Raw genomic sequence first — 54,942 nt, forward strand, 5'->3', positions numbered from 1 at the left:
GATGTGGGCGAGAAATACGTGCCGCAGTTCAAGGCCGGCAAAGAAATTCGCGAGCGGCTCAACCGTTCGTAAACGGGGCCTGGGCCCCATAGGCGCTAAACGTAATGGTCAACAAAATCGTCGGTTGGTTGGTGCTGGTTCCCTTGTGCCTGGGGCTTGTCGTCTTTGCCCTGGCGAACCGCCACTTCGTGACCATCAATTTCAATCCCTTCGCACCCGGTGACGCCAATGCGGCGCCTGGCTATGGCGTGCCGATGTTCGTGGTGCTCTATGTGGTGCTGCTGATCGGCGTGCTGGCCGGCGGCATTGCCACCTGGTTTGCGCAAGGCCACCATCGTCGCGGTGAAAAGCACTGGCGGCGCGAGGCACAAAGCCTTACTGGCGAGCTGGAAAAACTGCGCAAGACCCAGCGCAGCCCCTCGACCAACAGTAACGACGTCGACGATCTTCTGGAGCTGCGCTGAGCACCCCTATGGCCGACCCCCTCATCATCAAGATTTGCGGCATCAAGACCACTGAAATTCTGGAAACGGCGATTGAAGCCGGGGCCGACATGGTGGGCTTTGTTCACTTCACGCGCTCGCCGCGCCATACCAGCGTCGACGCCATTGCCCATCTGATCTCGCAGGCGCGCGGCCGGGTCGAAACCTGCGTGTTGCTGGTCAATCCCGACAATAGCTCGGTGGCCGAATTTGCCGCGCTGGGGCCTGACTGGATCCAGTTGCACGGGCCGGAATCGGCGCATCGCGTGGAAGCCATTCGCGCCGAAGCGGGCGTCGAGATCATGAAGGCGCTGCCAATCGGCTCGGCCGAGGATGTCGGCCATGTTGCCGATTTTGTCGACATTGCCGACCGCATCCTGCTTGATGCCAAGCCACCCAAGGGCGCCGACCGCCCCGGCGGGCTGGGCGACACCTTTGACTGGGCGCTGCTCAAGGCGCTTGACCCATCCATCCCCTTCATGCTTTCCGGTGGCCTGACACCAGAGACAGTCGCGGAAGCCATCAAGACCGTACGCCCGTTCGGGGTGGATGTGTCTTCTGGAGTGGAGAGCGCGCCAGGGGTCAAAGACAAGGCGCTGATCGAGGCATTCATCCGAAACGCCCGCGCCGCCGTATAAGCCAAGCCCTTCGGTCACCCGGCCGGACCGGGCTGACAATCGAAGGAAATGCTGCAGTGGACACCGACGGCCTGAATTCCTTGCGCAACGGTCCTGACGAGAATGGCCGGTTCGGCATTTTTGGCGGCCGGTTTGTTGCCGAAACGCTGATGCCGCTGATCCTGGATCTTGAAGCCCATTACCGGGCGGCCCAGAAGGACCCCGCGTTCAAGGCCGAACTGGGTGGTCTGTCGACCCATTACGCGGGCCGACCGAGCCCGCTCTATTTCGCCGAACGGCTGACCCAGCATCTGGGCGGCGCCAAGGTTTGGTTCAAGCGCGAAGAGCTTAACCATACCGGCAGCCACAAGATCAATAATTGCCTGGGGCAGATCCTGCTCGCCAAGCGCATGGGCAAGACGCGGGTGATCGCCGAAACCGGCGCGGGCCAGCATGGCGTGGCAACCGCGACGGTGTGCGCCAAGTTCGACCTGCCCTGTACCATCTTCATGGGCGCCACCGACGTTGAACGGCAGATGCCCAATGTGCTGCGCATGAAAATGCTGGGCGCTGAAGTGCGCGCGGTGACGGCCGGCGCCGGTACGCTCAAAGACGCGATGAACGAAGCGCTGCGCGACTGGGTGACCAATGTCGAGAGCACCTATTACCTGATCGGCACGGCAGCGGGTCCGCACCCCTATCCGGAAATGGTGCGCGATTTCCAGAGCGTGATCGGCACCGAAATCAAGGAACAGTTCGCCAGCAGCGAAGGCGGTTTGCCTGATGCGGTGGTGGCCTGTGTGGGCGGCGGCAGCAATGCCATCGGCACATTCCATGCGTTTTTGGATGACCCCGAGGTCAAGCTGTATGGCGCCGAAGCGGGCGGGCATGGCATCGACACCGAAAACGGCCACGCCGCCTCGATGACCGGCGGAACGCCCGGCGTGCTGCATGGCAATCGCACCTATCTGCTGCAGGACGCTGACGGGCAGATTCTCGAAGGCCACTCGATTTCGGCCGGGCTGGATTATCCCGGTGTTGGCCCCGAGCATTCGTTCCTGCATGACACCAAGCGCGTCACCTATGCACCCATCACCGATGATGAGGCGCTGGCCGCGTTCCAATTGTGCACCAAGCTTGAAGGCATCATCCCGGCGCTCGAAAGCGCGCATGGACTGGCTCAACTGATGAAGGTCGCGCCCACCATGGGCAAGGATCAGTCAATCGTGCTGTGCCTGTCTGGCCGCGGCGACAAGGACGTGGAGAGCGTCGGCAAATATCTGGGGCTGCTCTAAATGACCACACGTATCGATACGCGTTTTGCTGCGCTCAAGACCGAAGGGCGCCCGGCGCTGGTGACCTTCGTGATGGCGGGTGATCCTGATCTGGCGACCGGCCAGGCCATTCTTGAAGCCCTGCCGCAGGCAGGCGCCGACATTATCGAGCTGGGTATGCCGTTCTCGGACCCGATGGCGGATGGCGTGGCCATTCAGCTGGGCGGGCAGCGGGCGCTGGCAGCGGGGCAGACCCTGCGCGGCGTGCTGGGCATGGTCGAGGATTTCCGCCGCAAGGATGAGACCACGCCGATCGTGCTGATGGGCTATTACAACCCGATCTATATCTTTGGCGTCGACAAATTTGTGGCTGCGGCCAAAGAAGCGGGCGTGGACGGGCTGATCATTGTCGATCTGCCGCCCGAGGAAGACGACGAGCTGTGCCTGCCAGCGATGGCGGCAGGGCTCAATTTCATTCGCCTGACCACGCCAACCACCGATGACAAGCGGCTCCCCGCCGTGCTGAAGAATTCGTCGGGCTTTGTCTATTATGTGTCGATGACCGGGGTGACCGGAGCGGCGATCAAGTCGCGCGGCGCGGTGGGCGATGCGGTGGACCGTATCAAGAGCCACACCGATCTGCCCGTGGCAGTGGGTTTTGGCATCAAGACCGCCGAAGACGCCGCCGATATCGGCAAGCATGCCGATGGCATTGTGGTGGGCTCAGTGCTGGTGGATGCGGTGGCGCAATCGCTGGTGGACGGCAAGGCGAGCGATACAACGGTCAGCGCGGTGCGCGATCTGGTGGCCGATCTGGCCGGTGGCGTGAAACGCGCCCGGGGATAGAGCTATCCACAGGGGTGTCTGCGCCTTTGCCCTTGCCCCCCGCCCCTGATAAGAATTGCCATAATTACAAGCTTAGGTGACGCACTAGTCACCGCGCGAGGCCCGCCATGAACTGGATCGATAATTTCGTCCGCCCCAAAATCCGCTCCATCCTGGGCGACAAGTCGCAGATTGCCGAGAATCTGTGGGTCAAGGATCCCGAGTCCGGCGAGATGGTGTTTTATCGCGATCTCGAGGCGAACCAGTGGGTCGTGCCCAATTCGGGCTACCACATGAAGATCAAGCCGGCAGACCGGCTCAAGAATTTCTTCGACGAAGGCCAGTACAAGCTGGTCAGCGTGCCCAGCGTGCCGGTCGACCCGCTGAAATTCCGCGACCAGAAACGCTATACCGACCGCCTCAAGGAAAGCCGGGCCAAGACTGGCTACGAAGACGCCGTACTGGTGGCAACGGGCAAGCTCTATGAGCGTGACGTCACCGTGGCCGTGCAGGATTTCGACTTCATGGGCGGTTCGCTCGGCATGGCTGCGGGTCAGGGCATCATCACCGGGCTGGAAACGGCGGCCAATCGCAAGACACCGTTCGTGCTGTTCGTCGCCTCGGGTGGCGCGCGCATGCAGGAAGGCGTGCTCAGCCTGATGCAGATGCCGCGCACCACGGTTGCCGTGCTGCGCCTGCGCGAAGCGGGCCTGCCCTTCTTTGTGGTGTTCACCGACCCCACCACGGGCGGGGTGACCGCGTCCTACGCCATGCTGGGCGATGTGCATATTGCCGAACCCGGCGCCCGCATCGGCTTTGCCGGCGCGCGCGTGATCGAGCAGACCATTCGCGAGAAGCTGCCCAAGGGCTTCCAGCGCTCGGAATATCTCTATGAGCATGGCATGGTCGACATGGTGGTGCACCGCCACGATCTGCGCTCGACGATTGGATCGCTGGCCGCGATCCTGACCAAGAGCGACGCGCCCGACGCGCTGGCGAGCAACAAGGCACCTGCAGTTGCCCGCAGCACAATGCGCGACGCGGCCGTCGCTGCCGAAGGCGATGATGGCGATCTCGACACACCCCCAAATGCGGCGCATGCCGAGTAAATCCGCCAAACCACTGGTATCAAGCAATTCTTCAAGGGCGCCTCGGGCGCCCTTTTTCATGGCTGCATTGCGCCGGCTCAGCAGGGCGCAAATTTCACGATACCTTAAGGATATCGGTCAACTTTGAATGGTGGGAACGCCTTTGAATAGGATTTCGGCTGTGGGGGCGCAGCCGAAATATCACCTCAACCCGACCCTGGAGAACACCGTTCTACCGGACGAGACGGCATCCATTTGATCTGACTGGCGCTTTGAGCGCGAGCGGCCGGCACTGCGCCGACCCTCGCTGTGTCGAGTAGCGATAGCGGATGGATCGAAACACAATCAGCGCTGCCCATGGGGGACAGCGACGCAGCACCACTCAAGAATAGATCCAAGGCCGCCATACGGGACGTGGCGAGACAGCAGGAAATACACGTATGAAAAAAATATCCTTCCGCGGCGGAATGAAGCTTTCAACCTCCATCGTGGTCATGGCCATTGGCGGCGTGGCCGTCGCCGTGGCGGCCGTCGCCATGGTGGTCTATCTCAACCTTGCCGCAGGAACGGCACAGTTGGCACGCGACAATCAGCTGGCCAATCTGCGCATCGCCGCTACCGTGTTCGGCCAGGCTGTTGAGGGCACCGAGGTGAACTGGACGGCAGATAATCAGGTGGCTGGCGTCACCGTACCGGCCATGCCGGAATTCACCGATAATGCGCTGATTGAGCAGATTACCCAGGTGACGGGCGAAACCGCGACAGTGTTCGCCTGGGATCCTGAGACCGAAGACTTCTGGCGCAAGACCACCAATATCATTAAGCCCGATGGTTCACGCGCGGTGGGCACGCCGCTGGGCAAGACCGGCGCGGTCTATCCGGTGATCATGAATGGCCAGACCTATCTGGGTGAAGCGGTGATTTTGGGCACGCCCTATTACACGGTCTACCTACCCATGAAGGATACTGCCGGACAGGTTGTCGGCATTCTTTATGCCGGCGTGGAGAAGGCCAAGATCGCGGCAGCGCAGGATGAGACGCTGCGCATGCTGTTCACTGTTTCGGCGCTGGTGTTTGCCACTGTGGGTGTGGTGATGTTCCTAGCTTCGCGCTGGCTGATGCGCCCGATCCCCCAGTTGGTCAAGACCATGAGTGCGGTGACCGAGGACCCGGCCAATGCCGTGGTGCCCTATACCAAGGCGCGCAACGAACTGGGCGAGATGGCGCGGGCGGTCGAGGTGTTCCGTGAGAACGGGGTCAAGATAGCGGCGATGAGCGACAGTGAAGCGGCCCGGCTGGTCAATGACAAGGCCGACCGTGAACGCATGATGCAGGACCTGCAGCTGGCGTTTGGCGAGGTTGTCGATGCAGCCATCAATGGCGATTTCAGCAAGCGCGTGCATGCCGATTTCCCCGATGCCGAGCTGAACAATCTGGCCAGCAGCGTCAACTCTCTGGTCGAAACGGTGGATCGCGGCATTGATGAGACTGGTGACGTGTTGGCCTCGCTGGCCGACACCAATCTGACCCAGCGTGTCAAGGGTGACTACAAGGGTGCCTTTGCCAAGCTGCGCGACAACACCAATGCAGTGGCCGACAAGCTGACCGATATTGTTGGCCAATTGCGCCACACATCGCGCGGTGTCCGCTCGGCGACAGGGGAAATTCTGGCCGGTGCCAATGATCTGAGCGAGCGCACCACCAAGCAGGCTGCCACCATCGAGGAAACCTCGGCGACCATGGAACAGCTGGCTTCAACCGTGCTCGAAAGCGCCAAGAAGGCCGAAGAGGCCAGCGTCAAATCCAAGACGGTGTCGCAGACGGCCGCCGAAGGTGGTGAGGTGATGAACCAGGCCACAGGCGCGATGGAAAAGATCACCAGCTCGTCGGCCAAGATCTCCAACATTATCGGCATGATCGATGACATCGCCTTCCAGACCAATCTGCTGGCGCTGAACGCCTCGGTGGAAGCGGCGCGGGCCGGTGATGCGGGCAAGGGCTTTGCCGTGGTGGCCGTGGAAGTGCGCCGCCTGGCGCAGTCGGCAGCATCGGCTTCGGCGGATGTGAAGGTGCTGATCGAGCAGAGTGCCAGCGAAGTGGCTGGTGGCTCCAAGCTGGTGGCCGATGCCGCTGGCAAGCTCGAGGCCATCCTTGAAGGCATTCGCGAGAACAGCCTGGTGATGGAAGGGATTGCCCGCGACAGCAAGGAACAGGCGTCTTCGATCGAAGAGGTCAATGTCGCGGTGCGGTTGATGGACGAGATGACCCAGCACAATGCGGCACTGGTTGAAGAAACCAATGCGGCCATTGAACAGACTGAAGGTCAGGCGTCCGAACTGGACCGCATCGTGGATATCTTCGTGCTCGAGGATGGCCCGGTTGCTGCCAAGGCGCCGCTGGTCGAAGAACCCCGCGGCGGCATCAAGGGGCTGCAGGACAAGGTCAAGCAGGCTGCCAAGGCCTATATCAGCCACGGCAATGCCGCTGTGGCGCAGGACTGGAACGAGTTCTAGTCGCCTCCCCAACCAGACGATCAGGTCATCCCGGTACGCCGGGATGACAAACAATCAGCATGCCGACGCAGAACGGCTTGAGCCGGACGGCGCCAACAGCGTAAACCGGGGCTCTAACGTTTCCGGTGAGTCCGCATGTCCCGTACCGACGCCATCCTCAAACGCCTTGGCCAATTGCACCCCAAGCTGATCGATCTCAGCCTGGACCGCATGCTGCCCCTGCTGGACGCGCTGGGCCGACCGCAGGACAAGCTGCCACCGGTGATCCATGTGGCGGGCACCAATGCCAAGGGCTCGACCATTGCCTATTTGCGGGCCTTTCTTGAAGCCGCCGGGCAGCGCGTGCATGTCTATAACTCGCCCCATCTGGTGCATTTCAATGAGCGCATCAGGCTGGCCGGCAAGCTGGTGGGCACGCGTCGGCTCAACCAGATGCTCGAGCATGTCGAAGCCGTCAATGCGGGCAGGCCGATCACCTTTTTCGAGGTGACCACGGTTGTGGCCATGATGCTCTATGCCGAGACCGAGGCGGATTACCTGCTGCTCGAAACCGGGATGGGCGGCACCTATGACACCACCAATATCGTGGCCCATCCGCTGGGGGTGATCATCACCCCGGTGGATCTGGATCATCAGGGTTTTCTGGGCAATACGATTGCCGAAATCGCGGTCAGCAAGGCCGGCATTCTCAAGCGCGGCAGCAAGGCCGTGATCGGGATGCAGCAGGAGGAAGGCCGTGCGGTAATCGACCGGGCGGCCCGGCGCCTGGGTATTACGCCCCTGTTTCAGGGCGAGGATTTCCACGGCGCGGCACAGGATGGCCGACTGGTCTATCAGGATGAAGACGGCCTGCTCGACCTGCCACCACCCGCACTGATCGGGGCACACCAGTATGACAATGCGGCGCTGGCAATTGCCGCGACGCGCCAGTTCGGTCTGCCGGTCGATGAAGCCGCTCTGGCCAAGGGCCTGCGTCAGGTGGTGTGGCCGGCGCGGATGATGCCGCTGCGGGGCCGCTTGCGCGACCTGCTGGGACCGGGCAGCGAGCTATGGCTTGATGGCGGGCACAATGTGCACGGCGCCACCGCGCTGGCGCAGGCGATTGACGAGATGAACCGCAACCGCCCGGCGCCGCTGGTGCTGATCATGGGGATGATGAATACACGCAGCCCTGCGGCCTTCCTTGGCCCCTTCGCTGGCAAGGCCGAGCAGGTATTCACCCTGACCGTGCCCAATGAGCCCAATGCGCACAAGGCGGCCGATATGGCCGAAACGATCAAGGCCGCCGGGTTTGCCGCGACGCCGAAGCGGTCGATCCTGTCGGCGCTGCAGGCGGCGGCAGCCATCCCCAATGCACGGGTGCTGATCTGTGGTTCGCTGTATCTGGCCGGCGATGTCCTGGCCAAGAACGGCACGCCACCGGACTAAGCTGTGGCTGTCAGTCTAGCCGACAGGTGACTCCTGTCCCTTCCAGTCCTCCCCTGGCGCGGGGAGAAGGGAGGGCGTGTGGCTAGTATTTGCCCTGATCACTGCCGACAAAGGGGTCGACGGGACTGGTGCTGGTGAATTCAGCGCGGCCCATAATGGCTTCGACCACCGCGGCCTGCAGCGACTCGCTGGAGCCATAGGCATTGATATAGGCGGGCACGCGCGGGGCATCGTAGAGATAATACGGATAGCCAAACGAGATCATCAGCGTGGGCACGTCGTGCCAGACCCGAGCCATGCCGCCAAAGACGTTGCCGGTCAGCTTGACCCAGTCAAGAAAGATGCGGCTGCGGCCCAGCAGGGTCTCCTCGGCGAACAGATAGAGCACCAGATCGAAATCCCTGGGGTTCACCTCCATGCCGGGGGTGAACACGGTGACCTCAAAACCCTCTTCCTCGAGCCGGATGGGCACGCTGAGTGGCAACGGCTCGGGCACGAAGGGCAGCACCACGCCGCCCGTATAGATCAGCACACGGCGGTGCTTGCCCGGCGAGAGCGGCAGGAGATTGTTGACGTCCTTGACCAAGGTGGGGACCCGGGCGGTAATCGCTTCGGCGGTGGCGCGGTGCGCCTCGGTCGCCACGACATTGCTGGCGGCGTCGAGATCGGGGGCTGTATTGCCCTTGTGCAGGCCCTGAGCGGCCTTGAGTGCCAATACGCGGGTGACGGCCTCATCGACGCGCTCCTGGCTCAGGCGGCCATCGGCTACCGCTTTGACCAGCCGCATCAGATCGGCATTGGGATCATCGGAAAACAGGATGACGTCGCAACCGGCGATCACCACTTCGGGCAGGGTCTGATCGCGCGGCCCCCAATCGCCCAGCCCCGCCATGGCAGTGGCATCGGAAACGATCAGGCCGTTGAAGCCGAGTTCGCGGCGAAGCAGGTCTTCATTGAGAATGCGGCTGAGCGAGGCAGGCCGATAAGCTTCGGGGCCGGCATCGGGATCAAGCGAGAGTGCATAGGCGGGCAGCGCGATATGGGCGGACATAATGCTCATCACGCCGGCATCGATGGCCTTGCGATAGAGGCGGCCAAAGGTGTCTTCCCATTCACTCATCGAGAGCGGATTGACGGTGGTGACCAAATGCTGGTCGCGATCATCATAGCCCTCGCCGGGCCAGTGCTTGACCGTGGCGGCAACGCCATTGGCCTGGAAGGCGGCAATCTGGGCCAGGGCGTGGCGCTCGACCTTGTCGATATCGCTGCCATAGGAGCGGGTGCCGACAATGGCACTGCGCCAGGCGATGTTGAGATCGATAACCGGGGTAAAGCTCCAGTTCAGGCCCACGGCACTGGCTTCGCGCGCCATCAGGGTCGAGATCGCCGTGGTGGCCTCCAGATCATCAATGGCTGCCAGACCAAGCGGGTTGGGCACGGATGTTCCTATGGCCAGGCTCATGCGGCTGCCCTCAAGGTCAGCGCTGATCAGCAGCGGCACGGCACTGAGTTCGGCCAGATCGCGCGCCAGGGCGATCTCGGCGGGCAGATCGGGCGAATAGATGCGGGTGATCCCGCCGGGCTTGAAGGAGCGAACCTGTTCGGCAGTCTGTTCAGGGGTGCCGCGGGCGAGCAGAACAAAGAGCTGGGCGAGCTTGTCACGCGGGCTGAAGCTGTCCCGGGTGGTGTGCACCCAGGCCACGGCATCGTCATCGAGGTGGAACGGGGCGGCAGCGAGATCGATGGGCGCCATGGGGCTTGCTCCCTAGAGTCTTTTTGTTATCGGCAAGCACTAGCAGATGTGGCCGGGCGGCGAAACTCACGCCGCGTGCTGCTCCAGCCACTTGATCAGTTGCACGCGCGACTGACCGGCGCCCACCTTCATGTCCACAGGCTGACCAGACTTGAACACGATCAGGGTGGGCATGTTGCGCACATTGTACTGGGTGGTCACGGCAGGATTGGCGGCAACATCCAGCTTCACGATCTTGACGGTGTCGGCCAGGGTGACGGCTAGTTCATCGAGTGTGGGGCCCATGGCCAGGCATGGGGCGCACCATTCGGCCCAGAAATCGACCAGAACGGGCTTGTCGGCATTGAGCACTTCGGTGGTGAAATCAGCGTCGGTGACAGGCTGGGCCATTGCGCACTCCATTGGGCGGTTTGAGGCTCAGGCTAGACAGAGTCTGTGCCAGCGGGAAGGCATAGCCGCCAGTGTGTGGAGGCCGAATTAGAAAGTCTTGCTCTACCAGCGGGGCAAAGAAAAACACCGCCGGGTTCCCCCAGCGGTGTCAAATCTGTCGCGATACCCGAAATCAGGCAGCGTGGCCTTCAAGCCATTTGGTGAGGCCAGCCTTGGGGGTGCCTGCACCAATCTTCATGTCGGCGGCTTCGCCACCCTTGAAGAGGATCATGGTCGGGATGGAGCGAACGCCATACTTGCTGGCGGTACCTGGATTGTCGTCGACGTTGAGCTTGACGATCTTGACCTTGCCGGCCAGTTCGGTCGAGAGCTCATCGAGCACGGGAGCGATTGCGCGGCACGGCCCGCACCACTCCGCCCAGAAATCAACCAGGACGGGCTCTTTGGAGTTGAGTACTTCCTCGCCGAAGTTGGCGTCGGAAACATGAGTAGTCATGGGTGTCTGCCTTTTGTTTTAAAGCGGCGGTCTGTCTGCGCCCAAAGCTGGTGAGAGTCCAGCATGGCTACAAGCAAGATCACCGCAAGGTGAAGCCTTCAGCGCCCGCCGTGAGGGCGTCTGGGGGCAAAATCATCAATGATTCCAATGTTGTCCATAGGATTGCTGCACGTATAACCCGCCCGGGGAAAAGCTGGTGTGCAACCAGCGCATATAGCCCGAGCTGGGTCACATAGCTTCCCGGCACGTCGCCGGGCATACCGGGGACCGACGCATCGGATTTATAGTCGATCACCATTACCCCGTGGTCGTCAATCACCAGTCGATCAATCCTGCCGGTGAGGCGAATCGGGCCCCCATTGTGCTGCGCATCCAGCAAGAACGGCACTTCAGCGCGGCTGGATGGCCCGAACAGATGCGCCAGTTCGGGGCGCTGCAGGATAGATATCGCCTTGGTGGCGAGTCGCGCGTGATCATCGGGCGAATCAGGCAGCAGGGCCGCCAGCGCCTTGTCGGCGATTTCGGGCCAGATCGCCGGGTCGAGCTTGCCCAGATGCTGCAGCAGGGCATGCAGCGCGATGCCTTCACGGCGGGCGGCCTCGGCGTCGCGGACCTGTTCAGCCAGGCTGTCCAGCGCGCGGCCCGACGGCGCACTTTTACCCGCCAGCGAGGGCGAGACCAGTGGAATGGTGAGCGGTTCGGGGAGTGGATCAAAGGCCATCGGGGCGGCGCTGGCGCTGGCCGGGGTGGCGACAGCGCCAATGGCGATGGGCGCGGTGCGCTCGCGCGGATAGATCAGCGCCGATTCGGTGCCCTGGGCATCGGTCTGGCTTTCAGCGTGGGGGCGAAGGGCGGTTTCAATGGCCTCGTACCAGCTACCCTCGAGCTGCTTGGCCGCATCAGCACCCGGCGTCAGCGCGCCGGTGACATAAAGCTCGTCTTCGGCGCGGGTCATGGCAACATAAAGCTTGCGCCAGTATTCGCGTTCGAGATTGTCGTCGATCTCCTGCTTGATGGGCAGGGTGGCATCGACATGGTCGGCTGTCCCCGAGGCATGAATGAGCAAAGGGCCAGGCGCGTCAGCCAGCAGATAGACCGGCTTGCCGATCATCTGCTTGCGCTGCTTGGTGGCGGCATCGGCCAGAATGACGATGGGGGCTTCAAGGCCCTTGGCGCCATGCACGGTCATGACACGGACGCCGGCCCCGGCTTCGGGCAGTTCGCGCTTGATGGAGCCTGACCGCTGGCGCATGTCGGCCACAAAGCCCTGCAGAGAAGGCTGGGGCCCCTGTTCATGGCTGAGCGACAGCTCGAGCAGTTCGGCGACCACGTCATCGACCTCGCCGCCAAAGCGGGCGTGGAAGCGCTTGAGGCCGCCTTCGGCGTAGAGCACCTGGGTGAGAAATTCGAAGGGACGCTCGAAATCGAGCTCGCCGCGCCAGCGGGCAAGGCGCTGGGCCGCATCAATGCAATCAGGGTCCGTGTGTTCGGCCAGTGCCTGCCACAGGGTCTGGTTTCTGGCCCGGGGCTGGGCCAGCGCGAAGAGCGTGTCCTCATCGATATCAAACAGCGGCGAGCGCAGCAGCGCGGCCAGTTGCAGATCATCGGCGGGATTGAGCAGCACATCGCACAGCGCCAGCAGATCCATGACCGCTATATGGCTTGTGACGCCCAGCCGATCGGCGCCGGGGGTGGGCAGGTCGAGTTTGCGCAGGGCGCGAATGACCTCCTGAAACACCTGGCCGCGCGACTGGACCAGAATGAGCACATCATCAGCGGTGACCGGGCGGCCACGACCGGTCAGGGGGCGTTGCTGGTCGATCCAGGTCTTGATCTCGCCAGCGATACGCTCGGCGATCTGGCGCGGGGCAGTGCGCTCGGTTTCGAGCACGGTGGTGGGCCACTCGCTACCGGCCGGGGCATCGGCAACCTGCTGGGTAGGGGGCCAGAGCGTGACCGAGCCCCCACGCATGGTGCGGGCGGTATTGTGGTGCACCTTTTCGGATTCCAGCAGGGCCGCCTGAATATCGTCGCGGTCGCTGACCAGATCCACGGCGGCCAGGATTTCGGGCAGGGTGCGGAAGCTGGTGCGCAGGGGCACGGGTTCAAAGGGGCGTTCGACGGTTTCGGCCTTGAGTGCAAATTCCTGGCCGGTGGCGCCGAACAAAGCGGGTTCGGCCCCCTGGAAGGAATAGATGGACTGCTTCTGGTCGCCCACCGCAAAGAGCGACCGGGGGCGTTCAACGGCCCCTCCCCCGGCGAAGTATTCTTCGGCAATGGCGCGCACCACACGCCACTGCTCGCCATTGGTGTCCTGGCTTTCATCGACCAGAATGTGATCGATGCCGGAATCGAGCTTGTAGCGCACCCAGTCACCGGACTGGTTCTGGAACAGATCGGCAAGCCGCTCGACCAGATCGTCGAAATCGAGCAGCGAACGGGCGCGCTTCTGGGCGTCATAGCGCTTGCCGACAGCGGCGACGATATCGAGAAGGGCGTCGCTGCGTTCGATGAGCTGGCTGGCGCGGCGGGCGGCAACCAGCCCGGCAAGGCGCTCGGCTTCGGCGGTCAACAGCTCGGCCAGATCGGGATCGGCGGTGCTGACGGCCTTGACCACGAGGCGGGCCGGCATGGTGCCGTCCGCCTTGAGAAAGGCGGCGCACCAGCCCATCGGATCAGGCTTGCCCAGATCGAGGGCGGCCAGCTTGTCTTCAAGCTTGCGATTGCCGTCACCGGGCGGGCAGATTGCAAATAGTTTGGTGACATCGTCCTGGATAACGAGGCGTTCGGCGATGATCGCCTGGTTGATCTCAGTGGCTGAGCGATTGGCGTCAGCCCCGATCAGGGCGCGCAGATTGGCGCGGGACTTTTCGGGATCGGCCAGCACCAGCTTGAGCTTGCGGCCATCGGAGAGAGCGGCATCGATGGCGTTCTTGATCTGGTCGTCGCTGAGGGTTTCGAACAGGGTTTCGACCGCACCATCGACGCCGAGCCCCTGCGAGAGCACGGTTTCGCGGGCTGAGAGCAGCATGGCGCTGCGCTCATCATCCTCGATGACAGCGAAATCGAACGGCACCCCGGCTTCGAGCGGGAAGCGGTGCAGCACCGATCTCGCAGAAGGCGTGGATGGTGACGATCTTGAGCCCGCCGGGGGTTTCGAGCGCCTTGGCAAACAGGGTGCGGGCGCGTTCGCGCAGTTCGGCGGTGACGTGCAGGCCATCAATGCGGGCCAGTTCGGCATCCAGCGCGGCATCGTCGAGCAATGCCCATTGCGCCAGCTCGCCGGCCACGCGGCGGCGCATCTCGGCGGCGGCGGCCTTGGTATAGGTGAGGCACAAGATCGCCTCGGGCTTCACATCCGAAAGCAATAGCCGCAGCACGCGGCGGGTGAGCACAAAGGTCTTGCCCGAGCCCGCATTGGCCGACACCCAGATCGACCAGGCCGGATCGGCGGCGCGGGCCTGATGGGCGGAAGTATCGAAGGGAACAACAAGTGTGCCGCGATCGCTCATGATGCGTCCTCCCCGCCATCGACGGCGGTCCACTCGGCTACGCGCGCGAGGTGGTCATAGGCACCGGCAAAACGCTGGCCGGGCAGCGGCAGCAGGCGCGCTGGCATGGGCGTGTCGCGCATCAGGAAGAACTCGATATGGCGCTGCATGCGGGCAGTGATCTCGTCGGCGGCGGCCATCAGGTCAAAGCCGTCGGCTGGCGTGAAGGGTTTTGCCATGAAGGCGTCGGGGCCGAGACCCACCTTGATATAGGTGAGTGCCGAGGTATTGGCGGGCGTGATGTCGCCCTTGAGCGTCCCCGCCTTGGCCATTTGCGCTTCAAGCAGCAATTGGGGGACTTCGAAGGCCTGCATCGCACCTTTAGTGGGGGGCGAGCCGGTCTTGAAATCGATGATTTCTAGCGTGCCATCATTGAGCGCATCGATGCGGTCGGCGCGACCGCGCAAGGTGAAGGCCTCGCTGAGGTGCAGGTTGAGCTCGCCATCGATTTCGGCGTGACGCTGAAACACCATGGGGTCGCGGGCGCGTTCGAAATCGAGGAACTGGACGGCGGCGGTGTGGAAGCGGCGCAGCCAGATGTCCCGGCGATCACCAATGGCGTCGAGCCCGGAGAATTTTTGTGCGGCGATGGCCATCAGGGTGTCGATGGCGTCGGGGGCCATGACGTCGTGCTTCTGCTCGACGAATTCGGCAAAGATGTCGTGGATGATGGTGCCGCGCTCGCGGCCATCGGGGGTGTCACCCAGCGGATCGAGTGGACGCAGCTTGAGCACGTGCTTGGCATAGACGTCATAAGGCGAGCGCATCAGGGTTTCGATCTCGGTGACCGAAAGGGCGCGTGGGCGCGTGCTGGCGGGCGGATTGGGGGCAGGCCGTGGCGCCGCCCGGGTCTGGGGCACGGCGTCAAGGCTGCGAGCCTGGTCGAGCCATTGCGCGCCACGCTGCTCCCAGAGCTTTGTCGTTTTGGTGCCGGCAAACGCCTGCAGGCGCTGCAGCAGGCGCGAGGCAATGGCGGGGCTGGAGCCGACGCGGTCGGCATAGGCGATGATGATTTCGGAATTGCCCAGCGCCTGGGCAAAGTCATGGGCGGCCAGACCCTGCCGGCGCTCCGGCGGATTGAGCCCGGCTGCCAGACGCATGCCGCGACTGAGCCAGGGGCCAGGATCGGCGGGTTCGGGCCATTTGTCTTCATTGAGCGCGGCGACAATCAGCAGATCGGGATTTTGCAGGCGGGCTTCGAGCTGACCCCAGATGGTGATGTCGCTGCGGCGTTCCTCATGGGTGCGCACCTGCGCGCCGAGCATTAGCGCGGTGAGCACACCATCGAGCTGGCGCGGCTGGAAGATATGACCCTCGCCGGTCAGACTGGCCATTTGGCTGGCCCAGTCCTGCAATTCGCGTCGACCGGGAATGTCGGCGCCATCGGCCACGGCCTCAAAGGCGGTGCACAAGGCCGAGGCGAGGGCACTAGCGTGGATGGTCTTTTCGGCCATCAGGGCAAAGAGCGGGGCCAATGCAGCTTCGATCTGGTCGAACAGGGCAGCGATGGGCGCGCGGTCTGCTTCGTGCAAGCGACGGGCGGGGTGGGTGGTGGTGCCCTCGATATTGGCGGCGAGCAGCTGGCGCAGGCCGGCGAGGCCGGGATTGGCGCGCTGGCCGCGCAGCAGGCCCAGCTCGATGGCGTCGGCCAGCGCCGAGATGGCGGCGCGGGACTGGCCGAAACGGGTGGCGCGATTGCGCAGCAGGGCCATCAGATCGACGGCGGCGCAGTTACTGGTGGCGAGCGCCAGAATTTGTCGCAACAAACGCCCGGCGGCGGACTGGAACAGCGGCACGCCGGCGGCGTCATCGACCTCGACATCGAAGCGGCGCAGTTCGGCGGCGATGCGGCGGGCCAGATTGCGGTCCGGGGTGACGATACCGACAGTCTTGCGCTCGCTCAGGGCCTGACGCGCCGCCAGCGCGACGGCGCGGGCCTCTTCATCTTCGGTGCGGGCGCGAATGACCGACAGGCCGGTACTGGCTTGATCGAGCTCGTCCGCACTCAGGCGCTGGGTCGACCAGCGGGCGGTATCCTTGGTCAGCGCCAGCGCGCGATGCACCAGCGTGGTACGTGGATGATCGTCTGGCGCCAGCTCGGTGACGTCGGCAATGGCGGCGCCCATGGATCGCAGGAGCTTGGCCAGACCGAACTGGGGATGGCCATGGGGGTTGTTGGCGTCGTCCAGCAAAGCGGCGTGGTCATCCGGGCTCATGGAACAATCGAGGCCGGGCAGCACCACAGCGCCGCGCGGCAGATCGTTGATGGCCTTGAGTAGGCGCGCCGTGGCGGGAATGGAGCCGGTGGAACCGGCCGCGATGACGGGGCGATCGCCATAGACCAGCGGCGTTGCCAAGGCCTGTCGGTCGAGGCGCTGGCCGCGCAGAAAGGCGGTATCGGCTTTCTTGCCGTCGAGCCGCAGTGGCCAATAGGTCAGCGCGATATCAAGGAAGGTCAGGGTCTGCTGCCAGTATTCGCCCAGATTGGCCTCGATCTCGGGGACGATGGCACGGATTTCGGCGGCACCGCGCTCTTCGGTGTGCAGATCATCGATCAGCAGGCCCAGCGACTCGGCCATTGAGAGGATTTCACCCGCCGTCGGCGGACTGGAAAAGGCGCGCTGGCCAGCAGCCGAATTGGCCCACTGATCGACAAGGCTCGAAAGCACCAGACGGCGCTCCAGGCCTGATGCAGCGGGCAGAGGCGTGGGCGCATCAAAGGGCGGCAGGAAGGGTTCTTCGTCTTCGACCTCGCCACCAAAGGTGCGGATATCGGGCAGCAGGCTATGGCCGCGGCGGGCGAATTCATCGGCCAGGGCCAGCTTGGCGCGGCGGGTGGGCAATACGATGGTGACATCGGTAAGCCAGAAGGGCTGGGTCTGATCAGCGCCGGCAAGCAGGCTGCCATCGATCACCCTATCGGCCAGGGTGGCGATGAAGCGGGCATGGGGGGCAATCGAGAACAGGGTCATGGCGCATCCGCCGGGGCGAGCCGCGCTTCGGCCGCTGCCAGGCCGTCCGGATCGCCGACATGGAACCAGGGGGCATTAAGGGCGACGCCATAGAGGGTTTCGCGCTCAAGGCATTGCTCGAAAATGTCATTGAGCGAAAAGGCACCATCGGGGGAGTCGCTGAACAGGGATTTGCCCATGATCGCGACCCCGCCATAGATTACCGGGGCGCCATAGTCGCGGGTGATTTCGCCACTGGGCGAGAGGCAGAAATCGTGACTACGGGCAAAGCCCGAAGCGTCTCGCGGATGCACGCAGAGCAGGACGATCTCGGCACGGCCTTCAGCGAAGCGGGCCTGCATGCGGGCGAGCGGGGTGTCGCTGCCAGCGGGCCAAAAGGCGTCGGTGTTCATCACCACAATGGGATCGGATGCCAGCATGGGCAAAGCGCGTTTGATGCCACCGCCGGTATTGAGCAGTTCGTCCTCGCGGCTAACCTTGAGCAGGCCGCCAAAATGGGCCAGCAGCTGGTCGGCGCGGTAGTGGGCATTGGCGACAAAGCGCTTGGCCCCCTCGGCCCTGGCATTGTCCATGACCCGCTCGATCAGGGGTACGCCGGCGACAGGCACCAGCGGCTTGGGGATGGTGTCGGTGATGGGGCGCAGGCGGCTGCCAAGGCCCGCGGCCAGCAGCATCACATCGGGGAATCGGCTGGTATCGGTCATGGCCGGATAAGAGCGATGTGGGGCCGGGAAGTCCAGTGCTGGGTTTGGTGCGTCCACCCCCACCCGACCTCCCCCTGCAGAGGGGGAGGAGTGGTGTTGTGTTTGTGGCGCCTAGGTGCGCAAAACGCCGCCGGTGGTTTTGGTGACGGCAGCGACGACAGCGGCCGAGACCTTGTCGATGTCCTCATCGGTCAGGGTCTTGTCAGTGGGCTGGATGGTCACCTCGATGGCAACCGATTTCTTGCCTTCGCCGACATGGCTGCCTTCGAAAACGTCAAAGATCGTCACATCCTTGATCAGTGCCTTGTCGGCGCCGCGGGCAGCGCGAAGGATGATGGCGGCGGAGACCGACGTATCGACGACAAAGGCAAAGTCGCGATTGAGCGGCATCAGGGATGAAAGCGCCAAAGCGGGCTTGGTCCTGGTGGCCTTCTTGCGTGGCTCGGGGATAGCATCGAGATCGATCTCGAAGGCGGCGACGGGGCCGTCAATGTCGAGCTCGGCCGCCATGGCGGGGTGCAGTTCGCCGAACCAGCCCAGCGTGACCTTGGGGCCCAGGGCAATGCGACCGCCGCGACCGGGATGGCTCCAGGCAGCGGGCTCGGAAAGCACCTGAACCTTGTCGATATCAACGCCAAGCGCATCAAGCGCTGCGGCGAGATCAGCCTTGGCGTCGAATACGTCGACGGGCTGGGCCTTGCCCGACCAGTGACGGCCTGCGCCGGTCAGCTTGGCCGAGCCGGTGCGAATGCCGGTCGCATAGGTATGCTGGCCTTCGGGGGCGTCGGACAGGAAGACCTGACCGACTTCGAAAATGCCCAGATCATCGGCGCCGCGATTGGCATTGCGGCGAGCAGCTGCCAGCAGCCCCGGCAACAGGGATGGGCGCATATCGGTCATGTCTGCGGCGATGGCATTGGCCAGTTGCAGGCTTTCCTGACCACCGCCAAACCGGGTGGCTTCGTCGTGGGAAATGAAGCTCCATGTCACCGCTTCATCCAAGCCCCGGGCGGCCAGCGCCCGACGGGCGATGCGGCGGCGGTTCTGGATGGTGGTGAGCATGCGCGGCGCGACATTGGTCAGGCGTGGCAGGGGTTCGACGGGCACATTGTCGACGCCAACCATGCGCATGACTTCCTCGACCAGATCGGCCTTGAGGGTCACATCGGGACGCCAGCTGGGCACCTTGGCGGAGAAGCTGTCGCCCTTGGCGGTCAACTCAAAACCGAGCTTGGAGAGGATGGCAGTGACAATCATGGGCTCGACGTCGAGACCGGTGAGGCGCTTGACCTCACTGAGCGGGAAATCGACCACGGTCTTGGCGTAAACGTCCTCGCCCGAAATGGCAGGCTCCATCGGCTCGCCACCACAGAGTTCGAGCACCAGACGGGTGGCCAGTTCCAGACCGGGGTCGGTCAAAGCGGGGTCAACATGGCGCTCAAGGCGATAGCGGGCGTCGGAAACAATGCCGGTCTTGCGGCCGGTGCGGGCGATCAGATCGGCGTCCCAGCTAGCGCATTCCATGAACAGGTTGACCGTCTCATCAGTGGTACCCGAGCGGATGCCCCCCATGATGCCACCCAGGCAGAGCGGGCCCTGATCGTCAGCGATGACAGTCATGGTCTCGTCGAGGGTGTAGGTCTTGTTGTCGAGCGCATCAAAGCTCTCATTGCGGGCATTGCGCAGCACGGGCTGGCCGACAATCTTGTCGGCGTCATAGGCGTGCAGGGGGCGGCCCCAGCCCAGCGAGACCAGATTGGTGATGTCGACAATGGTGTTGATGGGGCGCAGGCCGACAGCGCGCAGGCGCTGCTGCAGCCAGGCCGGAGAGGGGCCGTTCTTGACGCCCTTGATGTAGCGGCCGCCGAAGCGGCGAATGGTCTTTGGCTCATCGGCGCTGAACTGGTGCGGCAGCGGTGCGATAGGGCTTGGTCCCTTTGAGGGAACAGGCGACATGTCGGTGGTTTTGAGCGTGCCCAGACCATAGGCAGCCAGATCGCGGGCAATGCCATAAACACCAGTGGCGTCGCCACGATTGGGGGTGATCGAGATATCGAACACCACGCCATCAATGCCGGCATATTTGTCGTAGGGCACGCCGATAGGCGCATCTTCGGGCAGTTCGATAATGCCGTCATGATCCTCGGAGAGCTCGAGCTCGGCATCCGAGCACAGCATGCCGTTGGACACCTGGCCGCGGATGTTGCCCTTGCCGATGGTCATGTCCTTGCCCGGGATATAGGTGCCGGGGGCGGCAAAGACCGTCTTGAGGCCGGTGCGGGCATTGGGGGCACCGCAGACCACGTCGATGAGTTCACCCGTGCCGGCATCCACCTTGCACACGCGCAGCTTGTCGGCATTGGGGTGCTTTTCGGCGGAAACCACATGAGCGGTGACGAAGCTGGAAAAGGCCTTGCCCTGATCTTCCATGCCTTCGAGTTCGAGCCCGATCAGCGTCAGCGTCCTGCCGATTTCAGCGGCGGACGCGTCGGTGTCGAGGTGCTCCTTGAGCCAGTCGAGGGTGAATTTCATGAGATCAGCACCTTAGCGGAAGTCGCTCTTGCTGCCGGCAATCGGCGGCAGAGCGCGGGAAATTTTCATCAGTTCGACGAGCACATTGGCAAAGCCGCGGGCGTCGTCGATGGCTTTATGGGTATGGGCGATATGCCCGTAGAATTCGGCTGGCAGCTTGCTCATGCCCCAATCGGCATAAGGCGCGCCGCGCAAGGTGCCTGCCATGGTGTAGAGGCACACCCCGCCACCCTTGAAGATCTGGCGCTGGGCAAAGGGGCCGCCCAGCACGCGGGTATCGGCGAAATTGTCGAGATAGTGGTCCATCCAGAGCCCATCAAACATCATGGGCGCGGCGGCGAAGACACGGGGACCGGGCAGGCTTTCAACCCAGTCGGCAAAGCGCGGCATGACAATCTCGGCCGGTTCGGCTCCAGTCGTGGAGGCTTCCCAGGCTTCAGGCTGGGTGGCCCACCAGTCCATGGTGACCCGGTTCTGCACCTTGTCAGCGCGTGGCTGCAGCACCGCCTCGAACTCGCCATAGCGCTTGCCGTTCGCGTCGATGGCAACCGAAGCGAAGCTGAGCATCGAATTGTGCAAGGGCGTGGGGCCATCGCTTTCGATGTCGGTGACGACAAAAACCGGATTGGGCAGCGCGTCGGTCATGATCAGCTGCTCAGCCCGCCGAACAGGGTGGGCAGATCGAGCGGGCGGAAGCCGTAGTGGTCGATCCAGCGTTGATCGGCGTCAAAGAAGGCGCGCAGATCGGGCATGCCGTATTTGAGCATGGCGATGCGGTCGATACCGATGCCCCAGGCGAAGCCCTGATAGACGTCGGGGTCGAGCCCGGCATTGGCGATCACATTGGGGTGGACCATGCCGCAGCCGAGGATTTCGAGCCAGTCATTGCCCTCGCCGATCTTCACTTCGGCGCCGGAGCGATCGCACTGCACGTCCACTTCCATGGAGGGCTCGGTGAAGGGGAAGAAGCTGGGGCGGAAGCGCAGGGTGACGTTGGGCACCTCGAAATAGGCCTTGAGGAATTCCTCAAGCACCCAGCGCAGCTGGCCGATATGGCTGGACTTGTCGATCACCAGGCCTTCGACCTGATGGAACATGGGGGTGTGGGTCTGATCGCTGTCATTGCGATAGGTGCGGCCGGGCATCACCACGCGGATCGGCGGATCGATATGGGGGGTCAGATAGGCCGCGGCGGGCTTCTCATTGGTCTTTTGCATGACGCGCATCTGCACCGGGGAGGTGTGGGTGCGCAGCACCTTCCTGGTGCCATCCGCACCAGGCTTCATGAAGAAGGTATCGTGCATTTCGCGCGCCGGATGGCCTTCGGGGAAGTTCAATGCGGTGAAGTTGAGATAGTCGGTCTCGATATCGGGGCCTTCGGCGATCGAAAAACCCATGTCCGAGAAGATCGCGGTGATCTCGTCAATGGTCTGGCTGATCGGGTGAATGCGGCCGCGCGCTGTGGGCGCAGGCTGCAGCGGCAGGGTGATATCGACGGTCTCGGCCTTGAGCCGGGCATCGAGCGCTGCGGATTTGAGTTCTGTGCTCTTGGCCTCGACGAGCCCGGCAATTTCGAGTTTGAGGCCATTGATGGCCGGACCGGCGCTTTTGCGCTCTTCGGGAGCCATGGAGCCGAGCGAGGCAAGCAGCGCCGAGACGCTGCCCTTCTTGCCCAGCGCACTGACGCGGACGGTATCGAGCGCGGCCTCATCGGCAGCTGCGGCGATGGCAGCGCTGAGTTCGGTGCGCAGGGTGTCGATCTGGGTATCGAGGGACATTACTGAACTTCCAAAATTGCTGGGTGCGTTAGACCAAAACAAAACGCCCCGCGCCAGCCCAAAGGGCGGCGCAAGGCGTCAAAATCGACCTCAGCAGAGCTGGGGAGAGTTAGGCTGTGACGCGAGCGTGGGTAACAGTGTCCACGCTTTCGAGATACGCCAGAGCAGCCTTGGCCTTGGTGACCAGCACGGCGAACGCTTCAGGCTGGGTGATCGCGAGATCGCTCAGCACCTTACGATCGACAGCAATCTCAGCCTTGCTGAGGCCGTCGATAAATCGACCATAGGTCAGGCCGTGATCACGGACGGCAGCGTTGATACGCTGGATCCACAGAGCGCGGAAGTTGCGCTTCTTGATGCGACGATCGCGATACGCATACTGGCCGGCCTTTTCGACGGCCTGCTTGGCGATACGGATCGTAGACTTGCGACGGCCATAATAGCCTTCCGCAGCCTTGAGAACTTTTTTGTGACGGGCGTGATTGGTAACGCCTCTTTTAACGCGTGACATGTGTCAGCTTCCTTTCAGCGTTAGCGGTTGTACGGCATGTACCACTTGACCAGACCCTCGTCGCCCTTGGACAGGATCTTGGTACCGCGGTTCGTGCGGATGTACTTTGCGTTGTGGTTGATCAGGCGGTGGCGCTTGCCGGCGACGCCTGCCTTTACACGACCGGTCGCTGTGAAACTGAAACGCTTTTTGGCGCCAGATTTCGTCTTCATCTTGGGCATTTTGCGGGTCCTTATAACAGATCGGATGGATTTGGGCCCATCGCATTCAGAGATCGCCACGGCATGCCTTTTGGCCGGGCGATCCGGAGAAGTTGGCTCTATAGGCGGAAAGCGCAGGGCTGGCAAGAGCCTGGAGTGGACTCTGGGCGTCGATATGCAGCTAATCTGCGCGCCTGGACTGAAACGACATCGGCAGGCCGCCAGGCAGGCTGAGATAATAGATGCGCTCGCCATGCGCATCAACCGGACCAGAGGGCTCAAGGCCATTGGCGCGGGCTGTGGCGGCATAGGCGTCGGCATCATCGACAACCACCTGCAGCATGGTGCCGGCTGGCATGCCCTCGCCCTCGGGCCAGACTTCAACCCAGCTATTATCAGCGGCAGGAAAGATGGCGCCGGTAAAGCCGTCCTGGTTGCCCGGCAGGCCGAACTTGGTCAGATCCAACTGCGGCATGGCCAGACCATTGCCGAATATTGCGGCCATGGCTGATGCGTGTTCGGGCGCGGCGACATGACAGAAGCGCAGTCCAAGAACGGTCATTGTCTTCTCCTGACGACATTGAAGAGTAATCCAATCACGTTTGGTCTGCGTTATCCACTTGTGCAGCTGCCGGAGCCAATCAAGCAAATCCGCCGCCGCACATTTTTCTCCTCCCCCGAACATTCCTGCAGAGCCCCGGCCCGCGGGAACTTTATCGACATTATCACGCGGGAGTGTTCAGTTTTTTTGAACATGGCTGAAACTTTCAGGGGGTGCTGTGCGTAATTCCTCCCGAGATCGCAACTGACCTCCACCAAGCGTTACAAAGGAATTTTGCTATGAACATGATCAAGATCGCCGCCCTGACCGCAACACTGCTCGCCGGCGCTTCGACCGCCGCTTTGGCTTCGAACCCCTATGACGTGATGAGCGGCATCAGCTCGCTGAGCGCCATCCAGGAAGCCTCGAGCGCAACCGTGCTCAAGGTCAATGAGAATGAAGCCCACTCGCTGGCCTTCAACAATGACCCAGCCGCCGTAAAGGCACGCGTGCAGAACAACAAGTGGCTGATGGAGACCATTGAGCGTCAGGGCTATACCCTCGAGCAGATCGTCGGCGTCAGCGGCGAAGAGAACAGCCTGACCCTCTACGCACTCTAAGAGCCCGGGCCAAATCGGTCAGCGCAATGGGCTGACCACACTGCCCGACGACCCCGCGTCGTCGCCCACTTCAACCTCAGCATGACGCCTAGCGTACCGACCTCCCCTCCCGGGTCGACGGAAGGCCCTTTGTGGCCCGCGCGAACGCGTCATGCCCCCTCAAGCGAAGGAAAATTACTATGAACATGATCAAGATTGCCGCCCTGACCGCAACATTGCTTGCCGGCGCCTCGACCGCTACGCTGGCTTCGAACCCCTATGACGTGATGAGCGGTATCAGCTCGCTGAGCGCCATCCAGGAAGCCTCGAGCGCAACCGTGCTCAAGGTCAATGAAAACGAAGCCCACTCGCTGGCCTTCAACAACGACCCAGCCGCCGTCAAGGCACGCGTGCAGAACAATAAGTGGTTGATGGAAACCATTGAACGTCAGGGCTACACGCTGGACCAGATCGTCGGTGTCAGCGGCGAAGAGAACAGCCTGACCCTCTACGCACTCTAAGATCAGCGTAGACCAAATGCTGGCCGGCTCCCTTGGGGGCCGGCCTTTGCTGTCCTCAGCGCAGCCGGGGCTCGAGGTGATCCTCGAACAGCAGGCCGGGCTGGCGGGCCAGAGCGGGCGGATAAAGCGGCTCTGCGGCCAGGGAAATCTCGAGAAATTTCTCCAGCCCGGCGACATCTTCGGCTGGCAGACCATAGGCGCCAGCACGCAGGCGCCGCAGAATGGTGGCTTTGGAGGCCATCATGCCCGCGGTCACATTGGCGCCATTACTCATGGATGCGCTGCGCTTGATGTAGTCGTGCAGCGGGGTGCCCAGATGGTAGGAGTGCGGCACGCTGGTATAGAGCTGCAACAGGAATTCGAGATCGGTCATGTTGCTCATGGTGGGATCATAGCGGCCGTCGGCGCGGCGCCGATCCCAGACCAGCATGGAATCCATGGAAAGGCTGACCCATTTGTGCTGGCCCGGGTCCAGCGCACGATCGGGCCCCTGCCCGACAAGCCGCAAATGGTTGAACTGCTCGTCCATAACATCGAGCGCTGTGGTGACGATAGCGTGCTCGGCCAGCGCGGCAACCGCCAGCTCGAGCTTTTGCGGCTTGAGCCGGTCATCGGCGTCCAGAATGGCCGCATAGGGTGTGCTGATCTGTTCAAGCGCCACATTGCGCGCATTGGAGGCACCACGGCCCAAGCCACCACTGGTTATGTGCATGATCCGGGAATCGCGGATGCCGGCATCCGCCAGCACGGCGGCATAGTCTTCGCCGTCATCGGCAATGATCCAGAGCTGCCAATCGGGGTGGGTCTGGCCGATCACGCTGGCCACGGTGGTCCCGATTGTGGCGTGGGCCTCATAGGCTGGCGTGATGACGGACACAGTCTGGGACATGAGACGAATTCCTTGACCTTGAACGGCGCGCGCTCCAGGTCCCATATTTCTTGCAGACGCGCGATGCCACTGCAATCGGGTCGCGCGTTGGTACGTTGCTTGACGATCAAGGACGGCTTGTATGTCGCGTATTTCGGTGTTTTCCGCCCCATTTCTCCTCGGCTTTGACAGTTTTGAGGAGCGTGTCGATCGGTTGGCCAAATCCGCCGACGGCTATCCGCCCTATAATATCGAGCGCACTGTTGATGCGCAGGGCACCGAGCAGTTTCTGGTGTCCATCGCCGTTGCCGGTTTTGGCGCTCATGAGCTGGACGTGATGGCTGAAGACAGCCAGATCGTGGTGCGTGGCAAGCAGCAGGATGAGGCGGGACGCGAGTTCCTGCACAGGGGTATTGCCGCACGGCAATTCCAGCGCTCGTTCCTGCTGGCCGACGGAATGATCGTCAAGGATGCAACTTTAGGGCATGGTATGCTCGTTATTGCTATCGAGCGCCCGCTGACGACCAAGGTTGCCCGCCGTATCGAAATTCGCTCAGTCTGAGGAAAGGGCCGACACTATGTATGAAAAAAGAAACGACGAGGCCGTAGCAGATCACGTCATTCATCCGCTCAAGGACCTGACCCGCGCGCAGTTCGCGGCGCTGGGCGGCGATGCGGTTGCGTATCTGCGACCCGTGACTGGCGCCGTGCTGGGCACACTGATTACTGACGCAGAGTTCGAGGCGTCAGCCGAATATCAGCTTTTGATGTCCGCCGATGGCACACCGCTGCTGGTGACCGACACGGCCGATGCGGTCAGCGAGTGGCTTGGCGAAACCAATCTGGGCCTGGCCACGCTGCACTAGCCCACCAATTTTCGCACGACATGAAAAAGCCCTCCGGCACTGCGCGCCGGAGGGCTTTTGTGATTCATGGGCAGCCAATCAGGCGGCGTAGTGCGTGGCCAGTGGTTCGGTCAGCACGGCATGCAGCCGGTCCGGATCGCTGAGACGGCGCAGATCCTCAACCACCGACTCGGTGCGCAGCAAACGGGCCACGCGCGAGAGGGCCTTGAGATGATCGGCGCCGGCCCCGGTGGGGGCCAGCAACATGATCACCAGATCGACCGGTTGATCGTCGACAGCGTCGAACTCGATAGGCTGTTCAAGCCGGGCAAACAGCGCGGTAACGCCGTTCAGGCCGGCAATCTTGCCATGCGGAATCGCGATGCCATTGCCCAGGCCAGTCGAGCCAAGTTCCTCGCGGCCAGTGATGGCATCGAGGAGTTCAGCCTTGGGGTGCCCGGTCAGTTCAGCAGCACGTTCAGCAAGAACTTCGAATAGCTGGCTTTTTGCTGTTATGTCCGTGCAGAACAGCACGGCGCGCTCAGCCAGAATATCGGCCAATTCCATTCAAATCGCCTTGAGATCAACTTCGCTAGATGTGGCGCTGGCGCGGGTTAATTCGCGCCCAAGGCCGGATCAATCCAGCCTATATTGCCATCGGTGCGGCGGTAGACCACATTCAGCCCACCATGTCCAGCATGGCGGAACATCACGACTTGGCTACCGGTAAGGTCCAGTTCCATCACAGCTTCTTCGACGCTGAGCTGGCGCAGGCTCTTGGTGCTCTCGGCAATCACCGGTGGCGCGTAGTCGGCATCGAGCTCATCAAACTGTGATCCCGAATCGAGGACGGTATATTGGGCGGTCAGATCGCCGCCATTGACGCCGCGGCGGTGCTGCTTGAGCTTGCGGTTGTAGCGGCGCAGACGCTTTTCGATATTGAGCGCCATGACTTCATAGGCGGCCGTGGGTTCACCGCCCTGGGCACTGGCCTGCAGGGTCGCGCCGGAATCAAGGTGAACCACGCAATCAGCGCGGAAACCGATACCATCGGGTGTGAGGGTTAGATGCCCGTCATAGCCACCGTCGAAATACTTGCCGACGACGGCGTCGAAGTGGTCCTCGGCTTTACCGCGGAGAGCTTCGCCGACATCCATGTTCTTTCCCGAAACGCGTAAGGTCATGGCTTCTTTTCCTTCTTGTCGTTGTGCGACGCGAGGATCTCCGAAAGCCGTTCCCGGTTTTCGGGATCACGCCTGCCGCCTACCCCATTGATATGGGCATGCGACCACCATGATGCTAGACCTGCGCGCGCCACCGGTGCAATGCGCAAACCCCCGATCTGGTTTGTTTATGTTTTGGACTTCGCCCGAAAATAGCCTTAACTTACGCGAGCGAATTCGCCCGGCGCAGTACCTCAGGCCATTTGCTGCTCATTCTTCTTCTGACGCCGCCGCATGACCGAGGACGGGATGTTCATCCCCTCGCGGTATTTGGCGACCGTACGGCGGGCGACATCGATGCCCTGCTCCTGCTTGAGCATGTCGGCAATGGTGTCATCGCTGAGCACGGCCGTGACCAGTTCGGCATCGATGAGCTGCTTGATGCGATGGCGTACCGTTTCGGCAGAATGATCGACACCACCATCGCTCGAGGCGATCGCGGTAGTGAAGAAATACTTCATTTCATAGAGGCCGCGCGGGGTGGCGATGTATTTGTTGGCCGTCACCCGGCTGACAGTGGATTCGTGCATGTCGATGGCTTCGGCCACCATGCGCAGCGTCATGGGCTTGAGATGGGCGATGCCGTGGGTCAGAAAACCATCCTGCTGGCGCACGATTTCAGCTGACACCTTGAGAATGGTCTGGGCGCGCTGATCGAGGCTTTTGGTCAGCCAGTTGGCCGTGGCCAGACAATCGGAGAGGAAGCTCTTTTCAGCTGGCGCCCGGGTCTGCTTGGTGACCGTGGCGTAGTAGACGCGATTGACCAGAACGCGGGGCAGCACCTCGCTGTTGAGCTCGATCTGCCAGGCACCATCGGGGCCACGGCGGACAAATACATCAGGCACCACGGTCTCGACCGGGCCGCTGTCGAAGGCCAGGCCGGGGCGCGGATCCAGATTGCGCAATTCGGCCAGCATGTCGGCCAGATCTTCGCGGTCGCAGCCAATGGCGCGCATCAGGCCGATCTTGTCATGCTCGGTGACCATGGCCAGATTATCGAGCAGTTTGAGCATCATGGGATCAAGACGGTCCTGCTCGCGCAGCTGAATGGCCAGGCATTCGGGGACGGACCGGGCAAATACGCCAACCGGGTCACAGCCCTGCAGCGCCTCGAGCACAGCTTCAATGTCGCCCATTTCGGCGCCCAGCTGTTCGGCCAGGGCATCGAGATCAATAGCGAGATAGCCCGCTTCATTGAGGCCATCGATCAAGTGCCGCGCGATCAGCCGGTCAGCAGCGGTGCGCAGAATGAGATTGGACTGGGCTTCGAGATGCTCGCTCAGCACCGGGCGCGAGGCGACGAACTGATCGATGTCGGGCGCTTCGCCGCTTTCGCTGGCGCCATTGCGATCAAGCCGACTGGCGGGGTTAAGCTGATCCTGGGCACTCTGATCGGGGAAGACATTCTCGACGGCGGTATCATAGCCATCAGCGATGGAATCGGCATCCTGAATGCGGTCGCCGCGATCAACGGTGTCTTCGTAAGCGGTGATTTCGGTGGAGCGTTCAACGGCTTCGCCGGGCTCGGCGTCGGCGGGTTCGGCGCCGTCCTCGCGTTCGAGCAGCGGATTGCGCAGCAGTTCATCCTCAACGAAGTTGTTGAGCTCAAGATGGCTGAGCTGCAACAGACGGATGGACTGCATCAGTTGCGGCGTCAGCGTCAGGCTTTGGGCCTGACGGAATTCAAGACGCGGCGAAAGAGCCATTCAGCTTAGACCTCTAGCGCAAATTCGACCAAAAACGGCCGCTTCCCAGCGCGGACCATGCCTGAAAATCGCGCCTCGAACAAGGTTGGCGGCAAAATCCGTGCCAAGTCAGATCACGGCGCTGTTACGTCAGATCTGGAAATTCTCGCCCAGATAGACACGGCGTGCATCGGGATCGGCGCTGATGGTGTCGGGGCGACCCTGGATCATCACCTTGCCGCCGTGGATGACATAGGCCCGATCGACCAGACCCAGGGTTTCGCGCACGGCGTGATCGGTGATGAGCACGCCAATGCCCCGTTCCGTGAGCTGGCGCACAAGGCCTTTGACCTCGGCCACGGCAATGGGGTCCACACCTGCAAAGGGTTCATCGAGCAGCATGAAGGCGGGGTCGGCCGCCAGAGCGCGCGCCAGTTCAACGCGACGGCGTTCGCCGCCTGAAAGCGCCAGCGCATTGGCCTTGGCCAGATGCTGAATGGAGAATTCCTCCAAGAGCGAATTCAGGCGCGCCTTGCGGGCTGCCCGGCCACTGACGTGATTTTCCAGCACGGCCAGAATATTGCCGCTGACGGTCAGGCCGCGAAAAATCGAGGGCTCCTGCGGCAGATAGCCAATCCCGAGCTGACCGCGCTGAAACAGCGGCAGGTGCGTGATGGCGCGGCCATCAAGCTGGATGGAGCCGGCATCGGGTTTGACCAGACCCATGATCATGGTGAAGACCGTGGTCTTGCCTGCGCCATTGGGCCCGAGCAGGCCAACGGCCTCGCCGCGCCGCACGGCAATGGACACATCGCGCACCACGACCCGCTTGCCAAAACTCTTGGCGAGGCTGTGGGCGACCAGCCATCCGGTCTGGTCGAGACGCGGCTTGGTTTGCGGATCGGTCATTGCGAGGTAAAAATCCCGGTGACCCGGCCATTCTGGCCGCTGGTAAAGGTGGAGACATTGGTCGCCAGATTGACCACCAGTTCATCGGAATTGACGGTACCGCCCTCATTGACCACGATCACGTTGCCGGTCAGGCGCAGCAATTGATCACCGGGGGTGAAGACAGCGCGCTGGCCGGTAGCGGTCTGTTCGGAGGTTTCCAATTTGACGTCGCCGGTGGCTTCGAAGGTCTTGATGTCGGAGGTGCCGCCCGCGCCGTAGGTGGCGACAACCTTGGGGGCCCAAACGGTCACCGTGGGGTGAACAACCACGACATTGCCAGTGAACACGGCGGTGCTGGTCGCCTCATCAATGCTGAACAGGTCAGCCGTGATGTTGACCTTTTGCTGGGCAAAGGCCGGGCCGGCCAGCATGGCCAGGGCAAGGAAAGCGAACGTGCGCAGCATCATGGTGTGTCGGATCCGGGCGTAGAGGGCAGGGTGACGTTCGCATTGGAGAATGTCCAGACCGCCTGGGTGGCGTCATAGGTCATGCCCACACCATCCAGGGTCGAACCATCGGCATAATCGATATGGACGGCGCCGCGCCCGACCAGAGTCTGGGTGGCGTAATCAAAAACAGAATCAATAATGGTGCCGGTGGTGCCGGTGGATTCGGCAATTTCTGCGAGCCCGACGATGGTTACGGTCTCGGCGCCGGTATCGAGCATGGCGTGACGGGCATTGATGCGAGTTTCCACGCCATTGGTGCGCACCATGGACAGGATGCCCTGCGTCAAGGCGATCTGGTCGGTCGCATCAATCGAGGCCTGTGCTTGTTCCGCCCAGACGCGATAGGTGGTGCCGTTGTCCAGCACCCCGGAATATTCCGGAGTCTCGATGGAGACGCTGTCACGGGTGACTTCGATGCGCCCGACGCCGAAGCGGCTGGTCAGGCTCGAGACATAGATCTGGCCGAGCAGCGACACCAGAACCAACACGCCCAGAGCAGGCACGCCGACGCGCAGGATCGCCACAATACGATTGCGGGCTTCCAGGCGCCGGTAGATGGCCTGGCGCTGAGCGGCGTCGGCCTGCAGGTTCATCGCCGCTGCCGCCATCAGCTATGCGCAAAGATGTCGGTTTCGCTCCAGCCGAGCAGATCAAGTTCGCTGCGCGTCTTGAGGAATTCAAAGCAGGCCTGAGCGATCTCGGTACGGTTTTCGCGGGCCAGCATGCGATCCAGATGCCGCTTGAGATCGTGCAGGTAGAGCACGTCGGAAGCGGCATATTCGAGCTGGGCTTCGCTGAGCTTGTCGGTGCCCCAGTCCGAGCTCTGCTGCTGCTTGGACAGATCCACGCTGAGCAGTTCGCGCGCCAGCTCCTTGAGTCCATGGCGATCAGTATAGGTGCGGACCAGCTTGGAGGCGATCTTAGTGCAATAGATGGGGCCGGTGACCACGCCAAAACGATTGCGCAAGGCGGCGACATCAAAGCGCGCATAGTGGAAAATCTTGGTGACCCTGGGGTCGGCGAGCAGCTTGACCAGATTGGGCGCTTCGCTGGCATTCTGGGGAATCTGGACCACATCGGCACTGCCATCGCCGGGCGACAGCTGGACCACGCAAAGGCGGTCGCGATGGGGGTTCAGGCCCATGGTTTCGGTGTCGATGGCCACTTCACGCCCGTCATAATTGGACAGGTTGGGCAAGTCGCCACGGTGCAGTCGGATAGCCATGAAAGGTCTCGCAAAATAGGTTCTATCCCTGATGCCACAGCATCAAGGCATTGGAAAGGCTGGGCAGGCCACCGCGCAGCCTAGAGTGGCTGCTTTCGGCGGCGATGCACCAGAACCGAGAGGCCCAGTCCGAGCAGCAGGGCGACGAGCAGGGGCCAGTAGCGCAACTGGGCGAAGGGTGTGGCGGGCAGGCGCTCATAAGGGCTGACATCAAGCGCGGCCATTTGCAGTGGCGCGAGCTGGGCGGTGACACGACCGAGCGGGTCGGTGGCAAAGGTCAGCCCGGAATTGGCCGCGCGGATCAAACTCATGCCCTCTTCGACGGCACGCACGCGGGCGTGATGGGCATGCTGGGCCGGGCCGATGGAGGCTTCGAACCAGGCGTCATTGGTGATGTTGAAGAGAAACTGGGCATTGGCCGCGTCGCCCAGATCGCCAGAGAACAGGATCTCATAGCAGATCAGCGCCAACAGGCTGGGCGTGTTGGGCAGGCTCATCAGGCGACGGCGGGCATCGCCATGGCTCCAACCCTCGGCGCCGGGCACGAACTGCTTAATGCCCAACTGGGCAAAGAAGGGACCAAAGGGCAGGAATTCGCCAAACGGCACCAGATGGGATTTGTCATAGCTGGCGATGACTTCGCCATTGGTGTCGATGGCCAGAATCGCATTGAAGGGCGGGGCCGAAGCCAAGGTGGAGCCCGGCTCATATTGCTGACGGGGCGCACCCGCGAGCAGGGTTGCGCCTTCGGGCAGCAGACGGGCAATGCGGGCCAATGCCTCGGGATAGGTGGACAGGAAGAACGGCAGGCTGGATTCGGGCCAGACCAGAAGATCGATATCGGCCAGTCCCTGATCGTTGGGGTCCATGCGCATGTCCGAGAGCATCAGCAGGCGATCGATCAGCGCGACAGGATCGGCATTGCTCCAGTCGGCATGCTCATAGACCAGCGGCTGCACCAGCCGCATGGCGGTATCGGTGCGTTCGGTCACGACCGTATTGGCCAGACGATTGTGCCCATAGCCGAGTTGGCCGGCGATGACGGCCACGGCAATAAAGAAGGGCAGCAGGCGGCGGCTGAGGCTACGCTCATCGGCGGGCCAGATCAGCGCGGGGGTCATGGCGATCAGGGCGGCGACCAGGGTGAGCCCGTAAATACCGATGACCGAGGTGATCTGCATCATCTCGTCATTGGGGGTCAGCGCATAGCCGAGCAGATCAAAGGGGAAGCCGGTCAGGACATGGCCGCGCGCCCATTCGGCAATGGTGAGGAATGTTGCCAGGGTGACGACACGCCAGGGGCCATGGGACCACAGCAGATGCGCGGCGGCGCTGGCGAGACCCCAGAACACGGCGATCATGGCGGCCAGCGCCAGGATGGCGAACGGCATGATGGCCAGCATGACGCCGCCGTCGACGAAAAAGGCGGCGCCCAGCCAATGGAAGGCGACGATGAAATAACCCCAGCCAAAGGCGAAGCCGATGGAAAAGGCCGGACCAAACAGGCGGCGCCAACCCCGCGTGGTCTCGGCGCCATCCAGGCTCCAGATCCAGATGGGGAAGGCAATGAACAGCGCGGGCAGCACAAACAGCGGCGGCACGGACAGGCCAGCCAGCGCGCCGGCGATCAAAAGCAGCAGAAAACGCCGCCAGCCATGGCTCAACATGGCAGTTTCAGCGAGCCAGGTCATTGCGGTTTACTCAGCGAATCAGGGCGCATGTGGCCAAGCTGGCTGGTGCGGCCCAGAGCGTCAAGGCAGCGGTCATTCTGACGCATGGCTGCTTGGGTTCCGCATTGGATAAGCCAATGCTAGGCTTGAATAATCGAACTGTGTGGACACCGGGATAAGGCGGACCGATGGACCTCGACCAGCTCAGAACCTTTGACCGAATTGTGCGGGAACAGAGTTTCACGCGCGCCGCGGCTCACCTCAACATCACCCAGGCGACGGCGTCGATGCGGATGCGGGCGCTGGAGGGGCTGTTGGGGGTGACCCTGTTCCGGCGCGGTCGCACGGTGACGCTGACCGATCAGGGCATGACCTTTCTGCCCTATGCCCGGCGTATTATCGGTACGGCACAAGAGGGGCGCGAGGCGCTGCGGCGGGTTGAACGCGGGCGGATCGCCATCGCCTCGCTGCGCAGTCTGGTGACGCCGCTGATCACCGAACCCTTGCTGCGGTTTCAGGCTAAATATCCAGGCGTTGATGTGGTGGTTAATGAAGGCCGCCAATCGCAGATCGCGGCCATGCTGCATGAGCGCGACGTGGAAATGGGCATATTGTGCTGGCCCAATATCGACCCGCTCGTGGTTGATCTGGTGCCCCTATTGGTAATGCGCGAGCGCGTGCCGCTGGTGGTGTCGCCCGAGATCGCCGCGCGCCTGCCGGCCACGCCGAGCATTGAAGAGGTGCTGGCGTTGGTGCCCCGGGTGATTTCGCTGCGCTGGTGGCAGGCAGAACCGGAAACGGCGGCCGCTCTGGTGAGGCTGGCCAAGACCAGCGTGGAACTGCCCACCGGGCCGGCGCGCCGGCTGGCGATCAAGGGCGAAGGACTGGGTTTTTTTGTCAGCTCGGCCATTGCCGATGATGTGGCTGCGGGGCGGCTGGTGGAGATCGCGCCGACCAATTTCGAGCCGCTGCATCGCGACACTGCCATGGTGGTGCGTTCCACCGCCGCGCTGGAGCGGGTCATGCTTGCTGATTTCGTGGCCGAGATCGCCCGCGAATGCGCCGATGTCGGGATGATCGTGGAAAACCGGCTGGCCGAAACAACCAAGAGTTAAGGCAACAGGCCGGCGGCGCGGGCCGCGGGCAGATAGCTGCGACTGACTGGCACCAGCGTGCCATTTTCGAGTTCCAGCATCGGCTTGCCGGACTGGCGCAGCCCGCGCTTGACCCCATTGAGCGCCACCCAGTGGGAGCGGTGCACCTGCAAGCCTGGCTGGGGTGCGGTTTCGGCGATGGCATCGGAGAGCCGCATCAGCACCAGTTCATGGCCCTTGTCGGTGGTGACATCGACATAGTGATCCGCCACCGCCAGGTGCAGCAACCGGCCGCGCGTGGCATGGGGCAGGCGCGCCAGCAAGGCAGGAGGCGCGGCCTGCTCAGCCGGCTCAGCGGGGCGGTTGCGCCGGCACCGAGCACATGGGAGGCCACCGTGATGCCCAGCGCTATGAGCGGGCAATAGACCAGCAGCGTCGCCAGACCGATCAACTCGCCGCCCGTGGGGCCGAAGGTGAGCAGGTTGATGACAATGACAAACAGCGCAATGGGGATGCCGGGCAACAGGCCGGTGAGCAGGAAATGGCGCCACAGCGGCCCCCGACCCAGCCACGCCTCAAAGAAGATGGCGCAGCAAAAGCCGATGGCGTAGCTGCCCGCAGCGATAGCGAACCAATAGAGCAGACGCGGCAGCACCGAGACATATTGAAAGGTATTGAACGGGCCAACCAGACCGATCAGCGCCCCTACCAGCGCAATGCCGAGCCAGGTCCGTCCATTGCTGAAATGGGCCTGCGTTCTACGCAGCGTGAAATGCAGGGGGCCGTCGTTCACGTATTGAAAGCTCCATTGGGGCAGGCGCCGTTGCCGCGCCAATCTAACGGTCGCAGGAGACAGGGCAAGTCATCGAAGAGGATTTCCCATGTCGCTCGCCCCCCTGCTTGAAGCCGGCCCCGCTGTTCAGATCCACGCCAGTACCGCTATTGCCGCCTTCCTGATCGGGGCCCTTGTACTGTGGCGGGACAAGGGCACCAAACTGCACAAGGCGCTGGGGCGGAGCTGGGTCGTGCTGATGCTGGTGGTGGCGACCAGCGCGCTGTTCATCAACGATATCCGGATGATCGGACCGTTCAGTCCGATCCATCTGTTTGTGATCACGACCTATGTGGGGATCGCTCAGGGCATGTGGGCCATCATCGTCAATCGGGATGTGGTGGCGCACAGGGCGGCAATGCGGGGGACCTATGTCGGCGGGTTGCTCTTGGCCGGCGCCTTCACCTTTCTGCCGGGACGGCGCATGCATGCCGTGCTGTTCGGCGCCGATGCCGGCTGGACGCCATCGCTGATCGTTATCGGGGTGGCTCTGGCCACGACCGGCTATCTGTGGCTGCGCGGACGGCCCAGGGCAGCGCCTATGCTGCGGTTAAAGCGCTAGCGTTCCAGAACCCCGTCAAGGCGGTACGCCAGGCTTCACTGGCATCAAGATTGGCGCAGTGACCCGCCTCGGGCAGCTCGACAATGGTCCAGTTGGGTCGCGGGGTGTGCCGCTGCAGGGAAGGCCGCAGCGCCAGATTGACGGCAGTGTCGCGGCCGCCAACCAGCACCAGTACCGGGCCGGTATAGTTCAGCGCATTGTCGTGCAGATCATAGCGCCGGACATGGGCAGTGATGGCCGCGCCCACGTGTGGATCAAAGGCCCGCGCCATGTCGGCGATCAACGGTCTGGCCGGCGTGTGGCGGGTGGTATTGGCCGCGGTGACGCGCGCCAGCAGATTGCGGCCCAGCACGCGATACAGCGCGGGAAACACGCCACCCAGGCCGGGCGGCAGCTTGAGCGCAAAGGCGGTGCCGAACAGGGCGAGCGAGGCAAACCGTTGCGGCTGGCGCCCGACCAGATCAAGCGCGACAATACCGCCAAGGGAATTGCCGACCCAGTGCACCTGATCGATGCCGGCGTGGTCGAGCATGGCCGCCATATCATCGGCCATGGTGGCGATGGCAAAGTCACCGGGAAGGCGTGTGGTCGGGGTGCTAGATTGGCCATGGCCGCGCAAATCGGGTACCAGAACGCGATAGCCCTGCCCGGCAAAATGGCCGGCGTCAGCGTCGAACTGACGGCCACCCGCCGCCAGACCATGACACAACACAATGGCCTTGCCCTGGCGGGACCCGCGCTGCGATAACTCAGCGCCGTCCCGTCTGCGGCCCGATAGTGATGGCGCTGCAGCAAGAGCGTGGTCATGCCATGCCGATGGCAATGCCCGCGGCAAATACCAGCGAACCACCGAAAACCACCTGCAGCACAGCGCGCCAGAACGGGGTCTGCATATAGCGGTTCTGGATCCAGGCAATGGCCCAGAGTTCAACCAGCACGACGATGATGGCGATGGTGGTGGCGATGGCGAAATCGTGGATCAGATAGGGCAATGCATGCCCCAGACCACCAATGGCCGTCATGATGCCGGCGGCAAAGCCGCGCTTGATGGGCGAGCCGCGGCCGGTGAGTTTGCCGTCATCGGAGGCCGCTTCGGTAAAGCCCATGGAAATGCCGGCACCAACGGCGGCAGCCAGACCGACAAGGAAGGTCTGATGGGTGTCGCCCGTGGCAAAGGCCGCGGCAAATACTGGCGCCAGAGTGGAGACCGAGCCATCCATCAAACCGGCCAGGCCCGGCTGCACATAGGTCAGCACGAACTGGCGGTGGGCCTCACTTTTTTCAGTGTCGCGCCCACCCTCACCGAGCACATCGGCATCGATGCGGTCGGCGGCCTGGGCATGCTTGCGCTCCTGTTCGGCCAGATCGCCAAGCAGTTTGCGGATATTGGCGTCGGTCGCCTGCTTTGCCGCTTCGAGATAGAAGTGATAGGCGCTCTCTTCCATCTCCCAGATCTGCTGGCGGACCGCTTCAAGCGTCATGGTCTTCATCAGCCAGAGTGGCTTGCGGGTCAGGAAGCCGCGGACATGCTCACGGCGGATCGGCACCAGATGTTCCCCAAAACGGGAGACATAGAGATCAAGCAATTGCCGACGATGCTCGTTTTCTTCGGCCGCCATGCCCTGAAACAGGGAGGCCGAGCCGGGATAGGTCGCGGCAAGCCGGGTGGCAAACTCGGTATAGATGCGGCTGTCTTCCTCCTCGGCGGAGACCGCCAGGGAGAGAATTTCGCGCTCGGAAAGCTCGGAAAAGGGGCGGCGATTATCAGGCAGGATGGAGAACATGACGCTCTGTTCATTAGAATGGTTCTAAACAAGCTAGAGCTATTCTGTCGTCTGCGCAAGGTCGTTGCGCGCCCCTGTTCCGGTTAGCTGAGCATGGAGCGCTGCGCGAAGATGCCGGCCATGGCACCGTGGGCGGTGGCGAGGGTGACGCTGGCCATTGGATTGGCGAGATCGCCTGCCGCATAGACGCCCTGGAGGCTGGTCTGGCGCGTATCGTCGACCTTAAGGGCCGCGCCCAGCCCGACATCCTCAAGTTCAAGGCCTAGGGCGGTATGCAGGTCCCCCGCTGGCGCATTGTGGGGATGCGCGAACAGCACATCGACCGCTACATCGCGGGTATCGTCCACCCGAACAGCGGCGATCTGGCCGTTATCGTGGTGCAAACCTGTCACCTTGCCTTCGACCAGACTGACATGGCGACGCTTGAGATCAGCACGGGCATGTGCGTCGATGGCGTGGCCGTCAGCGAACAGGGTGATCCTATCGGTCCAGTCGCCATAAAGCTGCACCATGTGCAGCGAATGCGGGCCGGAATAGAGCAAGCCCCAATGCTGACCAGCCACCTCAAACCCGTCGCAATACGGGCATGGGATCACCGACTTGCCCCAGCAATCGGCAAAGCCAGGCATGGCGGGGAACTGGTCGACCACGCCATAGCTGAGCAGCAGCCGGCGAGCATAATGGATCTGGCCGCTTTGCGTGGTGACGGCGAAATCATCAAGGGTGCCGCTGGCATTGGTCGCGCGCGCATTGATCAGCTCGATGGTGGGATAGCGAGCCAGTTGTTCGCGGGCGGCACCAAGAATTTCGGCGGGGGATTTGTGGTCATGGCCCAGCACGCCATGGGAGTGGGCGGCGTAGCGATTGCGCGGCAGACCGGTATCGAGAACCGTGACCTTGCGGCGCGCGCGTCCAAGCTGCAGTGCGGCGGCAAGGCCGGCAAAACTGCCACCGACGATCAGGACATCATTGTGCATGAGCGTTTTCTCCGTGGGGCGGATGAAGGGGATAGGGACCCGCCTGGCGGGCGATATCGTCCAGCGAGACACGCGCCAGGCGCGCTGCCAACAGAGCTTCGGCATCGGCGATAAACTCGCCCATGACACCGTCAACAGCGCGGACAATGGCGCAGTGCTCATCGCCGGGATCACTCTGGGTGCGGATCAACAGGCTTTCGCCCATGGCGGCATGAATGGACTGCAGGCTGATCTGGTCTGCAGGCTGCGCCAGACGCCAGCCGCCCTCGCGGCCCTTGGCGGCGCTGACAATACCCGCCTCACGCAGTTCACCCAGCACCCGGCGCACAACGACCGGGTTGGTCATCAGGCATTGCGCCAGCGTGGCTGAGGTCATGGCCGTATCGGGCTGGTGATAGAGATGCACCAGAGCATGCAGGGCGAGTGACAGGCGGCTTGATCGTTTCATGTAACTTTTATTGTTACAATACAATCGGCCTGTCAACCCTGTTGGCAGGGCCGGCGTTTTCGTGGCGGCAGCGGGGTGTTATGCTCGGATCATGCTGACACTGGGAGAGGATGCATGAAGCGTTTGTTTGTGGGTCTGGCGCTGAGCGCGATGCTGAGCCCGACCGCCTTTGCTTTTGACACTGCCACGCAGGCCATTGTCGATCTGCAGAAGTCCGGCAAGCCGGTGCAGACGGCTGATCTGGTGGTGTTGATGCAGGCCAGCGAGCGCTGGTGCTATGTGCAGCAAGCCGCTAGCTGCGCCTGGTCCGATATCTACCTTGATGTGAATGCGGACGGCGCCCAGTTCGAGATCAGCAATGCCTGGAGCGAAGCTGTCGAGATCGCCTTTATTGATACCGGCCGCTTTGAGGACGGGCGTATGATCTGCGAGACCGGTGTGGACTGGCTGCCCACTATTCGCGCCATCAAGCGGGCTGATGGCAGCATAATCGGCGGCCGCGCGCTGCACGACCTGAAGGCCGAGATCGGCGCCACCGCCGCCGATACAACAATTGATTGCTTCGACTACCGCTATTTGGGCGCCGATGCCGAGGCCAGGACGATCACGCTGTTGCAGCGGCAGTCGCGCGAGGGGGTGCATGACCCCGACCAGGACACCGAGGTGACATTGCATTTCAACCCCGCCACGGCTGCAGCGCTGACGCTGCGCTGGTAGGGAAGCGCCTGCGGTGGCCGGGCGGTTGACGGTTTGCAGCCCAGACGACATTGTCCCCGCCGATTGCGCCGGGGAGAGACGATTTGACCAGCACGCCGATCCATATAGCGCTGACCTTTGATGACAATTTCTGGGCGCCGGCCTATGCGCTGATGCGCTCGGCCTGCGTGGCGACGCATCGCCGCAAGGATCTGGTGTTTCACCTGCTGCATCTGCCGCTAAGCGCACCGCATGTGCATGATCTCAAGGAAATCGAAACCGAGTTTGGGGCCAGCCTGCGCTGGTACAATCTGGCAGAGGATGCCGAGTTTACGGAATTCGTAGCCGATCTGCCCAGCAGCACCCAATGGCCAAAGGTGGTTTATGGGCGCCTGCTGGTTGGCAGCCTGCTGCCGGCCGATGTCACGCGCGTGATCTATCTCGATTGCGACATGATGGTGCGCGACCCGATCGAAGACCTGTTCGGGATGGATATGGCGGGCTACCCGCTGGCCGCGGTGCGCGATTCCATCCATCCCTTCATCGTGGGCAAACGCGACATGAAGCAGAACCGCGATCTGTTTGAAACCGCCGATCCCTATTTCAACTCAGGCATGCTGCTGATCGATCTGACCGCCTGGCGGGCCATCGACATACGCGCCGAGGTCAGGGCGATCGCCGCGCGCGGCATCATGAGCCGGCTGTATTATGATCAGGACATGCTCAATCTGATCTTCAAGGACCGCTGGCTGCCCCTGCCCTGGCGCTGGAACACCATTGATGCCCATGTCGCCCATGAGGGTATGAACCCGGCCATTCTGCACTATACCGGGGTCAACAAGCCGTGGGGGATTCTCTCAGGCATATTACGGACTAGCGCCTATGCGCGCTGGTATCGCCACGTGATGACCAATGCGCTGTTCTATCGCTTCGCCCGCCATCGCTGGGCGCGCTGGTGGAAAAAGCTGTTGCGGCTCAAATAGCAGCTAGCGCGGCACAACGCCCTCACGCTGGCACAGGGTACACAGCGCACTGCCGCGCTCGGGCAGTGGCATGTCGGCCCGGCCGCGTCGCGTGAGCTGGCTGCGCCAGAGATGGACGGCCAGCGTGTCCTCGCTAATGGCGGGATCAATCGAGGAGCCGGGCAGCATCAGTGCCGGTATGCCCTCATAGGGAATGGGGTAGAGCGCGCTGGCCGGGCGCACCAGATGGTCCAGTCCGCGCTGGCGCATATAGTGGGTCAGCGCCATGGGGCCGGTGGCGCCATATTGCATGTCCTCGGGCGCGATCTTTTCGCCGAGCAGGCGACGGCCAGCGACTTCGAGCCGACGAAACAGCGGCAGATGCGGCTCGAGCAGGGGCCGCTCGGTGTCGGTGAAGATCGAGATCAGATCATCGAGCAGTGGCGCATCGGCCGGAATGTGCAGCACGGCACCATTGATCGAGCCGGGCCGCTCATAGGCCATCAGATAGTCAGGCGGGCCCTGGATGGGTCGGACGCAATAGACGTCCAGATCGGCATAAATGCCCCGTCCCTGCCGGAGCACCGCCATGCGGAAATAGTCTGAAAAAACACCCGGTGTGCCCTTGCCCTTATAGAACACCAGCTTGTCGCGCGGCAGCACCTCCGCCGCGTCGCGGGCAATCGCGCCGGCTGGCAGGCCATCGATGGGATCAAAGGAATAGACTTCGACCGGATGGCCCTGACGACGGAACGAGGCAATCGAAAGCTCTTCGAGCCAACTCATCGGGCCATGCCAGAAGCTGACAATGGTGGGCAATTGGCTGATCATGGGCTTCCGGGGTGACGATTGAGTTCGCCGTGCTTAACCCGGCGCGGTCTGTCCTGTCACCCCGGCGGCGGCCCGTTAGCTCAATGTGCCATTGTGCAGCGAGGTGGCGAGCGGTTCGGGGCGCTCGACAGGTGTCTTGATATCGATGGTGCGGCCATCGCGCGCGGCAGTGGCGAAGGCTTCCATGACCTCGAGCACGTGCAACGCCAGATCGCCATTGGCGCGATGCGGCCGGTTGTTGAGAATGCCATGGGCCATGTCGGCCACGCCCAGCGAGCGATAATTGCCATCGGCGAAAGGCTCGGTGACCGGAATTGGCGTCCAGGTCTCGTCACGGCCGCGCTTGCGCAATTCGACATCGCCACCAAAGAAATTGGGATCGGGCACGATCAAGCTGGCCTCGGTGCCATAGAGTTCAAGTGGCACATGCTTGTGCGCGGCCACGTCAAAGCTGAGCCCGACCTGCACGATGGCGCCATTGGCGAAACCGAGCGAACCGGTGACGTGGGTGTCGACCTTGACGGGCATGACCTGCCCCTTTTTGGGCTCGGAAGTCACCATGCGCTCGGCGCGCAGACGCGAGCTCATCGCCGAAACCCGGGCAACCGGGCCCAGCAGATTGACCAGATCGGTGATGTAATAGGGGCCCATATCCAGGACGGGACCGCCGCCAATATCGTAGTAGAAGGCTGGATCAGGATGCCAGCTTTCGTGGCCGGGGCACTGGAAGAAAGCGGTGCCGCCGATCAGCTGACCCAGCGCGCCGCTATCGACGACGCTGCGCGCCTGCTGATGCGCGCCACCCAGAAAGGTGTCGGGTGCCGAGCCGATGCGCAGGCCTGCCTTGTTGGCAGCATCGAGCAGGGTGCGGCCTTCGCCATAGGTGATGCCGAGCGGCTTTTCGGAATAGACGTGCTTGCCGGCAGCCAGGCATTTGAGCCCGACTTCGACATGGGCGCGCGGGATGGTCAGATTGACGATCAGTTGCACCTCAGGGTCGGCCAGCATGGCGTCAATCGACATCGATGGCAGGCCAAATTCGGCGGCACGAGCCTGGGCCGCCTCGGGGCGCATATCAGCCAGACCCTTGATATCGAGGACAGGGAAGCCCGCCATGGCTTCGTGACCGGTGATAGCCCGCAAATAGGCCGATGAAATATTGCCTGTACCGATGAAACCGATACCCAAGCGCTTGCCGCTCATGCGTGCATTCCTCCCAGACGTACGTACATCAAATTAACGGGAGGGCGGCAGAGTCGCCAGTATGCGGGCGACTTTATTTTGGGTGCGATCCGCAGCGTCCCCGCACGCTGAATCAACAGGCTCGCCGCCGCAGTCGAACTAATATACACGTTGTACGCTAGTTGACCCAAACATACCGGCGGACTGTATGTTGATACGCAAATCTCAGGCTGATCGCCGCGCGGATACCCAACTTGCCCTGGTGACGGCAGCGCGGGGACTCTTTGCCCAAAAAGGCTATGCCGGAACCAGTACGCCAGAAATCGCGACGCTTGCGGGGGTTACCCGCGGGGCGCTCTATCACCACTTTGCCGACAAGCTGGCGCTGTTCGAGGCGGTTGCAACGCAGGAACAGATGCTGGTGACCATGGCGGTCAACGCCGCCACGGCCGGTGATGACGAGCCGGGACCCGTCAAGGCTCTGGTGGCGGGCGGTGATGCGTTCCTAGATGCCATGCAGGACCCTGGACGGCGCCAGATCCTGCTGGTGGATGCCCCGGCCGTACTGGGGCGGGCGCGGCTTGATGCTCTGGTGGCCAGCCACGGCATCGGCCCCCTGATCGCCCGGGTGCGCACGGCAATGGACGCCAAGGCGATCCGCACCCTGCCGGCAGAACCATTGGCGCATCTGCTCCACGCGCTGTTTGACCGGGCCGCCGAGGCAGGCCCGGACCAGCTCAATGATTATCGCAAGGCCATCAAGGCGCTGATCCGCGGCCTCAAGGTGTAGCCTCAAGCGCCTGAACGCGCGTCGCCAGTTGCTGGATGGCTGCGATCAGCGGGGCGATAAAGGCATCATAGCGCAGCGCCTGTTCGCTATGCGGATCGGCCGGGTCAGCCAGCACATGGCCGGCAAAGTCGCGCCCGTCCAGCACACGCTGCACATCCTGGGCCAAGAGCCCGTAATGCGTACCCTCCCCGCCACCGCGATAGCGGTATCTGACCGGGCTGAGCGCCAATACGAAATCAAGTCCAAGATCGCTAGGGGCGATGTCGGTCTTGTGCCGTGCATCGGAGGTCTGGATGGTGCCCGTGGCCGACCAGATGGCGGACCAGCGCGCACCAGATGCGCCCAGGGTAATGGCATTGTCGGTTGCGGGCCGGACCGAGCCGGCAAACCGGGCGATGCCGGTTACCGGCTCGAGGCTGAGCGCACTGATCCAGCTGGCGCCATCGGCGCTCAGCTTGAGCTGCCAATTGTCATCCCCAGCCAGCCCCATTTCAGCGCGGCCGGACCAGTTGGTCTGGAACAGCAGGCTGGCGGTATCCCCGGGCGTGGCCTTGTTGAGCTTGATCTGGTGGCCATTGCCGGCATGGGTAAAAAGGCTGGCCTCAGAGGCAAGCGCCAGCCGGTTGGTGGCATCGGCGCTGGTATTGATCCCCAGCCGTGGCAGGGCGCTGCCGAGCGAGGCCAGAGGCACCCAGGCGCCGGCATCAAACACCAATTGGGTCTGATCGGCGGTGCAGTAGAGTTGCCAGCCGGGGGCTGGATCAAGAAACAGCCAGGCGCCGGCCTGGAAGCTGGCGATCTCGTCGGTGTGACCGGCCCAGACGCCGCTGGCACCAGCGGGCACCAGACAGGTTTCGCCTTCAATCGGGGAGATGGGTGGCTCGGTCAGCGTGCGGGTCTGCACGGCAAGCTGCACCAGCGCATCGAGCGCCTGCAGCGCCTGGTTGTGGGTGATATGCTTTTGCGCCTGCCCCGGCATGATGAAGGGCAATGACAGTCGCGGGGTCTGATCCATGAACGATCTCCTTTGGGAGACAATTCTAGGAGCAGGGTTGGCAGGCGGGGATAAGCGGAACCGACGTCAGGCGGTCACTGACTGGGCACGTCGTGTGGTGATCAGGAACATCACGATGAAAGTGGCGCTCATCAGCAGCACGATGGTTGGGGCGGGCGCAGAATCGATAAAAAAGCTGAGATAGATGCCCAATAGCGAGGTGCAAACCGAGATCGTCACGGCAATCAGCATCATGGGCGCAAACCGCTTGGAAACCAGATAGGCGATGGCGCCGGGGGCGACCAGCAGGGCAACGACCAGCACGATGCCCACCGCCGTCAGGGCCGCCACAATGGTCAGCGACAGCAGCGTGAGCAGGCCATAATGCAGCACCCGAACGGGCAGACCGATGGCGCCGGCCTGTTGCGGATCAAAGATGAACAGCAGCAGGTCGCGCCATTTGAGCAGCACGATCACCGTTACCATCAGGGCAATCAGCCCGGTCTGGAGCAGATCATCGCCGCTAATGCCCAGAATGTCGCCAAACAGGATGTGGTCGAGATGCACATCGGTCTGGATCGACGTGTAGAGCACGATACCCAGGCCAAACAGGCCCGAAAACACCACGCCCATCACGGTGTCTTCCTTGATGCGGCTGTTCTCCTTGAGAAAGCCGACCGAGAGCGCGCAGGCCATGCCGGCTGCAAAGGCGCCTATGCCCAGTGGCAGAGCCAGCATATAGGCGAGCACCACGCCGGGCAGCACGGCATGGGAAATGGCGTCGCCCATCAGCGACCAGCCCTTGAGCACCAGAAAGCACGACAGCAGGGCGGTGGGGATGGCGACCATGACCGCAATGATCATGGCATTGGTCATGAAGGGGAATTGGAACGGCCAGAGCGCGTAGATCAGGAACTCGTTCATTGTCCGGCCTCGCCGGCAATATTGGCATCGCGGCGGCGCTTGGAGGCCAGCATGCCGTGCTTGGGCGCAAAGACAAAGGCGATGAGGAACACCGCGGTCTGCAGCACCACAATGACGCCGCCGGTGGCGCCATCAAGAAAGAACGAGATATAGGCGCCAAACAGGGAGGACAGTGTGCCCACGGCAATGGCGATCAGGATCAGGCGCGGAAAGCGATCGGTCAGCAGATAGGCCGTGGCGCCGGGCGTGACCACCATGGCAATGACGAGAAACGCGCCCACGGTCTGCATGGCCGCAACGGTACAGGCCGCCAGCAGGGTGAAGAAAATGCCGCGCAATAGGGGCGGATTGAGGCCAATGGAGCGGGCATGGCTCTCATCGAAAAAGGTGACCATCAAATCCTTCCAGATGAAGAACATGACGACCAGAGTCACCACCGCGATGATGACGAGTTGGATGGTGTCTTCGGGTGTGACGGCCAGAATATTGCCCATGACGATGGTCTGGATGTTCACCGAAGTGGGCGACAGGGAAATCATGAACAGGCCGAGCCCGAAAAAGGCGGTGAAGATCAGCCCGATGACCGAATCTTCCTTGAGCTTGGTGCGCTGGGTGAGAAACAGCATGGCCGCGGCTGCCAGCCCGCCCGAGAAAAAGGCGCCCAGCGAGAAGGGCAGACCGAGCATGTACGCGCCGGCCACGCCGGGCACGATGGAATGGCTGAGCGCGTCGCCGATGAGCGACCAGCCCTTGAGCATGAGATAGGCGGACAGGAAGGCGCAGACGCCACCGACCAGTGCCGAGACCCACATGGCGTTGGTCATGTAGCCGTAATTGAAGGGCAGCAGCAGGTATTCGATCATTCTTCGACCGGCCCCGACTGCTGGTGGGTCATCTTGCCCTTTTCGCCATACATGACCAGTGGCCGCTCATCATCGGTGATGACTGTGAGGTGGCGCGGATCGTCATCGTCATGCAGGCCCGCACCGGCCAGCACGAAGTGGCGCAGTGCGCCCCCAAAGGTGACTTCAAGCCATTCGCGGGTGAAGATTTCGCTGGTCGGACCCGAGGCCAGCACGGTGCCCTTGACCAGCACCGTGCGGTCGCAGAACTCAGGTACAGAGCCCAGATTATGGGTTGAAACCAGCATGACCTTGCCCTCATCGCGCAGGTCGCGCAGCAGGGCGACAATGGCGTCCTCGGTCTGCACATCCACGCCGGTAAAGGGTTCGTCGAGCAGGATCACTTCGCTCTGCTGGGCCAGTGCGCGCGCGAGAAAGACGCGTTTTTTCTGGCCACCGGAGAGTTCGCCGATCTGGCGGTGGCGGAACTCGATCATGTTCACGCGCTCAAGCGCCTGGGTGACCATATCGTGGTCGACCGGCCTGGGGCGGCGCAGCATGTTCATATGGCCGTAGCGGCCCATCATGACCACATCCTCGACCAGAACCGGGAAGTTCCAGTCGACATCTTCGGATTGGGGGACATAGGCAACCAAATTGCGCTTGAGCGCCTGCTTGCCGGGAATATCCAGAATATCGACCGCGCCGGCGGCCAACGGCACAAAGCCCATAATGGCCTTGAACAGGGTGGACTTGCCCGACCCGTTGACCCCGACCAGCGCGGTGATCGAGCCGCGCGGAATCGTGAAGCTGGCATGGCGCATCGCCGTGGTGCCATTGCGATAGGCCACGGTGATATCGGTGACACTCAGGCCGGGCGCTGCAGCATCGGTCATTGGCTGAGGCCTTCAATAATGGTGGCGGTGGTGACGCCCAGCAGATCAAGATAGGTGGGCACCGGACCATCGGGCTCGGACAGCGAGATCCACATAGAGCACGCCGCCATAGGCCGCCCCGGTTTCACGCGCCACCTGCTGGGCTGGCTTGGGAGAAATCGTCGATTCCGAGAAAATGGCCGGGATCTGGTATTCGCGCATGGCGTCGATCATGCGGCGCACCTGCTGGGGGGTGCCCTGCTGATCGGCATTGATGGGCCACAGGAAAAGTTCGGTAAGGCCGAAATCGCGCGCCAGATAGCTGAACGCTCCTTCGGAGGTGGCCAGCCAGCGCTTTGAGTCGGGAATTGCCGCAATGGCCTCGCGAATGGGGGCAACAGTGGCGGTGATCTGCGCGGCATAGGCCGCCGCATTGGCATTGTAGGTTTGGGCATTGTCGGGGTCTGCGGCCACGAAGGCGGCGCGGATATTGTCGACATAGATCAGCGCGTCGGTGGGCGACATCCAGGCGTGCGGATTTGGCTTGCCGGCATAGGGGCCCTCGCCAATGCCCATGGGCTCAACGCCGTACGACACCGTGACCGAAGGCACATCGCCCAGATTGGAAAGGAACTGGGCAAACCATTGTTCGAGATTGAGGCCGTTCCAGAGCAACAGATCGGCATCCTGGGCGCCAATCAGATCGCCCGGGGTGGGTTGATACTGGTGGATTTCGGCACCCGGCTTGGTGATCGAAAACACATCGGCGGCGTCACCGGCCACGTTCTGCGCCATGTCGGCAATGATGGTGAAGGTGGTCACGACCTTGAGCCGATCCTGGGCGGCTGCCGGCAGGATCGACAGGAGCGAGGCGAGGAACAGGGCGGGCAAGAGGCGGCGCATCAACTACTCCGGAATGGGTCGGCTCGCATATGTAATGCAATTGCAAATCATTCGCAAGAAGCAAAGCGCGATGTCTGTCTTCAGGGCTTGAGCAGGTTCACCTCGGATTCAGGCACCCGACCGGCATTCTGATCGATAGCGCTGGATTCGCTGGACAGATCACCCTCTTCGGCGGTGGCGTCGCAGGCTTCTTCCTCAGGCGCCAGGGGCACGGGTTGCGGCGCTGATTGAGGCGCCGTTGCGGTAGATGCTGCGTCCATCTGCATGATCGGCACGCCCTTGGGGAACACCACTTCGCGGGCGGGGTCGGGCAGCTCGATACCGCCCTTGAGCAGCGCATTCTTGGTCTGGCGCAACAGGGCCGAATTGATCTTGGCGGGCGAATAGGCGGCGCTGTCGAACCAGTAAAAGATGCGCAGATTGATGGTGGCATCGCCCAGCGCATCGACCAGCACCAGCGGTTCGGGGCGGTCCAGTACGGCCGGATGGGTGGTCAGCACTTCGCCAATCAGGCGCTGGGCCAGCGACACCGATGAGTCGTAGCCAATGCCGACCATGAACTCGGCGCGGCGGCTGGGGATGGAGCTGTAATTCTTGATGGTGCTCTTGAACACAGTGGCATTGGGGATCTGCACGTGATTGCCATCAAGCGTGAGCAGGACGGTTGAGCGGGTATTGAGGTTCTGCACGATACCGGTATGGCCCGCGACCTCGATCATGTCGCCGCCCGCAAAAGGGTTGCGCATGCTCAGCAACAGGCTGGCGAGGAAGTTCTCGGCAATGTCGCGAAAGGCAAAACCGATAATGATACCGATCAGCCCGGTGCCGCCCAGCACGGTCAGCGCCAACTGGGTCAGCCCGGCCACGCGCAGCACGAAATAGATGCCGAGCAGGAAGACCGGGATGGCTATGGTGCGCACCACCACATTGAGCAGCAGCGGTGAATCGATGCGGGGCGTCAGCAGGCGGCGCGCCAGGGCGGCAACCAGCATCGAGACCAGCCAGGAAATCGCGATGATGACGATGGCCAGCAGCACCAGTGGCCAAGCCTGCAGCGCTTCCTGCACCAGCCCGGCGCTCTCGGCCACGGCGCGATCAAAGGTCGAGCCGACATCGGCATTGATGGCAATGCGATTGACTACCGCGACAACGCCTTCGGTATTTTCAGCCAGATTGGTCGCCCAGCTGCGACGATCCTGGGTATCGGCGCCGCCGTCGATAAAGGCCACGCCGTCGGTGACGCTGGGGCGCTCGAACCAATCAGTGGCCAGCAGAATATCCTGCAGGCGCGCGGCGATCTGGCTGTCGGAAGCGGCAGGCACCACCGCCACCTGTCGCGCAGGGGCGTCTCCGGCTACCGGGCTGGCCGCCGGTATAGCGATCTGCGCAGCGCTGCCAGCAACGCCGAGCAACAGCACGATGACTGTGGCCAGCGCGCGCAGGCCCGTAACAAACCTGAAAGACGCCCCCGACACCGGGCGTTAGCCGGCTGCGGTGCGGATGATGCCGGCAATGTCGTTGGCGGCGTGGTTGGTCAGTTCCTTGTCCAGCGTCAGCACGATCGAGGCCTGCACTGTCTTGTGTAGGGTGTCGCGCAGCTGGCCAAGGCTTTGCGGATCAGCGGCGAGCACCATGTGCTCGAACTTGTTGGCCTGCTTCATGGCGAACAGCGCTTCGGCCAATTGCTTGATGAAAGTGGCCTCATCGGTCTGACGTGGTGTTCGCTCCTCGGGCCGGGAGCCCGATGGACCTTCTTCGGCAAGGTTCTTTGGCGTGAGGCGACGCTCTTCGGTCAGGCTGAGGGAATCCTTGACGCCGTGCGTCCGCAACAGGATCGCCTGATGACCATCAGCGACGACGACGAGGGTCTGCTGCGGAATGGAAGTGATATCGGACATGGCGAGCTCCTTTGGTTGACGCCCCATAGAGCGGGATATGGGTCAACGGGTGGACGCCGGTAACGTTCCGCCCAGAGCGCCTGCACAAAGCAAAGCCGCCGCACCCGATGGGGATGCGGCGGCTATTGGTCGGCGCAGATTGCCGGCCTAGTTGTCGTTGACGCGGCGGCGGTATTCGCTGGCGACGTAGATCACCGCAACGGCGAAGACAATGCCGATGCCGATCTGGGTCCAGTCCAGATTGGCGAACAGATCACTGGCAGCGGCCACGCCGTCGAAACGGGCAATGTCGAAGCCGATGCTGTCGGCCTGTTCGACATTGACGAACCAGTTATCGGCATAGGCTGTAGTTGGCAGAGCCAACCGGTACTGCAGGAAGTCCCAGGTATTGGTGGCGAAGGGGTGCAGGCCGCCCAGTGTTACCCATTCCAGGGTCGAGACCAGAGTTGGCAACAGCAGGGCGATGGGGATGGCCCAGCGACCAATCGCGGCAGCAATGGCGCCGACCAGCGCCATGATCGGCAGATACCAAAGCAGTGCAACAATCAACGCGGTGAACAGGGTGAGCGCCACATTGCCGTAGATGCCGACAATGGCCCCCAGCGCACCGACACTGGCCGTGCCGTTGATGGACATGACGACAAAAGCCACGCCGAACAGCAGCACACCGCTCAGCAGGGCAATGGCGAACACCATGCCGGGCAGAATGGTCAGGGCCGCCGTCATCTTGCTGAGCAGGACCTTGAAATCGGTCACCGGCATGGACTTCCAGAACAGCATGGAATTGTTGCGCTTGTCGGCGGAGAAGCCATCGGCGCAGTAGAAGAACAGCGTCACGCCCAGGTAGAGCGACCAGGCAAAGCCGAGCCCGAAAAACCCGATCTCATAAATGATCAGCGGGACGATAGTGAGCAGAGCGCCTGACATGTGCACATCAACCCGACCGACGGTAAACGCCAGAATGGTGATGCCGAACAGAATGCCCAGCATGATGAGCGGGCCGGTCAAAAAGGCGCCCCGGTGCTCGATGAACTCGCGATGGACGAGTGCGGTGAAGGCCTTCATCGGGCGGTCTCCGGGTTCGCCGTTGGCCGTTGCATCAGGGCAACGAACAGATCGGACAGGGTTGGTGTGGACAGGGCGCCAAGTGGATCGAGCTGGGCGCGATCCACGCCGTCAAAGATCAGCACGGTCTGACCGAAGCGGGTTTCCTCAAAGACAGGCTTTAGGGCCCGCGCGGCCCCCAGATGGGCTGGATCGGTGATGACCAGTTGGGTGAACTTGTCGTTCACGGTCTCCATCTGCATGTGCAGGATCAGATCGCCATCGCGAATGAACATGATGTCGGAGAGCATGAACTCAATCTCGTCCACCTGATGGGTGGTGATGAGCAGGGTGCGCTCTTCGGTCATGTAGTCTTCGAGCAGGCGGCGATAGAAGCGCTTGCGATAGGTGATATCCAGACCCAGCGTGGGTTCATCGAGCACCAGCAGCTTGGCGTCGATCGCCATGACCACCGCAAGATGCAGCTGGGCCATCATGCCCTTGGAGAGGTGCTTGACCTTCATTTCAGGCCGAATATCGGTGCCCTCAAGGAAGCTGTGCGCCTTTTCCTGACTGAAATTGGGGTGAATATTGTTGAGTAGTGCGAACAGCTCACGCACCCTGAGGAAACGCGGCAGGCTGGCGACGTCAGAAATGAAGGCGACGTTTTCCATCAGCTTGGCGCGCTGGGCAAAGGGGTCTTCGCCCAGAACCCGAATGGTGCCTTCGCAATTGGTCAGGCCCAGCATGGCGTTGAGCGCGGTGGTCTTGCCGGCGCCGTTATGGCCGATCAGGCCATAGATACGCCCGGCTGGAATATCGAAGTCCAGCCCGTGCAGGACTTCTTTTTGCCAAAGCTCTTGCGCAGCCCCCGCGCAGAAACGATGGACTGACCGGGCTCAGCCGGTGTCGCGAGGGAAAGCTCATTCATGGTTTTGCCCCTGGTCGATGGTGGATTGTGAAAGCAATTGCTTGAGATCGAGATCAAGCGCCTTGATCTGGGCGGCGATGCGCGGCCAGTCCTGTTTGAGGAACTTGTCACGCTCATGCGTGAGCAGTTCGGCGCGTGCGCCCATTTTTACGAACATCCCCAGTCCCCTGCGTTTTTCGACCACACCGATATCGACCAAAGCCTCAAAGGCCTTGGTGACCGTCAGCGGATTGACCGAGAGATCAGCGGCAATCTGGCGAACCGAGGGCAGAGCCTCGCCTTCGGCCACGCTGCCGCGCAGGATCATCTCGGCGAGCCGCTGCCGGATCTGAACGAAGATCGGCTGGCTGGTGTGAAAGTCATCCATGTGTTTTGCCTATCTAGTGTGCTACACATCTAACACACCATTACGGCGCGTCAACAGGAAATTTTCGGCTTGCCGTCTGCGCTGCCAAACACTATCCAATACAATACCAATTGGAGACCAGTTATGAGCAAGCACCCGTTCAAGATCGAGATCTGCGTCGAAGGCACTGACGGGCTGATTGCCGCACAAAATGGGGGCGCCGACCGGGCAGAATTGTGCGCCAGCCTGTTCGAAGGCGGCCTGACGCCCAGCCTGGGCGTTATCCGCGAGGCTGTGCGTGTGGGCACGATCCCGTTCCACGTCATCATCCGCCCGCGCGGCGGCGACTTTCTCTATTCCGAGGTCGAGTTCAACGCGATGCTCGCCGACATCAAGGCGATCCGCGATATGGGCGATGTCGCCGGTGTGGTGATTGGTTGCCTGACAACCGATGGCAGCATTGACGAGACGCGCACCAAGGCACTGGTCGAAGCTGCCCGCCCCATGAAGGTCACCTGCCACCGCGCCTTTGACATGACCCGCGACTATCGCGTGGCGCTCGAGGCCCTGATCCGCTGTGGCGTTGATCGCGTGCTCACCAGCGGACAGCGCGACACGGCTGTCGAGGGCAGCGCAATCCTAAAGGACGTCATGGCAATTGCCGATGGCCGGGTTGTCATCATGGCCTGTGGTGAGCTTGATGCGAACAATATTGCCCAAGTGCGCCGCGATACCGGCGTGGATGAAATGCACTTCGCCGCGCCCAAGACGCTCAAGAGCGCCATGGCATTCCGCAACCCGCATGTGGGCATGGGCGGCACTGCCATTGAGCGCGAATACGAGATTACCGTGACCGACACCGAGGCTGTGCGCGCCACCATTGCCGCGGCCAATGCAGCGCTGTGAAAGCCCAGAGGCCGCCTGCCTGTGACATTGGCGGCCTTTTTTCTTTTGCCCCGGGGCGCTAGAAGCTGGGCCCATGGCCCGCTCCTTTCTGTTTGCCCAAGATGATGCCGATAGTGCCACGACGCGTCTGATCACGACGGCGGCGCAGGTGACGGGTTTCATGAAGGGCGAACCCGGCGCGGCGCGCCCTGGCTGGTATCGGGCTGGCGGCGACAATGCCGATTTCATGGCACAGCTCTATCAGGCGCTGGCCACGACCTATCCAGCCGCCGGCCCCGCCTTCTGGGCCGTGCGACTATGGACCAATCTGATCTGGCAGCCGGCCTATCTGGCGGTGATCGGCACCCATATTCACAACGCCCTGCCCGATCTGGACAGTCTGAGCCAGCAGCGGCGCGGCATTTATGTCGATGGCTACCGGCTGGTACCGGGCGCCCAGAGTCAGGGTGATGTGGCAGCACGGATCGAGCGTGCCAGCGGCCAGCTCAAGGTGATGAGCGCGCGCTTGCACCAAGAGGTGAATGCCGTGGCCAAGCTGCGCCCCCTGCCCGCGCAACGCCTGCTGGCTGACCGTATGCTCAGCCTGATGGTGTGGCTGCGTAGCCGCCAACCCACACTGTCAGTCGACACGGTCGTGGCCTATAGTGAGGCCTGGATGGCGGCGTTGGGATTGAGTGGTCAGGGTCAGCTGGAAACAGTGCGCGCGCCCGATGGACGCGCGTTGCTGATCGTCAAGCGCAAGGGCTGTTGCCTGGATTATCTGATCGACCCGACAAGGCTGTGTGCCAGCTGCCCCAAGCAGGACAACGCCCTGCGCGTGGCCCGGCAAAGCGCCAATGCGCTGGCCGAGCTGGACTAATCGAATTGCTCGTCGGGATAGACGCCCCAGAGCTCTTCCTGGCGCACATAGCCCGAATAGCTGGTGGAACGCTTGCTGGGGTCCTGGGAGGTCGCGGTGACATCGCACCAGACGCCGTCACACTGCTTGATGATCACCTTGAACCCTGCACCCAGCCGCGCCCGCGTGGTGGCCGAGATCGGACTGATCGGCGCGCAGCACGACCTCGCCATTGGCCATGAGCGGCGCAGCATAGCCGGCGCGTGTGCCCTGCAGCAGGTTCTGATGCACCCAGCCTTCGGCGCCATCGACATCGCGGATTTTGCGCCAGGTGTCGAATTCCTGGATGATTTCGACCGGAATGACCGATTTGAGATAGGTCCAGGAGACCTCATATTTGGTGCCGGGGCCGACGCGGACATTGATCGGGTCCGAGCGCGTGCTGGCAAAGCGCGGCAAGGGCAGGCCGCTGGGATTGCCCGACTGCGCAAGGGCAGGGGGCACCAGAGTCAGCAGTGCCAGCAGCAGCCAGACGATGGTGCGGACAGAGAGCTTGAAATGGCGGACAAGGCCGCCATGTAGGGGCTGGTCA

General features: G+C 62.5%; 60 protein-coding genes and 2 pseudogenes (2 of these 62 running past the window's edge). 19 read left to right on the top strand and 43 right to left on the bottom strand.

Annotation, left to right across the window (positions count from 1 at the left end):
• From AC0L37_RS17385 to AC0L37_RS17420, 8 genes are all read left to right on the top strand, one after another.
• Positions 1 to 72, top strand: partial view of an integration host factor subunit beta gene (locus tag AC0L37_RS17385; RefSeq protein ID WP_146291309.1) — the 3' end only. The gene continues 210 nt to the left of window position 1, outside the view; 72 of the gene's 282 nt are visible here — the last part of the coding sequence; the start codon falls outside the window, past its left edge; its stop codon occupies positions 70 to 72.
• 32 nt (positions 73 to 104) lie between these two features.
• The gene (locus AC0L37_RS17390; RefSeq protein WP_212659239.1) at positions 105 to 464 is read left to right on the top strand and encodes a LapA family protein; all 360 of its coding nucleotides are present in this window, start codon (positions 105 to 107) and stop codon (positions 462 to 464) included.
• 8 nt (positions 465 to 472) lie between these two features.
• The gene (locus AC0L37_RS17395; RefSeq protein WP_282222498.1) at positions 473 to 1,120 is read left to right on the top strand and encodes a phosphoribosylanthranilate isomerase; all 648 of its coding nucleotides are present in this window, start codon (positions 473 to 475) and stop codon (positions 1,118 to 1,120) included.
• Positions 1,121 to 1,176: 56 nt separating this feature from the next.
• Positions 1,177 to 2,394 carry a tryptophan synthase subunit beta gene (gene trpB, locus AC0L37_RS17400; RefSeq protein WP_212659237.1) on the top strand — a complete coding sequence of 406 codons (1,218 nt, stop codon included), beginning with the start codon at positions 1,177 to 1,179 and terminating at the stop codon, positions 2,392 to 2,394.
• A complete protein-coding gene (trpA, locus tag AC0L37_RS17405; RefSeq protein WP_269371906.1) occupies positions 2,395 to 3,219 on the top strand; it encodes a tryptophan synthase subunit alpha in 825 nt (274 codons plus the stop codon).
• 107 nt (positions 3,220 to 3,326) lie between these two features.
• The gene (gene accD / locus AC0L37_RS17410; protein ID WP_282222497.1) at positions 3,327 to 4,307 is read left to right on the top strand and encodes an acetyl-CoA carboxylase, carboxyltransferase subunit beta; all 981 of its coding nucleotides are present in this window, start codon (positions 3,327 to 3,329) and stop codon (positions 4,305 to 4,307) included.
• Between the two features lie 419 nt (positions 4,308 to 4,726).
• Entirely contained in the window at positions 4,727 to 6,799 is a 2,073-nt protein-coding gene (locus AC0L37_RS17415) for a methyl-accepting chemotaxis protein (RefSeq protein WP_282222496.1), read from the top strand.
• Between the two features lie 135 nt (positions 6,800 to 6,934).
• Positions 6,935 to 8,227: a bifunctional folylpolyglutamate synthase/dihydrofolate synthase gene (locus AC0L37_RS17420; protein ID WP_282222495.1), complete on the top strand. Its 1,293-nt coding sequence runs from the start codon at positions 6,935 to 6,937 to the stop codon at positions 8,225 to 8,227.
• Positions 8,228 to 8,309: 82 nt separating this feature from the next.
• Here AC0L37_RS17420 and AC0L37_RS17425 read toward each other — a convergent pair whose 3' ends face one another.
• The 13 genes from AC0L37_RS17425 to AC0L37_RS17485 all read right to left on the bottom strand — a co-directional run bounded on the left by AC0L37_RS17425 (position 8,310) and on the right by AC0L37_RS17485 (position 23,676).
• Positions 8,310 to 9,980, bottom strand: a complete 1,671-nt coding sequence (locus tag AC0L37_RS17425; RefSeq protein WP_282222494.1) for a glycoside hydrolase family 3 protein — start codon at positions 9,978 to 9,980, stop codon at positions 8,310 to 8,312.
• 66 nt (positions 9,981 to 10,046) lie between these two features.
• Positions 10,047 to 10,370, bottom strand: a complete 324-nt coding sequence (gene trxA / locus AC0L37_RS17430; RefSeq protein WP_212659232.1) for a thioredoxin — start codon at positions 10,368 to 10,370, stop codon at positions 10,047 to 10,049.
• Between the two features lie 172 nt (positions 10,371 to 10,542).
• Entirely contained in the window at positions 10,543 to 10,866 is a 324-nt protein-coding gene (trxA, locus tag AC0L37_RS17435; RefSeq protein ID WP_212659231.1) for a thioredoxin, read from the bottom strand.
• A gap of 79 nt (positions 10,867 to 10,945) precedes the next feature.
• A complete protein-coding gene (locus AC0L37_RS17440; protein WP_473313541.1) occupies positions 10,946 to 13,972 on the bottom strand; it encodes a UvrD-helicase domain-containing protein in 3,027 nt (1,008 codons plus the stop codon).
• Positions 13,911 to 14,378, bottom strand: coding sequence for a UvrD-helicase domain-containing protein (locus AC0L37_RS17445; RefSeq protein WP_473313542.1), 468 nt, complete (start codon positions 14,376 to 14,378; stop codon positions 13,911 to 13,913). The genes AC0L37_RS17440 and AC0L37_RS17445 overlap by 62 nt, the downstream gene beginning before the upstream one ends.
• Positions 14,375 to 17,389 carry a double-strand break repair protein AddB gene (gene addB, locus AC0L37_RS17450; RefSeq protein ID WP_282222492.1) on the bottom strand — a complete coding sequence of 1,005 codons (3,015 nt, stop codon included), beginning with the start codon at positions 17,387 to 17,389 and terminating at the stop codon, positions 14,375 to 14,377. Before addB ends, AC0L37_RS17445 begins: the two co-directional genes overlap by 4 nt.
• A complete protein-coding gene (locus AC0L37_RS17455; protein WP_282222491.1) occupies positions 17,386 to 18,150 on the bottom strand; it encodes a nucleotidyltransferase family protein in 765 nt (254 codons plus the stop codon). The genes addB and AC0L37_RS17455 overlap by 4 nt, the downstream gene beginning before the upstream one ends.
• 54 nt (positions 18,151 to 18,204) lie before the next feature.
• Positions 18,205 to 20,625, bottom strand: coding sequence for a phenylalanine--tRNA ligase subunit beta (gene pheT, locus AC0L37_RS17460; protein ID WP_282222490.1), 2,421 nt, complete (start codon positions 20,623 to 20,625; stop codon positions 18,205 to 18,207).
• 12 nt (positions 20,626 to 20,637) lie between these two features.
• Positions 20,638 to 21,270, bottom strand: a complete 633-nt coding sequence (locus AC0L37_RS17465) for a DNA polymerase III subunit epsilon (RefSeq protein ID WP_269371702.1) — start codon at positions 21,268 to 21,270, stop codon at positions 20,638 to 20,640.
• Between the two features lie 2 nt (positions 21,271 to 21,272).
• On the bottom strand, positions 21,273 to 22,403 hold the full coding sequence (gene pheS, locus AC0L37_RS17470) for a phenylalanine--tRNA ligase subunit alpha (protein ID WP_282222489.1): 1,131 nt from the start codon (positions 22,401 to 22,403) through the stop codon (positions 21,273 to 21,275).
• Positions 22,404 to 22,512: 109 nt separating this feature from the next.
• A complete protein-coding gene (gene rplT / locus AC0L37_RS17475) occupies positions 22,513 to 22,914 on the bottom strand; it encodes a 50S ribosomal protein L20 (protein WP_212659224.1) in 402 nt (133 codons plus the stop codon).
• Positions 22,915 to 22,934: 20 nt separating this feature from the next.
• Positions 22,935 to 23,135 carry a 50S ribosomal protein L35 gene (rpmI, locus tag AC0L37_RS17480; RefSeq protein WP_035099236.1) on the bottom strand — a complete coding sequence of 67 codons (201 nt, stop codon included), beginning with the start codon at positions 23,133 to 23,135 and terminating at the stop codon, positions 22,935 to 22,937.
• A 160-nt stretch (positions 23,136 to 23,295) separates the two neighbouring features.
• The gene (locus AC0L37_RS17485; RefSeq protein WP_282222488.1) at positions 23,296 to 23,676 is read right to left on the bottom strand and encodes a hypothetical protein; all 381 of its coding nucleotides are present in this window, start codon (positions 23,674 to 23,676) and stop codon (positions 23,296 to 23,298) included.
• A 278-nt stretch (positions 23,677 to 23,954) separates the two neighbouring features.
• On the opposite strand from AC0L37_RS17485, the gene AC0L37_RS17490 reads away from it, so the two are divergent.
• Positions 23,955 to 24,275 carry a hypothetical protein gene (locus AC0L37_RS17490; RefSeq protein WP_212659222.1) on the top strand — a complete coding sequence of 107 codons (321 nt, stop codon included), beginning with the start codon at positions 23,955 to 23,957 and terminating at the stop codon, positions 24,273 to 24,275.
• Between the two features lie 179 nt (positions 24,276 to 24,454).
• Positions 24,455 to 24,775, top strand: a complete 321-nt coding sequence (locus AC0L37_RS17495) for a hypothetical protein (protein WP_269371712.1) — start codon at positions 24,455 to 24,457, stop codon at positions 24,773 to 24,775.
• Positions 24,776 to 24,830: 55 nt separating this feature from the next.
• On the opposite strand, the gene AC0L37_RS17500 is transcribed toward AC0L37_RS17495, so the two are convergent.
• Positions 24,831 to 25,664, bottom strand: a complete 834-nt coding sequence (locus tag AC0L37_RS17500; RefSeq protein WP_282222487.1) for a glycosyltransferase family 2 protein — start codon at positions 25,662 to 25,664, stop codon at positions 24,831 to 24,833.
• Positions 25,665 to 25,785: 121 nt separating this feature from the next.
• Between AC0L37_RS17500 and AC0L37_RS17505 the strand changes: the two genes are divergently transcribed.
• Both AC0L37_RS17505 and AC0L37_RS17510 read left to right on the top strand, forming a co-directional pair.
• Complete coding sequence (locus tag AC0L37_RS17505) at positions 25,786 to 26,205, top strand: Hsp20 family protein (RefSeq protein WP_212660249.1); 420 nt, start codon at positions 25,786 to 25,788, stop codon at positions 26,203 to 26,205.
• A 16-nt stretch (positions 26,206 to 26,221) separates the two neighbouring features.
• Positions 26,222 to 26,509 carry a DUF1150 family protein gene (locus tag AC0L37_RS17510; protein WP_269371717.1) on the top strand — a complete coding sequence of 96 codons (288 nt, stop codon included), beginning with the start codon at positions 26,222 to 26,224 and terminating at the stop codon, positions 26,507 to 26,509.
• A 78-nt stretch (positions 26,510 to 26,587) separates the two neighbouring features.
• Here AC0L37_RS17510 and AC0L37_RS17515 read toward each other — a convergent pair whose 3' ends face one another.
• The 8 genes and pseudogenes from AC0L37_RS17515 to lnt all read right to left on the bottom strand — a co-directional run bounded on the left by AC0L37_RS17515 (position 26,588) and on the right by lnt (position 33,712).
• The gene (locus tag AC0L37_RS17515; RefSeq protein WP_212660247.1) at positions 26,588 to 27,055 is read right to left on the bottom strand and encodes a PTS sugar transporter subunit IIA; all 468 of its coding nucleotides are present in this window, start codon (positions 27,053 to 27,055) and stop codon (positions 26,588 to 26,590) included.
• 47 nt (positions 27,056 to 27,102) lie between these two features.
• Positions 27,103 to 27,672, bottom strand: a complete 570-nt coding sequence (locus AC0L37_RS17520; RefSeq protein ID WP_212660246.1) for a ribosome hibernation promotion factor — start codon at positions 27,670 to 27,672, stop codon at positions 27,103 to 27,105.
• A gap of 233 nt (positions 27,673 to 27,905) precedes the next feature.
• Positions 27,906 to 29,417, bottom strand: coding sequence for an RNA polymerase factor sigma-54 (gene rpoN / locus AC0L37_RS17525; RefSeq protein ID WP_473313554.1), 1,512 nt, complete (start codon positions 29,415 to 29,417; stop codon positions 27,906 to 27,908).
• Positions 29,418 to 29,546: 129 nt separating this feature from the next.
• A pseudogene (gene lptB, locus AC0L37_RS17530) lies at positions 29,547 to 30,278 on the bottom strand (LPS export ABC transporter ATP-binding protein); the annotation flags it as partial.
• 23 nt (positions 30,279 to 30,301) lie between these two features.
• Entirely contained in the window at positions 30,302 to 30,754 is a 453-nt protein-coding gene (locus tag AC0L37_RS17535) for an LptA/OstA family protein (protein WP_473313556.1), read from the bottom strand.
• Positions 30,751 to 31,404, bottom strand: a complete 654-nt coding sequence (locus AC0L37_RS17540; protein ID WP_269371723.1) for an LPS export ABC transporter periplasmic protein LptC — start codon at positions 31,402 to 31,404, stop codon at positions 30,751 to 30,753. Before AC0L37_RS17540 ends, AC0L37_RS17535 begins: the two co-directional genes overlap by 4 nt.
• Positions 31,404 to 32,021, bottom strand: coding sequence for a ribonuclease D (locus AC0L37_RS17545; protein WP_282222486.1), 618 nt, complete (start codon positions 32,019 to 32,021; stop codon positions 31,404 to 31,406). Before AC0L37_RS17545 ends, AC0L37_RS17540 begins: the two co-directional genes overlap by 1 nt.
• Positions 32,022 to 32,101: 80 nt before the next feature.
• Complete coding sequence (gene lnt / locus AC0L37_RS17550) at positions 32,102 to 33,712, bottom strand: apolipoprotein N-acyltransferase (protein WP_282222485.1); 1,611 nt, start codon at positions 33,710 to 33,712, stop codon at positions 32,102 to 32,104.
• Between the two features lie 167 nt (positions 33,713 to 33,879).
• Between lnt and AC0L37_RS17555 the strand changes: the two genes are divergently transcribed.
• Complete coding sequence (locus AC0L37_RS17555; RefSeq protein ID WP_212660239.1) at positions 33,880 to 34,806, top strand: LysR family transcriptional regulator; 927 nt, start codon at positions 33,880 to 33,882, stop codon at positions 34,804 to 34,806.
• Here AC0L37_RS17555 and AC0L37_RS17560 read toward each other — a convergent pair.
• Together AC0L37_RS17560 and AC0L37_RS17565 are read right to left on the bottom strand one after the other, a co-directional pair.
• A complete protein-coding gene (locus tag AC0L37_RS17560) occupies positions 34,803 to 35,057 on the bottom strand; it encodes a LytTR family DNA-binding domain-containing protein (RefSeq protein ID WP_473313563.1) in 255 nt (84 codons plus the stop codon). The two genes, AC0L37_RS17555 and AC0L37_RS17560, sit on opposite strands and share 4 nt — an antisense overlap.
• The gene (locus AC0L37_RS17565; RefSeq protein WP_473313565.1) at positions 35,003 to 35,578 is read right to left on the bottom strand and encodes a hypothetical protein; all 576 of its coding nucleotides are present in this window, start codon (positions 35,576 to 35,578) and stop codon (positions 35,003 to 35,005) included. Before AC0L37_RS17565 ends, AC0L37_RS17560 begins: the two co-directional genes overlap by 55 nt.
• Before the next feature lie 88 nt (positions 35,579 to 35,666).
• Between AC0L37_RS17565 and AC0L37_RS17570 the strand changes: the two genes are divergently transcribed.
• Positions 35,667 to 36,179 (top strand): DUF2306 domain-containing protein, encoded by a 513-nt coding sequence (locus tag AC0L37_RS17570; protein ID WP_282222483.1) that lies wholly within the window; start codon positions 35,667 to 35,669, stop codon positions 36,177 to 36,179.
• Here the strand turns inward: AC0L37_RS17570 and AC0L37_RS17575 are convergent.
• The 4 genes from AC0L37_RS17575 to AC0L37_RS17590 all read right to left on the bottom strand — a co-directional run bounded on the left by AC0L37_RS17575 (position 36,157) and on the right by AC0L37_RS17590 (position 39,388).
• Positions 36,157 to 36,891, bottom strand: coding sequence for an alpha/beta fold hydrolase (locus AC0L37_RS17575; RefSeq protein WP_473313568.1), 735 nt, complete (start codon positions 36,889 to 36,891; stop codon positions 36,157 to 36,159). The genes AC0L37_RS17570 and AC0L37_RS17575 overlap by 23 nt on opposite strands.
• A 91-nt stretch (positions 36,892 to 36,982) precedes the next feature.
• Positions 36,983 to 37,963, bottom strand: coding sequence for an iron exporter MbfA (gene mbfA, locus AC0L37_RS17580; RefSeq protein ID WP_282222481.1), 981 nt, complete (start codon positions 37,961 to 37,963; stop codon positions 36,983 to 36,985).
• Between the two features lie 83 nt (positions 37,964 to 38,046).
• The gene (locus AC0L37_RS17585; protein ID WP_282222480.1) at positions 38,047 to 38,940 is read right to left on the bottom strand and encodes an NAD(P)/FAD-dependent oxidoreductase; all 894 of its coding nucleotides are present in this window, start codon (positions 38,938 to 38,940) and stop codon (positions 38,047 to 38,049) included.
• Positions 38,930 to 39,388 (bottom strand): RrF2 family transcriptional regulator, encoded by a 459-nt coding sequence (locus AC0L37_RS17590; RefSeq protein WP_282222479.1) that lies wholly within the window; start codon positions 39,386 to 39,388, stop codon positions 38,930 to 38,932. The genes AC0L37_RS17585 and AC0L37_RS17590 overlap by 11 nt, the downstream gene beginning before the upstream one ends.
• Positions 39,389 to 39,502: 114 nt before the next feature.
• On the opposite strand from AC0L37_RS17590, the gene AC0L37_RS17595 reads away from it, so the two are divergent.
• Together AC0L37_RS17595 and AC0L37_RS17600 are read left to right on the top strand one after the other, a co-directional pair.
• Positions 39,503 to 40,105, top strand: a complete 603-nt coding sequence (locus AC0L37_RS17595; RefSeq protein ID WP_282222478.1) for a hypothetical protein — start codon at positions 39,503 to 39,505, stop codon at positions 40,103 to 40,105.
• An 83-nt stretch (positions 40,106 to 40,188) separates the two neighbouring features.
• The gene (locus AC0L37_RS17600) at positions 40,189 to 41,067 is read left to right on the top strand and encodes a glycosyltransferase family 8 protein (protein ID WP_212660231.1); all 879 of its coding nucleotides are present in this window, start codon (positions 40,189 to 40,191) and stop codon (positions 41,065 to 41,067) included.
• 3 nt (positions 41,068 to 41,070) lie between these two features.
• On the opposite strand, the gene AC0L37_RS17605 is transcribed toward AC0L37_RS17600, so the two are convergent.
• On the bottom strand, positions 41,071 to 41,877 hold the full coding sequence (locus AC0L37_RS17605) for a glycosyltransferase (RefSeq protein WP_282222477.1): 807 nt from the start codon (positions 41,875 to 41,877) through the stop codon (positions 41,071 to 41,073).
• A 75-nt stretch (positions 41,878 to 41,952) separates the two neighbouring features.
• Complete coding sequence (locus tag AC0L37_RS17610; RefSeq protein ID WP_282222476.1) at positions 41,953 to 43,080, bottom strand: Gfo/Idh/MocA family protein; 1,128 nt, start codon at positions 43,078 to 43,080, stop codon at positions 41,953 to 41,955.
• 187 nt (positions 43,081 to 43,267) lie between these two features.
• Here AC0L37_RS17610 and AC0L37_RS17615 point away from each other — a divergent pair, with 187 nt between their 5' ends.
• A complete protein-coding gene (locus AC0L37_RS17615) occupies positions 43,268 to 43,849 on the top strand; it encodes a TetR/AcrR family transcriptional regulator (RefSeq protein ID WP_282222475.1) in 582 nt (193 codons plus the stop codon).
• Here the strand turns inward: AC0L37_RS17615 and AC0L37_RS17620 are convergent.
• From AC0L37_RS17620 to AC0L37_RS17670, 11 genes and pseudogenes are all read right to left on the bottom strand, one after another.
• Positions 43,839 to 44,864 (bottom strand): DUF2793 domain-containing protein, encoded by a 1,026-nt coding sequence (locus AC0L37_RS17620; protein ID WP_282222474.1) that lies wholly within the window; start codon positions 44,862 to 44,864, stop codon positions 43,839 to 43,841. The two genes, AC0L37_RS17615 and AC0L37_RS17620, sit on opposite strands and share 11 nt — an antisense overlap.
• Before the next feature lie 66 nt (positions 44,865 to 44,930).
• A complete protein-coding gene (locus AC0L37_RS17625; RefSeq protein ID WP_282222473.1) occupies positions 44,931 to 45,767 on the bottom strand; it encodes a metal ABC transporter permease in 837 nt (278 codons plus the stop codon).
• Positions 45,764 to 46,630, bottom strand: a complete 867-nt coding sequence (locus AC0L37_RS17630) for a metal ABC transporter permease (protein WP_282222472.1) — start codon at positions 46,628 to 46,630, stop codon at positions 45,764 to 45,766. Before AC0L37_RS17630 ends, AC0L37_RS17625 begins: the two co-directional genes overlap by 4 nt.
• Positions 46,627 to 47,505, bottom strand: coding sequence for a manganese/iron ABC transporter ATP-binding protein (locus AC0L37_RS17635; RefSeq protein ID WP_282222471.1), 879 nt, complete (start codon positions 47,503 to 47,505; stop codon positions 46,627 to 46,629). The genes AC0L37_RS17630 and AC0L37_RS17635 overlap by 4 nt, the downstream gene beginning before the upstream one ends.
• Positions 47,502 to 48,387 (bottom strand): annotated as a pseudogene (locus AC0L37_RS17640) (metal ABC transporter substrate-binding protein). The gene AC0L37_RS17635 and the pseudogene AC0L37_RS17640 overlap by 4 nt, the downstream one beginning before the upstream one ends.
• A gap of 80 nt (positions 48,388 to 48,467) precedes the next feature.
• A complete protein-coding gene (locus tag AC0L37_RS17645) occupies positions 48,468 to 49,862 on the bottom strand; it encodes a mechanosensitive ion channel family protein (protein ID WP_282222470.1) in 1,395 nt (464 codons plus the stop codon).
• A gap of 6 nt (positions 49,863 to 49,868) precedes the next feature.
• Positions 49,869 to 50,285 carry a host attachment family protein gene (locus tag AC0L37_RS17650; RefSeq protein WP_473313580.1) on the bottom strand — a complete coding sequence of 139 codons (417 nt, stop codon included), beginning with the start codon at positions 50,283 to 50,285 and terminating at the stop codon, positions 49,869 to 49,871.
• A gap of 147 nt (positions 50,286 to 50,432) precedes the next feature.
• On the bottom strand, positions 50,433 to 51,350 hold the full coding sequence (locus AC0L37_RS17655; RefSeq protein WP_269371752.1) for a hypothetical protein: 918 nt from the start codon (positions 51,348 to 51,350) through the stop codon (positions 50,433 to 50,435).
• Positions 51,347 to 52,168 (bottom strand): ATP-binding cassette domain-containing protein, encoded by an 822-nt coding sequence (locus tag AC0L37_RS17660; RefSeq protein WP_473315450.1) that lies wholly within the window; start codon positions 52,166 to 52,168, stop codon positions 51,347 to 51,349. Before AC0L37_RS17660 ends, AC0L37_RS17655 begins: the two co-directional genes overlap by 4 nt.
• Positions 52,120 to 52,260: a hypothetical protein gene (locus tag AC0L37_RS17665; protein WP_282222469.1), complete on the bottom strand. Its 141-nt coding sequence runs from the start codon at positions 52,258 to 52,260 to the stop codon at positions 52,120 to 52,122. Before AC0L37_RS17665 ends, AC0L37_RS17660 begins: the two co-directional genes overlap by 49 nt.
• On the bottom strand, positions 52,253 to 52,627 hold the full coding sequence (locus AC0L37_RS17670) for a GntR family transcriptional regulator (RefSeq protein ID WP_212660219.1): 375 nt from the start codon (positions 52,625 to 52,627) through the stop codon (positions 52,253 to 52,255). Before AC0L37_RS17670 ends, AC0L37_RS17665 begins: the two co-directional genes overlap by 8 nt.
• 123 nt (positions 52,628 to 52,750) lie before the next feature.
• On the opposite strand from AC0L37_RS17670, the gene AC0L37_RS17675 reads away from it, so the two are divergent.
• On the top strand, positions 52,751 to 53,512 hold the full coding sequence (locus AC0L37_RS17675; RefSeq protein WP_282222468.1) for a copper homeostasis protein CutC: 762 nt from the start codon (positions 52,751 to 52,753) through the stop codon (positions 53,510 to 53,512).
• Positions 53,513 to 53,585: 73 nt separating this feature from the next.
• Positions 53,586 to 54,371, top strand: coding sequence for a siderophore ferric iron reductase (locus AC0L37_RS17680; RefSeq protein ID WP_282222467.1), 786 nt, complete (start codon positions 53,586 to 53,588; stop codon positions 54,369 to 54,371).
• Here the strand turns inward: AC0L37_RS17680 and AC0L37_RS17685 are convergent.
• Together AC0L37_RS17685 and AC0L37_RS17690 are read right to left on the bottom strand one after the other, a co-directional pair.
• On the bottom strand, positions 54,368 to 54,508 hold the full coding sequence (locus AC0L37_RS17685; protein WP_473313588.1) for a hypothetical protein: 141 nt from the start codon (positions 54,506 to 54,508) through the stop codon (positions 54,368 to 54,370). The genes AC0L37_RS17680 and AC0L37_RS17685 overlap by 4 nt on opposite strands.
• A protein-coding gene (locus tag AC0L37_RS17690; protein WP_473313590.1) for an SH3 domain-containing protein crosses the window boundary here: on the bottom strand, positions 54,489 to 54,942 show its 3' portion. The gene runs 5 nt beyond the window's last position; 454 of the gene's 459 nt are visible here — the last part of the coding sequence; its start codon lies off the right edge, out of view; its stop codon occupies positions 54,489 to 54,491. The genes AC0L37_RS17685 and AC0L37_RS17690 overlap by 20 nt, the downstream gene beginning before the upstream one ends.

It is taken from the genome of Devosia sp. J2-20, from assembly GCF_055808475.1.

Excerpts from the sequence above, each read along its gene's own strand:
- AC0L37_RS17390 (WP_212659239.1), top strand. The coding sequence starts at position 105 with ATGGTCAACAAAATCGTCGGTTGGTTGGTGCTGGTTCCCTTGTGCCTG.
- AC0L37_RS17395 (WP_282222498.1), top strand. The coding sequence starts at position 473 with ATGGCCGACCCCCTCATCATCAAGATTTGCGGCATCAAGACCACTGAA.
- trpA (WP_269371906.1), top strand. The coding sequence starts at position 2,395 with ATGACCACACGTATCGATACGCGTTTTGCTGCGCTCAAGACCGAAGGG.
- accD (WP_282222497.1), top strand. The coding sequence starts at position 3,327 with ATGAACTGGATCGATAATTTCGTCCGCCCCAAAATCCGCTCCATCCTG.
- AC0L37_RS17415 (WP_282222496.1), top strand. The coding sequence starts at position 4,727 with ATGAAAAAAATATCCTTCCGCGGCGGAATGAAGCTTTCAACCTCCATC.
- AC0L37_RS17420 (WP_282222495.1), top strand. The coding sequence starts at position 6,935 with ATGTCCCGTACCGACGCCATCCTCAAACGCCTTGGCCAATTGCACCCC.
- AC0L37_RS17425 (WP_282222494.1), bottom strand. The coding sequence starts at position 9,980 with ATGGCGCCCATCGATCTCGCTGCCGCCCCGTTCCACCTCGATGACGAT.
- trxA (WP_212659232.1), bottom strand. The coding sequence starts at position 10,370 with ATGGCCCAGCCTGTCACCGACGCTGATTTCACCACCGAAGTGCTCAAT.
- trxA (WP_212659231.1), bottom strand. The coding sequence starts at position 10,866 with ATGACTACTCATGTTTCCGACGCCAACTTCGGCGAGGAAGTACTCAAC.
- AC0L37_RS17445 (WP_473313542.1), bottom strand. The coding sequence starts at position 14,378 with ATGAGCGATCGCGGCACACTTGTTGTTCCCTTCGATACTTCCGCCCAT.
- addB (WP_282222492.1), bottom strand. The coding sequence starts at position 17,389 with ATGACCCTGTTCTCGATTGCCCCCCATGCCCGCTTCATCGCCACCCTG.
- pheT (WP_282222490.1), bottom strand. The coding sequence starts at position 20,625 with ATGAAATTCACCCTCGACTGGCTCAAGGAGCACCTCGACACCGACGCG.
- AC0L37_RS17465 (WP_269371702.1), bottom strand. The coding sequence starts at position 21,270 with ATGACCGACGCGCTGCCCAATCCGGTTTTTGTCGTCACCGACATCGAA.
- pheS (WP_282222489.1), bottom strand. The coding sequence starts at position 22,403 with ATGTCCCTCGATACCCAGATCGACACCCTGCGCACCGAACTCAGCGCT.
- rplT (WP_212659224.1), bottom strand. The coding sequence starts at position 22,914 with ATGTCACGCGTTAAAAGAGGCGTTACCAATCACGCCCGTCACAAAAAA.
- rpmI (WP_035099236.1), bottom strand. The coding sequence starts at position 23,135 with ATGCCCAAGATGAAGACGAAATCTGGCGCCAAAAAGCGTTTCAGTTTC.
- AC0L37_RS17485 (WP_282222488.1), bottom strand. The coding sequence starts at position 23,676 with ATGACCGTTCTTGGACTGCGCTTCTGTCATGTCGCCGCGCCCGAACAC.
- AC0L37_RS17490 (WP_212659222.1), top strand. The coding sequence starts at position 23,955 with ATGAACATGATCAAGATCGCCGCCCTGACCGCAACACTGCTCGCCGGC.
- AC0L37_RS17495 (WP_269371712.1), top strand. The coding sequence starts at position 24,455 with ATGAACATGATCAAGATTGCCGCCCTGACCGCAACATTGCTTGCCGGC.
- AC0L37_RS17500 (WP_282222487.1), bottom strand. The coding sequence starts at position 25,664 with ATGTCCCAGACTGTGTCCGTCATCACGCCAGCCTATGAGGCCCACGCC.
- AC0L37_RS17505 (WP_212660249.1), top strand. The coding sequence starts at position 25,786 with ATGTCGCGTATTTCGGTGTTTTCCGCCCCATTTCTCCTCGGCTTTGAC.
- AC0L37_RS17510 (WP_269371717.1), top strand. The coding sequence starts at position 26,222 with ATGTATGAAAAAAGAAACGACGAGGCCGTAGCAGATCACGTCATTCAT.
- AC0L37_RS17515 (WP_212660247.1), bottom strand. The coding sequence starts at position 27,055 with ATGGAATTGGCCGATATTCTGGCTGAGCGCGCCGTGCTGTTCTGCACG.
- AC0L37_RS17520 (WP_212660246.1), bottom strand. The coding sequence starts at position 27,672 with ATGACCTTACGCGTTTCGGGAAAGAACATGGATGTCGGCGAAGCTCTC.
- rpoN (WP_473313554.1), bottom strand. The coding sequence starts at position 29,417 with ATGGCTCTTTCGCCGCGTCTTGAATTCCGTCAGGCCCAAAGCCTGACG.
- AC0L37_RS17535 (WP_473313556.1), bottom strand. The coding sequence starts at position 30,754 with ATGATGCTGCGCACGTTCGCTTTCCTTGCCCTGGCCATGCTGGCCGGC.
- AC0L37_RS17540 (WP_269371723.1), bottom strand. The coding sequence starts at position 31,404 with ATGGCGGCAGCGGCGATGAACCTGCAGGCCGACGCCGCTCAGCGCCAG.
- AC0L37_RS17545 (WP_282222486.1), bottom strand. The coding sequence starts at position 32,021 with ATGGCTATCCGACTGCACCGTGGCGACTTGCCCAACCTGTCCAATTAT.
- lnt (WP_282222485.1), bottom strand. The coding sequence starts at position 33,712 with ATGACCTGGCTCGCTGAAACTGCCATGTTGAGCCATGGCTGGCGGCGT.
- AC0L37_RS17555 (WP_212660239.1), top strand. The coding sequence starts at position 33,880 with ATGGACCTCGACCAGCTCAGAACCTTTGACCGAATTGTGCGGGAACAG.
- AC0L37_RS17570 (WP_282222483.1), top strand. The coding sequence starts at position 35,667 with ATGTCGCTCGCCCCCCTGCTTGAAGCCGGCCCCGCTGTTCAGATCCAC.
- mbfA (WP_282222481.1), bottom strand. The coding sequence starts at position 37,963 with ATGTTCTCCATCCTGCCTGATAATCGCCGCCCCTTTTCCGAGCTTTCC.
- AC0L37_RS17585 (WP_282222480.1), bottom strand. The coding sequence starts at position 38,940 with ATGCACAATGATGTCCTGATCGTCGGTGGCAGTTTTGCCGGCCTTGCC.
- AC0L37_RS17590 (WP_282222479.1), bottom strand. The coding sequence starts at position 39,388 with ATGAAACGATCAAGCCGCCTGTCACTCGCCCTGCATGCTCTGGTGCAT.
- AC0L37_RS17595 (WP_282222478.1), top strand. The coding sequence starts at position 39,503 with ATGAAGCGTTTGTTTGTGGGTCTGGCGCTGAGCGCGATGCTGAGCCCG.
- AC0L37_RS17605 (WP_282222477.1), bottom strand. The coding sequence starts at position 41,877 with ATGATCAGCCAATTGCCCACCATTGTCAGCTTCTGGCATGGCCCGATG.
- AC0L37_RS17610 (WP_282222476.1), bottom strand. The coding sequence starts at position 43,080 with ATGAGCGGCAAGCGCTTGGGTATCGGTTTCATCGGTACAGGCAATATT.
- AC0L37_RS17615 (WP_282222475.1), top strand. The coding sequence starts at position 43,268 with ATGTTGATACGCAAATCTCAGGCTGATCGCCGCGCGGATACCCAACTT.
- AC0L37_RS17620 (WP_282222474.1), bottom strand. The coding sequence starts at position 44,864 with ATGGATCAGACCCCGCGACTGTCATTGCCCTTCATCATGCCGGGGCAG.
- AC0L37_RS17625 (WP_282222473.1), bottom strand. The coding sequence starts at position 45,767 with ATGAACGAGTTCCTGATCTACGCGCTCTGGCCGTTCCAATTCCCCTTC.
- AC0L37_RS17630 (WP_282222472.1), bottom strand. The coding sequence starts at position 46,630 with ATGATCGAATACCTGCTGCTGCCCTTCAATTACGGCTACATGACCAAC.
- AC0L37_RS17635 (WP_282222471.1), bottom strand. The coding sequence starts at position 47,505 with ATGACCGATGCTGCAGCGCCCGGCCTGAGTGTCACCGATATCACCGTG.
- AC0L37_RS17650 (WP_473313580.1), bottom strand. The coding sequence starts at position 50,285 with ATGTCCGATATCACTTCCATTCCGCAGCAGACCCTCGTCGTCGTCGCT.
- AC0L37_RS17655 (WP_269371752.1), bottom strand. The coding sequence starts at position 51,350 with ATGAAGGCCTTCACCGCACTCGTCCATCGCGAGTTCATCGAGCACCGG.
- AC0L37_RS17665 (WP_282222469.1), bottom strand. The coding sequence starts at position 52,260 with ATGAATGAGCTTTCCCTCGCGACACCGGCTGAGCCCGGTCAGTCCATC.
- AC0L37_RS17670 (WP_212660219.1), bottom strand. The coding sequence starts at position 52,627 with ATGGATGACTTTCACACCAGCCAGCCGATCTTCGTTCAGATCCGGCAG.
- AC0L37_RS17675 (WP_282222468.1), top strand. The coding sequence starts at position 52,751 with ATGAGCAAGCACCCGTTCAAGATCGAGATCTGCGTCGAAGGCACTGAC.
- AC0L37_RS17680 (WP_282222467.1), top strand. The coding sequence starts at position 53,586 with ATGGCCCGCTCCTTTCTGTTTGCCCAAGATGATGCCGATAGTGCCACG.